Annotated in this window: 55 protein-coding genes (2 of these 55 running past the window's edge); 26 read left to right on the top strand and 29 right to left on the bottom strand. The window is 69.3% G+C overall.

The window, feature by feature from the left end; genetic code table 11:
- Nucleotides 1-297, top strand: the 3' end of a protein-coding gene (locus ACFY2A_RS15955) for a DUF2202 domain-containing protein (protein ID WP_387172240.1). Its footprint begins 390 nt before the window's first position; only the last 297 of its 687 coding nucleotides appear in the window; its start codon lies beyond the left edge, outside the window; it ends in the stop codon at nt 295-297.
- A 111-nt stretch (nt 298-408) separates the two neighbouring features.
- On the opposite strand, the gene ACFY2A_RS15950 is transcribed toward ACFY2A_RS15955, so the two are convergent.
- The 3 genes from ACFY2A_RS15950 to ACFY2A_RS15940 all read right to left on the bottom strand — a co-directional run bounded on the left by ACFY2A_RS15950 (nt 409) and on the right by ACFY2A_RS15940 (nt 3476).
- Complete coding sequence (locus tag ACFY2A_RS15950) at nt 409-1788, bottom strand: ATP-binding protein (RefSeq protein WP_387172238.1); 1380 nt, start codon at nt 1786-1788, stop codon at nt 409-411.
- Nucleotides 1778-2470, bottom strand: a complete 693-nt coding sequence (locus ACFY2A_RS15945) for a response regulator transcription factor (RefSeq protein ID WP_387172236.1) — start codon at nt 2468-2470, stop codon at nt 1778-1780. Before ACFY2A_RS15945 ends, ACFY2A_RS15950 begins: the two co-directional genes overlap by 11 nt.
- 241 nt (nt 2471-2711) lie before the next feature.
- Nucleotides 2712-3476, bottom strand: coding sequence for a hypothetical protein (locus tag ACFY2A_RS15940; RefSeq protein WP_387172234.1), 765 nt, complete (start codon nt 3474-3476; stop codon nt 2712-2714).
- A gap of 47 nt (nt 3477-3523) precedes the next feature.
- Here ACFY2A_RS15940 and ACFY2A_RS15935 point away from each other — a divergent pair, with 47 nt between their 5' ends.
- Both ACFY2A_RS15935 and ACFY2A_RS15930 read left to right on the top strand, forming a co-directional pair.
- Nucleotides 3524-4177, top strand: coding sequence for an MFS transporter (locus ACFY2A_RS15935; protein ID WP_387172299.1), 654 nt, complete (start codon nt 3524-3526; stop codon nt 4175-4177).
- A complete protein-coding gene (locus ACFY2A_RS15930) occupies nt 4114-4770 on the top strand; it encodes an MFS transporter (protein WP_387172232.1) in 657 nt (218 codons plus the stop codon). The genes ACFY2A_RS15935 and ACFY2A_RS15930 overlap by 64 nt, the downstream gene beginning before the upstream one ends.
- A 425-nt stretch (nt 4771-5195) precedes the next feature.
- On the opposite strand, the gene ACFY2A_RS15925 is transcribed toward ACFY2A_RS15930, so the two are convergent.
- The 3 genes from ACFY2A_RS15925 to ACFY2A_RS15915 form a co-directional block, all read right to left on the bottom strand.
- Nucleotides 5196-6077, bottom strand: coding sequence for a hypothetical protein (locus ACFY2A_RS15925; RefSeq protein WP_387172230.1), 882 nt, complete (start codon nt 6075-6077; stop codon nt 5196-5198).
- 2 nt (nt 6078-6079) lie between these two features.
- Nucleotides 6080-6484 carry a GNAT family N-acetyltransferase gene (locus ACFY2A_RS15920; protein ID WP_363925612.1) on the bottom strand — a complete coding sequence of 135 codons (405 nt, stop codon included), beginning with the start codon at nt 6482-6484 and terminating at the stop codon, nt 6080-6082.
- A gap of 487 nt (nt 6485-6971) precedes the next feature.
- Nucleotides 6972-8027, bottom strand: a complete 1056-nt coding sequence (locus tag ACFY2A_RS15915; RefSeq protein ID WP_387172228.1) for a questin oxidase family protein — start codon at nt 8025-8027, stop codon at nt 6972-6974.
- A gap of 710 nt (nt 8028-8737) precedes the next feature.
- Between ACFY2A_RS15915 and ACFY2A_RS15910 the strand changes: the two genes are divergently transcribed.
- The 3 genes from ACFY2A_RS15910 (at nt 8738) to ACFY2A_RS15900 (ending at nt 10788) form a co-directional block, all read left to right on the top strand.
- Nucleotides 8738-9043: a hypothetical protein gene (locus tag ACFY2A_RS15910; protein WP_387172226.1), complete on the top strand. Its 306-nt coding sequence runs from the start codon at nt 8738-8740 to the stop codon at nt 9041-9043.
- A gap of 138 nt (nt 9044-9181) precedes the next feature.
- Nucleotides 9182-9820, top strand: a complete 639-nt coding sequence (locus tag ACFY2A_RS15905) for a DUF4241 domain-containing protein (RefSeq protein WP_387172224.1) — start codon at nt 9182-9184, stop codon at nt 9818-9820.
- Between the two features lie 161 nt (nt 9821-9981).
- On the top strand, nt 9982-10788 hold the full coding sequence (locus tag ACFY2A_RS15900) for a DUF1877 family protein (protein ID WP_387172222.1): 807 nt from the start codon (nt 9982-9984) through the stop codon (nt 10786-10788).
- Here ACFY2A_RS15900 and ACFY2A_RS15895 read toward each other — a convergent pair.
- On the bottom strand, nt 10703-13405 hold the full coding sequence (locus ACFY2A_RS15895; protein WP_387172220.1) for a LuxR C-terminal-related transcriptional regulator: 2703 nt from the start codon (nt 13403-13405) through the stop codon (nt 10703-10705). The genes ACFY2A_RS15900 and ACFY2A_RS15895 overlap by 86 nt on opposite strands.
- Nucleotides 13406-13622: 217 nt before the next feature.
- Here ACFY2A_RS15895 and ACFY2A_RS15890 point away from each other — a divergent pair, with 217 nt between their 5' ends.
- The 3 genes from ACFY2A_RS15890 (at nt 13623) to ACFY2A_RS15880 (ending at nt 15324) form a co-directional block, all read left to right on the top strand.
- Nucleotides 13623-14228, top strand: coding sequence for a hypothetical protein (locus tag ACFY2A_RS15890; protein WP_363925339.1), 606 nt, complete (start codon nt 13623-13625; stop codon nt 14226-14228).
- Nucleotides 14229-14857: 629 nt separating this feature from the next.
- Nucleotides 14858-15163, top strand: coding sequence for a hypothetical protein (locus ACFY2A_RS15885; protein ID WP_387172218.1), 306 nt, complete (start codon nt 14858-14860; stop codon nt 15161-15163).
- On the top strand, nt 15157-15324 hold the full coding sequence (locus ACFY2A_RS15880; protein ID WP_387172216.1) for a hypothetical protein: 168 nt from the start codon (nt 15157-15159) through the stop codon (nt 15322-15324). Before ACFY2A_RS15885 ends, ACFY2A_RS15880 begins: the two co-directional genes overlap by 7 nt.
- Here the strand turns inward: ACFY2A_RS15880 and ACFY2A_RS15875 are convergent.
- The 4 genes from ACFY2A_RS15875 to ACFY2A_RS15860 form a co-directional block, all read right to left on the bottom strand.
- Nucleotides 15321-15659, bottom strand: a complete 339-nt coding sequence (locus tag ACFY2A_RS15875) for a hypothetical protein (RefSeq protein WP_387172214.1) — start codon at nt 15657-15659, stop codon at nt 15321-15323. The two genes, ACFY2A_RS15880 and ACFY2A_RS15875, sit on opposite strands and share 4 nt — an antisense overlap.
- Nucleotides 15652-16341, bottom strand: coding sequence for a GrpB family protein (locus tag ACFY2A_RS15870; protein ID WP_387172212.1), 690 nt, complete (start codon nt 16339-16341; stop codon nt 15652-15654). The genes ACFY2A_RS15875 and ACFY2A_RS15870 overlap by 8 nt, the downstream gene beginning before the upstream one ends.
- A 347-nt stretch (nt 16342-16688) precedes the next feature.
- The gene (locus tag ACFY2A_RS15865) at nt 16689-17099 is read right to left on the bottom strand and encodes a MerR family transcriptional regulator (RefSeq protein ID WP_387172210.1); all 411 of its coding nucleotides are present in this window, start codon (nt 17097-17099) and stop codon (nt 16689-16691) included.
- Between the two features lie 15 nt (nt 17100-17114).
- Nucleotides 17115-18134, bottom strand: a complete 1020-nt coding sequence (locus ACFY2A_RS15860) for an MDR family NADP-dependent oxidoreductase (RefSeq protein WP_387172208.1) — start codon at nt 18132-18134, stop codon at nt 17115-17117.
- Nucleotides 18135-18380: 246 nt separating this feature from the next.
- On the opposite strand from ACFY2A_RS15860, the gene ACFY2A_RS15855 reads away from it, so the two are divergent.
- From ACFY2A_RS15855 to ACFY2A_RS15825, 7 genes are all read left to right on the top strand, one after another.
- Nucleotides 18381-19613, top strand: a complete 1233-nt coding sequence (locus ACFY2A_RS15855; RefSeq protein WP_387172206.1) for a sensor histidine kinase — start codon at nt 18381-18383, stop codon at nt 19611-19613.
- Nucleotides 19601-20263: a response regulator gene (locus ACFY2A_RS15850; RefSeq protein WP_387172205.1), complete on the top strand. Its 663-nt coding sequence runs from the start codon at nt 19601-19603 to the stop codon at nt 20261-20263. The genes ACFY2A_RS15855 and ACFY2A_RS15850 overlap by 13 nt, the downstream gene beginning before the upstream one ends.
- A 130-nt stretch (nt 20264-20393) precedes the next feature.
- Entirely contained in the window at nt 20394-21167 is a 774-nt protein-coding gene (locus ACFY2A_RS15845) for an ABC transporter ATP-binding protein (protein ID WP_363925349.1), read from the top strand.
- A gap of 3 nt (nt 21168-21170) precedes the next feature.
- Entirely contained in the window at nt 21171-23708 is a 2538-nt protein-coding gene (locus ACFY2A_RS15840) for an ABC transporter permease (RefSeq protein ID WP_387172202.1), read from the top strand.
- A 95-nt stretch (nt 23709-23803) separates the two neighbouring features.
- Nucleotides 23804-25057, top strand: coding sequence for a serine hydrolase domain-containing protein (locus ACFY2A_RS15835; protein WP_387172201.1), 1254 nt, complete (start codon nt 23804-23806; stop codon nt 25055-25057).
- A 133-nt stretch (nt 25058-25190) separates the two neighbouring features.
- Nucleotides 25191-26375: a serine hydrolase domain-containing protein gene (locus tag ACFY2A_RS15830; RefSeq protein ID WP_387172199.1), complete on the top strand. Its 1185-nt coding sequence runs from the start codon at nt 25191-25193 to the stop codon at nt 26373-26375.
- 494 nt (nt 26376-26869) lie between these two features.
- Nucleotides 26870-27544 (top strand): cytidylate kinase family protein, encoded by a 675-nt coding sequence (locus ACFY2A_RS15825; RefSeq protein WP_387172197.1) that lies wholly within the window; start codon nt 26870-26872, stop codon nt 27542-27544.
- 85 nt (nt 27545-27629) lie between these two features.
- Here ACFY2A_RS15825 and ACFY2A_RS15820 read toward each other — a convergent pair whose 3' ends face one another.
- The 4 genes from ACFY2A_RS15820 to ACFY2A_RS15805 all read right to left on the bottom strand — a co-directional run bounded on the left by ACFY2A_RS15820 (nt 27630) and on the right by ACFY2A_RS15805 (nt 31902).
- Nucleotides 27630-28280 (bottom strand): uridine kinase, encoded by a 651-nt coding sequence (locus ACFY2A_RS15820; RefSeq protein ID WP_387172195.1) that lies wholly within the window; start codon nt 28278-28280, stop codon nt 27630-27632.
- 362 nt (nt 28281-28642) lie between these two features.
- On the bottom strand, nt 28643-30319 hold the full coding sequence (locus ACFY2A_RS15815) for a cellulose-binding protein (protein ID WP_387172193.1): 1677 nt from the start codon (nt 30317-30319) through the stop codon (nt 28643-28645).
- Nucleotides 30320-30599: 280 nt separating this feature from the next.
- Nucleotides 30600-31205, bottom strand: a complete 606-nt coding sequence (locus ACFY2A_RS15810; RefSeq protein ID WP_363925360.1) for a YdeI/OmpD-associated family protein — start codon at nt 31203-31205, stop codon at nt 30600-30602.
- A 208-nt stretch (nt 31206-31413) separates the two neighbouring features.
- Entirely contained in the window at nt 31414-31902 is a 489-nt protein-coding gene (locus tag ACFY2A_RS15805; RefSeq protein ID WP_387172190.1) for an SRPBCC domain-containing protein, read from the bottom strand.
- Nucleotides 31903-32045: 143 nt separating this feature from the next.
- On the opposite strand from ACFY2A_RS15805, the gene ACFY2A_RS15800 reads away from it, so the two are divergent.
- Both ACFY2A_RS15800 and ACFY2A_RS15795 read left to right on the top strand, forming a co-directional pair.
- Entirely contained in the window at nt 32046-32471 is a 426-nt protein-coding gene (locus tag ACFY2A_RS15800) for a winged helix-turn-helix transcriptional regulator (protein ID WP_387172188.1), read from the top strand.
- Nucleotides 32472-32577: 106 nt separating this feature from the next.
- Nucleotides 32578-32751, top strand: coding sequence for a hypothetical protein (locus tag ACFY2A_RS15795; RefSeq protein WP_387172186.1), 174 nt, complete (start codon nt 32578-32580; stop codon nt 32749-32751).
- 169 nt (nt 32752-32920) lie between these two features.
- On the opposite strand, the gene ACFY2A_RS15790 is transcribed toward ACFY2A_RS15795, so the two are convergent.
- Entirely contained in the window at nt 32921-33934 is a 1014-nt protein-coding gene (locus ACFY2A_RS15790; RefSeq protein ID WP_387172297.1) for a LacI family DNA-binding transcriptional regulator, read from the bottom strand.
- Between the two features lie 322 nt (nt 33935-34256).
- Between ACFY2A_RS15790 and ACFY2A_RS15785 the strand changes: the two genes are divergently transcribed.
- Nucleotides 34257-35180 (top strand): glycoside hydrolase family 6 protein, encoded by a 924-nt coding sequence (locus ACFY2A_RS15785; protein ID WP_387172184.1) that lies wholly within the window; start codon nt 34257-34259, stop codon nt 35178-35180.
- Between the two features lie 187 nt (nt 35181-35367).
- On the opposite strand, the gene ACFY2A_RS15780 is transcribed toward ACFY2A_RS15785, so the two are convergent.
- From ACFY2A_RS15780 to ACFY2A_RS15760, 5 genes are all read right to left on the bottom strand, one after another.
- Nucleotides 35368-36390: a methyltransferase gene (locus tag ACFY2A_RS15780; RefSeq protein WP_387172182.1), complete on the bottom strand. Its 1023-nt coding sequence runs from the start codon at nt 36388-36390 to the stop codon at nt 35368-35370.
- Nucleotides 36387-37550 (bottom strand): aminotransferase class V-fold PLP-dependent enzyme, encoded by a 1164-nt coding sequence (locus ACFY2A_RS15775; protein WP_387172180.1) that lies wholly within the window; start codon nt 37548-37550, stop codon nt 36387-36389. Before ACFY2A_RS15775 ends, ACFY2A_RS15780 begins: the two co-directional genes overlap by 4 nt.
- Entirely contained in the window at nt 37547-38812 is a 1266-nt protein-coding gene (locus ACFY2A_RS15770) for a hypothetical protein (RefSeq protein WP_387172178.1), read from the bottom strand. The genes ACFY2A_RS15775 and ACFY2A_RS15770 overlap by 4 nt, the downstream gene beginning before the upstream one ends.
- An 86-nt stretch (nt 38813-38898) precedes the next feature.
- Complete coding sequence (locus ACFY2A_RS15765; RefSeq protein ID WP_387172176.1) at nt 38899-39585, bottom strand: tryptophan 2,3-dioxygenase family protein; 687 nt, start codon at nt 39583-39585, stop codon at nt 38899-38901.
- A gap of 150 nt (nt 39586-39735) precedes the next feature.
- Nucleotides 39736-42297: an ATP-binding protein gene (locus ACFY2A_RS15760; protein ID WP_387172174.1), complete on the bottom strand. Its 2562-nt coding sequence runs from the start codon at nt 42295-42297 to the stop codon at nt 39736-39738.
- A gap of 496 nt (nt 42298-42793) precedes the next feature.
- Here ACFY2A_RS15760 and ACFY2A_RS15755 point away from each other — a divergent pair, with 496 nt between their 5' ends.
- Together ACFY2A_RS15755 and ACFY2A_RS15750 are read left to right on the top strand one after the other, a co-directional pair.
- On the top strand, nt 42794-44713 hold the full coding sequence (locus ACFY2A_RS15755; RefSeq protein WP_387172172.1) for a serine hydrolase: 1920 nt from the start codon (nt 42794-42796) through the stop codon (nt 44711-44713).
- Between the two features lie 190 nt (nt 44714-44903).
- Entirely contained in the window at nt 44904-45344 is a 441-nt protein-coding gene (locus ACFY2A_RS15750) for a hypothetical protein (RefSeq protein ID WP_387172170.1), read from the top strand.
- Nucleotides 45345-45394: 50 nt separating this feature from the next.
- Here ACFY2A_RS15750 and ACFY2A_RS15745 read toward each other — a convergent pair whose 3' ends face one another.
- The 8 genes from ACFY2A_RS15745 to ACFY2A_RS15710 form a co-directional block, all read right to left on the bottom strand.
- A complete protein-coding gene (locus ACFY2A_RS15745) occupies nt 45395-46645 on the bottom strand; it encodes an iron-containing alcohol dehydrogenase (RefSeq protein WP_387172168.1) in 1251 nt (416 codons plus the stop codon).
- On the bottom strand, nt 46638-46916 hold the full coding sequence (locus ACFY2A_RS15740) for a hypothetical protein (RefSeq protein WP_387172166.1): 279 nt from the start codon (nt 46914-46916) through the stop codon (nt 46638-46640). The genes ACFY2A_RS15745 and ACFY2A_RS15740 overlap by 8 nt, the downstream gene beginning before the upstream one ends.
- Nucleotides 46913-48373 carry an NAD-dependent succinate-semialdehyde dehydrogenase gene (locus tag ACFY2A_RS15735; RefSeq protein WP_387172164.1) on the bottom strand — a complete coding sequence of 487 codons (1461 nt, stop codon included), beginning with the start codon at nt 48371-48373 and terminating at the stop codon, nt 46913-46915. The genes ACFY2A_RS15740 and ACFY2A_RS15735 overlap by 4 nt, the downstream gene beginning before the upstream one ends.
- A 244-nt stretch (nt 48374-48617) precedes the next feature.
- Complete coding sequence (locus ACFY2A_RS15730) at nt 48618-49694, bottom strand: ABC transporter ATP-binding protein (RefSeq protein WP_387172162.1); 1077 nt, start codon at nt 49692-49694, stop codon at nt 48618-48620.
- On the bottom strand, nt 49694-50761 hold the full coding sequence (locus ACFY2A_RS15725; RefSeq protein ID WP_387172161.1) for an ABC transporter ATP-binding protein: 1068 nt from the start codon (nt 50759-50761) through the stop codon (nt 49694-49696). Before ACFY2A_RS15725 ends, ACFY2A_RS15730 begins: the two co-directional genes overlap by 1 nt.
- Nucleotides 50761-51672 (bottom strand): carbohydrate ABC transporter permease, encoded by a 912-nt coding sequence (locus ACFY2A_RS15720; RefSeq protein ID WP_387172158.1) that lies wholly within the window; start codon nt 51670-51672, stop codon nt 50761-50763. Before ACFY2A_RS15720 ends, ACFY2A_RS15725 begins: the two co-directional genes overlap by 1 nt.
- Nucleotides 51672-52517: a sugar ABC transporter permease gene (locus ACFY2A_RS15715; protein WP_363925381.1), complete on the bottom strand. Its 846-nt coding sequence runs from the start codon at nt 52515-52517 to the stop codon at nt 51672-51674. Before ACFY2A_RS15715 ends, ACFY2A_RS15720 begins: the two co-directional genes overlap by 1 nt.
- Before the next feature lie 101 nt (nt 52518-52618).
- Nucleotides 52619-54004 (bottom strand): extracellular solute-binding protein, encoded by a 1386-nt coding sequence (locus ACFY2A_RS15710; RefSeq protein ID WP_387172156.1) that lies wholly within the window; start codon nt 54002-54004, stop codon nt 52619-52621.
- 434 nt (nt 54005-54438) lie between these two features.
- On the opposite strand from ACFY2A_RS15710, the gene ACFY2A_RS15705 reads away from it, so the two are divergent.
- From ACFY2A_RS15705 to ACFY2A_RS15685, 5 genes are all read left to right on the top strand, one after another.
- Nucleotides 54439-55182 (top strand): GntR family transcriptional regulator, encoded by a 744-nt coding sequence (locus ACFY2A_RS15705; RefSeq protein ID WP_363925383.1) that lies wholly within the window; start codon nt 54439-54441, stop codon nt 55180-55182.
- An 82-nt stretch (nt 55183-55264) separates the two neighbouring features.
- Entirely contained in the window at nt 55265-55834 is a 570-nt protein-coding gene (locus tag ACFY2A_RS15700; protein WP_387172153.1) for a DJ-1/PfpI family protein, read from the top strand.
- 19 nt (nt 55835-55853) lie between these two features.
- Complete coding sequence (locus tag ACFY2A_RS15695) at nt 55854-56675, top strand: alpha/beta fold hydrolase (protein WP_387172151.1); 822 nt, start codon at nt 55854-55856, stop codon at nt 56673-56675.
- Nucleotides 56676-56742: 67 nt separating this feature from the next.
- Entirely contained in the window at nt 56743-57099 is a 357-nt protein-coding gene (locus tag ACFY2A_RS15690; RefSeq protein WP_387172149.1) for a VOC family protein, read from the top strand.
- Between the two features lie 314 nt (nt 57100-57413).
- A protein-coding gene (locus tag ACFY2A_RS15685) for an SAM-dependent methyltransferase (protein WP_387172147.1) crosses the window boundary here: on the top strand, nt 57414-57671 show its 5' end (the start). The gene runs 582 nt beyond the window's last position; only the first 258 of its 840 coding nucleotides appear in the window; its start codon is at nt 57414-57416; the stop codon falls past the right edge of the window.

The raw sequence follows: 57671 nt of genomic DNA, 5'->3' as shown, positions 1-57671 counted from the left end.
CACCTGACCGCGGTGCGGCTCCTGCTGCAGCGCTACGACGTGGCCGACCCGACAGCGGGCACCACCGACGGGAAGTTCAGCGACCCAGCCGTGCAGGCCACGTACGACAAGCTGCTCGCTGAAGGAAACGCCAGCCAGCCGGCCGCCCTCGGCGTCGGCAAGAAGGTCGAGCAGACCGACATCACCGACCTGAGGGCCGCGCTGACCGGCCTGTCCGCCCCGGATGTCACGCAGGTCTACACCAGCCTGCTGGCCGCCTCCGAGCGGCACCTGGCTGCCTTCACCCGCTGGTCCTGACCGTTCACCCACTACCGAGGCGGTGTCCGGCCCGCAGCCGGCACCGCCGCGCGCACGGCATGTCGAAGTCTGACCGGACGGACTGTGCCGGCGCGTCGGTGCGCCGTCGGGTCAGCCGGCGGCGGCCGGGCTCCGGGCCGGAAGGCGGATGGTGACGCAGAGCCCTTCGCCTGGAGGTGACTCCAGCGTGACGGCGCCGCCGTGGGCGGTGATCAGCTCGCGGACGACGGCCAGACCGATGCCGCTACCGGCGATGTTCCGGGCGTCCCGGCCGCGGAAGAGCCGTTCGGAGGCGTGGGGCAGTTCCTCCGCCGGGATGCCGGGGCCGGTGTCGGCAACGGTCAGCAGCGCCTCGCCCGCAGCTTCGACGCGCGCCCGCAGGTGTACCCGGTCGCCGGAGCGGCAGAAGCGGGCGGTGTTGGCCAGCAGGTTCGTGATGACCTGGTGCAGCCGGTCGGGGTCGGCTCGGACGGGAACCGGCCGGTCGAGATCGGCCGTGACGGTCAGGCCGGCGGCGTCCAGCCGTGGCTGCTGGGCGGCGAGCGCGGCCCGCGCCACGGCGGCCAGATCGGCGTCGACGAGGCGCAGGGACAGTGCGGCGGCTTCGGCAGCGGACAGGTCGGCGAGATCCTCCACGACCCGACCGAGGCGCAGGGTCTGGTCGTGCAGGGCGGCCAGCCGGTGCGGGTCCGCCGCGCGCAGGCCGTCCCGTAGTTCCTCCAGGCCGGCTTGCAGGGCAGCCAGCGGGGTGCGCAGTTCGTGGGCCACATCGGCGGCCAGTTGCCGGCGGACCCGTTCGGCGCGTACCACCTCCTCGGCCATGGTGTCGAAGGCGTGCGCCACCTCGCCCAGCTCGCCCGGCGCGGACACCGCCGCCCGGGCGGTGCGGTCGCCGGCGGCGAAGCGGCGGGTGGCGGTGGCCAGCGCGACCAGTGGCCGGGCCAGCCGCCCGGCCACATACGCACTGGCCAGCAGCGCCGCGGCCAACGCGACCAGCGCGGCACCGCCGATCCACGACCAGGCAACGTCGCGACCGCCCGGCGTCCCGGTGGGGAAGGCCAGCCGTACCGTGCCGACCCGCTGCCCGGCGGCGGTGACCGGCGCCTCCACGACCGTGCCGCTGCCGGTGTGCATGCCGGCCATGGAGCCCATGCCGCGGCCGGGCCAGACCATGCTGCCGTCGGGTTCCAGCACGACCAGGCGGGCGCCCGCTCCGTCGGCCAACGCCGCGGCCGGCGCCAGCTCCGCGCCGGTCCAGCTCCCGGCCTCGGTGTACGCGGTGTCTGCCGCTGCCGCGACCCGCTGCGCGACCTGCTGCCGCTGCGTCTGTTGGACGCTGGCCAGGCCGCGGTTGGTGCCCACCAGTGCGGCGATGGTCAGCACCGCGACCGAGGAGAGCGCGACCAGCACGAACGCCGCCAGCAGCCGCCGGCCCAACGGGCCGGACAGCGGTCGTCCCCGGCTGCTTGGCCGCGACCGCTCAGCGGTCACGGGTCCAGCCCAACCGGTAACCGACGCCCAGGACGGTCTCCACCACCCCAGCGGCGTCCGCGCCGAACTTGCGGCGTAGGTTCTTCACGTGCGAGTCGACCGTCCGCTCGTAGCCGGGAAACTCGTACCCGCGCACCCGGTTGATCAACTCATAGCGTGAGTACACCCGGCCAGGAGCGGCCGCCAGCGCGGTCAACAGTCCCCACTCGGTGGGAGTCAGATCCAGCCGATGACCGTCCAGCACCGCCTCGTGACGCTGCTCGTCCAACCGCAGCCGACCGCCACCGAAGCCAGCCGACGCGACGGCACCGGCCGCACCGCGGGTACGGTGCAGCACAGCCTCCACCCGCAACACCAACTCCGTCGGGCTGAACGGCTTGGTGACGTAGTCATCGGCGCCGCGGCGCAGCCCCGCGATGCGCTCCTCCACCGTGCTGCGCGCGGTCAGCACCACCACCGGCACCTGCCGACCGTCGTGAGCCGCGGCCAGCACCTCCAAGCCGTCCACGTCCGGCAGACCCAGATCCAGCACGACGAGGTCGACCCCGCCACCGGCCACGAGGCTCAGCGCCCGCGCACCCGATCCGGTCGTGTGCACCGCGTGCCCGGCCCGTTCCAGGTATCGGCGTACCACGTCCCGCAACTCCCGATCGTCCTCGACGACCAGCACCGTGTCCGACACACCCTTACGCTCCCGCCGCCAGCGGTGCCGGTCCAGGGCCCAACGGCCCGCGACGCGCCGCCGGCAGGCACTGTCACGGATGAAGTGGCAACCTCCATCGAGCCCTTCACCCCGTGCCGAGCGTTGCCGGACCCGCAGACACCACGGAGCGCCTCCCATCGTCGGCGGCCAGTGCCGGACTCCAGGACCGATCGAGCGGAGACGTCCGGCGGTGGAGGTACCGGAAGCGTGCCGTCGAGATCTATGAGGCCGTCGTATCGGGGTGCAGGAACTCGGGCGCGACCACGGACCATGGCACCTGATGTCCCTCGATGTCCCTCGATAGGGCCGCTCGCGCGCACGCACGGCCCTGCTCGCGTAGCGAGGCCGCTATGGACCAGATGCCTGAGGTGGTGGCCTCTCGCGTGCCGTCCCACCCGGTGAGCCCCGCCTGCCGCTGCGTGCGGTCCATCGCCGAGTGGGCCCCCAATGCCAGCTCATCGCTCATCGCGAGCACCACCACGGGGCCAGAACCCTCAAGCGTTCTCAGCAGCGCTGCGGCGGCGTCCTCACCCAGTACGCGCTGGTTGCGCTCCACCACGGCGATCCGGACGTCGCCCCAGTCGTGACCGGCCTCGGTCAGCGCATCGCGGTAGCCGGCCAGACGAGCCCCGGTGACCGGGAAGGGGACCGCCTGCGGGTCCATCAGGTCGACGGGCAGGTCGTGGCCGCGCAGGATGCCGCTGGTGCGGCGCCGGTCCAGGGGGAAGCTGATGATGACGGGAGTCGCTTCAGCCAGCGGCGTGGCCGCCGCAACTGCTGCTGCCGCCGTGCGGTCATCGGGCCCGATGCGCACCAGCCCCGGGTAGGCAGGGCCGCCTTGGATGGCGGCTGGTCGCCCGCTGCTCGCGACGGCGGCCAGTACCGGGTCATCGGCGACGGTGGTCCACAGCACGTAGCCGTCCACCGCCGCTGTCAGCACCCGGTCGACGTCGGTGGCATCCCCGCGGGTGGGGATCAGCACCACTCCCAGGTCCTCACTGACGCAGACGTCGGTGATCCCGGCCAGGCCAACTGGGTACCGCCCTGCTCTTCATCGGTCTAGGGGCGCTGCCGTCGATGGCCTTTACCGGACGTGCGGTGGACCGCTTCGGGCTCCGCGTGGCGGCATGGCTGCTGGTGGCACTGGCCGGTGCTGGTCTCCTCATCACCGCCGGCGCCGACGGGGTGGTGCTGCTGGTCATCGGGATGCTCGTGGTCGGCGCGGCCTCTGGTGCCGCGGACGTGGCCATCAACACTTTGGCGGGGCGCGCAGAGCATGCCACCGCCAAGCCTCTGCTCACCCGTTCCCACGGGCTGTTCTCCGTGGGCGTGGTTATCGCCAGCCTGTCCACTGGAGCGCTGCTGGGCGTGGGGCTGTCACTGCTGGCGGCCTTCGCCGTGGTCGCGGTGGTGATGCTCGCCCTGGCAGTGGCTGCTCACCTGACCAGCAAGTCGCTGCAGATTCCAGCTCACCAGGGCGATGCCGGTACCGGGCGGAAGCCCGCGAAGCTGCCCGTGCGGAGCGAGGGGCGCCGGCAGGCTCTGGCGTGGCCTCGCCCCGTGGCGCACGAAGGCACACGAGCCTGCTGTGCCGGATCAGCCCGACTTCACCCCTGTTCGTCGTGGGACTGGTGGCTGCGTTGGCCTACGCCATCGAGAACGCCCACCAGAGTTGGGGCGCGGTGATGCTCACCGACGTCTTCAGCGCCTCACCCCAGCTGGCGGCCGTAGCTCCGGCGGCCTTTGCCGCCACCGCCGCGCTAGCGCGCCTGAGCCTGGCGCCGCTGTCGCGCAGCCGCCCCACCGTGATGTTGCTGGGTGGAGGCGCGCTGGCCACCGTGGGCAGCGCTGTGCTGGCCACCGCCCCTTCGGTCATCATCGCTCTGGTCGGGCTGGTGCTGAGCGCCCTGGGCACCGCGACACTATTCCCCACCTTACTCAGCCGCAGCCTGCGAGGCACCGACCCCGCTCAGCACGGCCGGGCCACCTCCGCCGTCGCCGCTACCGCCTACCTGGGCTTCCTGCTCGGCCCGGCCTACGTGGGTTTGCTGGCCGAGAGCGGCGACCTACGCGGCGCGCTGCTCGGCGTGGCCGCACTGGCTCTGGTCTTCACCCTGGCAGCAGCGCCGATCAGCACCTGGGCTGCGAGAAGAGAGGTTGTCACGCCAGTAGCGGTAGACCAGGCCGGGTACCACCTCAACCGACCCTGCTGCGACGAGACAGGTAAGAAGATGGCCCGCGGCTGGTGCATCGACGTCGAAGGCAACGATCACCGGTGATCCTTCACCGACGTACCGACGCACCAGTGCGCGCTCGTCGAGGGTGGGTTCCCGGAACCGAGGATCCCAGAACTGGGTCGGGCAGGCCAGGTAGGCGACGTCGGTGAAAACCACCTCGAGACCGTGGTGGTAGGTCAGGTCGTGTCCCGCGGCTAGCCGAAGCTGGGAGCCGTCGAAGTGCAGCACGTCCCAATCCCACCAAGATCCCTCAGGCAGTTCGATCACACCGCCGATCCTCCCATCGGTGACCAGTCAATGAATCGAGTCGGCGTCCGGATGCCGCGATCCGATGCGAACGGGTGTGAAGGCCTGCCGTCGGCGGCTCGGCCATGCCGCAGACAGCGGAACGCGCGGAAAGTGCCGAACACAGTGCAGGCGTCATCGGCACGCGTGGCGATCGGCCTACGCCGCCGGGACTGAGTTCGTCAAGCATGCTCCGGTAATGCCCTCGCCGCATCGGCGTGGTCGGTCCGCTGGAAGTCGATGATGGGTATGTCTTTAGCGGGGACACCGTCGATGCTCCAGACCACGGTGCACGATCCGTCTTGCTGGACAGTGGCGGTCGGTTGCGACGGTGCGGTCACCAGCTGGCGGCCGTCGTAATAAATGCCCTCGAAAAAGGCGGGCGGACGGCTAAGTATGAGCTTCCCGTGTAGCACGTCAACGCCTCGCCGGCGGTGTCCGGCCAGGAAGAAGATGTAGTCGCGTGGGCGGGTAAAGGTGCCCCGCCATGTGCACGACAGGGCGAGCCGGAAGCTTTCCCCGGGCAGGACGGGCCGGCGGAACCGTATCTCGATGATCTTTCGGTAGGGTTCATCGACGAGGGCAGACCAGGTCAGCTGCAACCCGTCCGTCGGGTCATGGGCGCTGATGTTCAGGTCGCGCAGGTCCATGGGTGAGTCGCCGGCCAGCGCCTCGCGGAAACAGTACGAGGGTCGTTTAGAGACATTCGTGCCCGCATAGTCCAGCTCGAATACCCCGTCCTGCCCGCGGATTCGGAAGGCTTGCGTGACCTGGCTGAAGCGGTGCACGACGTCGAGCAGCAGCGGATCCGGCGTCCGGAGTCTGCTAAGCGCCAGCCGGACGTCGTCAGTGGGTTCGGCGTGCAGCTGCACGTCCCGCCTGGTCCTGTCACGCCGCCGTAGCCAGTGGACGACCGCCACCGCGGCGCATCCGATGACGAACGGCAACACCACGACGAACCCTGGAACGCCTCGGGCGTAGACCACACCCCATAGGGCGAGGACCAGGGCGCCGATCAGACTGTCGATGACCGCGTCGGAACGCCCCCGCAGCCACGCAACCATGGCTACGCTCCCGGTCCGAGGTCGGGGATCGTGCGTTCGACCCAATGGAAGCGGTACCCGACCCGGAAACCCATCCGCTCGAAGAAACTCAGCGCGGGATTGGCCTCCCGGACCATCGCGCTGATGTGCCCGATCCCGAGCTCCGCCAACCGTCGTAGGCAGTCGTCCAGCAGCGCTTTGGCTACCCCGTGATGTTGATGCTCCGCACGTACCGCGAGGTTCTCCAGCAGCGCCGAGCTGACAAAGGGGCGGCAGATAAGAAAGCCGAGCATCCCGTCACCGTCGTCGGCGACGGTGAGGATGTCGCGTCCGGGGTTGGCGATCCACTCCTGGAGGACCTCGCGAGCATAGAAACGGACGCCCTCGGTAACCTCGAAGCCGGGTTGCGCCATGCCCAGTTCGAACATGGCTTGACCGTCGTCTGGCTGCGCCGCCCTCACGCGCGATGGGCGACTCATCTCATTCCCGGATGTCGCGAGCATTGATCGCGATGGTAGCCCGCTCTGGCAACCACGGACCGCGCCAGTGTCCCGACGTACATGACTGGAGCGTCGATCAGTCCGGCGTCGGCCGGGGCCAATCAACGCCGATGGGTCCTGTGTGGCCAGCAGGGCGCTCGGTGGCGCAGGCGCAGCGACCGACGTAGTACATGCGCGGCACCGACCGCAAGGACGGCTTGATCAGGTGCACGCTCATGTCGCCGATCGGGGCGTCACAGCACATGACCGAGGACGACAGAGCCCGGCGCGCGGTCGTGCCGATGAGCGGTTGCCATCAGCGGGAGTTGGTGTCTGCTCGCCATCTTCGCTGGCGGCGGGCGGCGCTGTCTGCTCGACGTCCGGCTCGTGCAGACGGACGCGATTGGGTCAGGGCATCGTGCGGGGTGGCGGGTTCTCACCAACGTCCGGTCTGTTCTGTCGCAAGTAGCGAGGCGGCGAGGACGGTGGTGTCGCTGGTGGTGGCGTAGGCGTCGAGCGCGGCGTCGGCGAACTTGATGGCGTGTGGTCCGGCGGAGTCCACCGCGTGCTGCATGACCTCGGCGGGGTCCACATCGGGTGCGGCTGGCGGAGCGGGGCGTCCGGTCGTTGGGGCGTACGCGGCGGTGACGGCTGCCGTGGCGGCCCAGGCGGCGGCCAGGCTGTCCGCCCAGAGCGTGGCGGGCAGGGCGGGCAGGGTGCGCAGGACCGCGTTCGGTGCGGTGGCGGCGTGTATCAGCATGACCGGATTGGCATACCCGTGGGTGCCGTGGCGGACGACCGCTGCGTGCACGATTCCAGCCAGACGGACCGGGACAGCGTCTTCATCAGCGGTGGTTTCCCTGACGTGTTCTTCGCTGTGCGGCACCGCGCCGGCCACCGCTGGCCAGCCGGGAAGGTCGGCGAGTTGAGCGAGGCGGGCCCGGACTCCGTAGCGCTGGTCGGGTACGGGCGGCACCGCGTCGAGCGCGGTTCGTGGATCGGTGGCCAGGTACGGCCCGGCGCCCGGCGGTGCGAGCGGCTGCCAGCGAGCCGCCCAGTAGGCCAGTCCATTGCCGAGTTCGCCGATGCGGGGTGCGGTCTGCTGGTCCAGCAGCGCGCGCACCGCGTGGCCGACCCGGATCACGCCGTGGGTGGCGCCGGCGGCGATGCCCGGCAGCAGGCGGGGCCACCATCGGGCGAGCACCTGCCGCCAGGGCTCGTCAGCGAGTTCGCGGTCGAAGTAGTCGAGCCAGTCACCGGTGCGCACCGGGTCACCGAGCGGGTCTCGCCACTCGTCGGCGGCGATCGGCGCGATCCCCCGTGGCCGGTCCGCCAACCGGTCGGCGTACCCGTCCAACCATCGGTGCACCGCCTCGCCGTGCCCGTGCCAGGTGAGTGCCTCGACCGCCATGGGCGCGTGGTTGGACAGCCACCCGTCTCGTTCCGGACCGGAAAGCCGGACCCGCTGGTAAGCCTCATCGAGTTCACTCATGCGCTGACGGTAGAAGCTGAAGCGCGGTTGAGGTCAACCACGACCCGGCTCTGCTGCCGACCGGGCGTGCGGGCCGCGCCTGGCACCGGTCGGTATTCCAACTCGACGGCACGGAGGCTCTGCTTATGGTTGTCGTGCATGGGTGCTTGGAGCAGGTGTCTACGCTTCGATGCTGATCAGCGGACGCGACTTCACCCTGTGGATTGGGGGTAGGTATGCCGATCGTGCTGGGGCCATACCCACTATGTCCGATCTGCCGGCAGACCAACGGCGGGCTTATCGCCGTCAAACACCGCCAAGTTCACCAGCAGGTGCGACGCCAGCTCGAACAACCAGGCGGTGCCCAGTTGCGTTGGCGGGTCAACGAGAACGGCGCGTTCGAGTCTGTCCCACCTGCAGCCGCAGCCGGCACGACAGTCGATGATGTCCTATCAGCCTGAACACAACCCGACCGACTTTGCCGTGCCCGTGAGCATCTGGCACTGCTTGCGGCGTTCATCGAGGTGTGACCGCAGGCGGGCGACGTCTCCCCGTCCGCATCCCGGGCTCGGGTCCGCTGGCCCCACCTTCGACGGGTATCCGGATCTGGCCGCCGACCGAGCGCGTCACATGCGTAGGTGTGGTCGCGCTGAGGCGACCGTGTCGAGACAGAGCGTGCGCATGGTTCGGCCAGGCCAGGCCCGGAGAGCGTTCGACGAGACGGTCTCGTTGTGACCGACAGTGCGGAGCGGGCGGAGCGGATCCGGCTCTTAACGGAGATGGCACGGACATTGCTGGCATCCGGTGTCGACGCGGATCAGGTAGCCAAGGAACTGCTCCGGCGCACCGATTCCCCGATCTCGGCAATCAAGGCCGTGGCCGACGCGACCGGTATGGGACTGGGCGATGCGAAATGGGTCGTACACCGCAACCTCCACCCGAAGCTTCGCGAGGCTGCGGAGAACGTTTGGGATGAACTGCTCGACGGCATGAGCGAGTCGCCGGAGTCTCGCGGCGCAACGGACTCGGCACGCTGAGCCAGCTGCGCGTGGTGACGCGGCTCGGGCTGGCACCAGGTCAGGTGCACGGATCTGCCGCACCGTGGGTGTGGGAACTCGGCCGGTGGCCTGATGCGGGTCTCGGTCGGCGGTGGTGTCCTGGATACGCTGCGCGTCATGCCCTACGTGCCGGATCTGAGTGCGGTGTTGACCGCCGGGGATCGGATCGAGCGTGATGGGGTCACCTACCGGGTCGAGCCGTACGAGCTTGGGCTGGTGGTGCTGCCGTCCGGCAAGGTCGTGGGGTGTGATCCGCTGGTGGCGCACGCCACGCCGTTCGTTGGTTCGGTGGCGCCCGGCAGGTATCCGCTGCGGGCTTGGGTGGCGCTGGTGCATGTCGACGGCGGCGAGTGGCAGCGGCGGATCACCGCCTTGCAGTTGGCGGTGGTGGACGAGCCGGTCGCGGCGTGGAGCATGGCGTTGCTCCCGGGCCAGGACGTCGCCTCGCTCGGTGACGAGGACTTCTTCGGGTACGCGGTCGACGCGGGTACCGGGACGCTGGCCGATCAGGTCGCCATCGAGGCACTGCGCGAGTGGGATTTCGAGAGGGTCGACGAGGTTTTTATTCCGGCGCAGGTCCCGCACGACCCGATCGACGCTGTCGTTTCCGCGGTAGTGGAGGAACGGACCGGAGCGAACGTGTACGTCGTCGGCTCGGGATGGGGCGACGGCGTGTACGCAACGTACGTTGGTCACACGGCGGACGGGCGTATCGCCAGCTTCGTCACCGATTTCCGCGTCGTGCCGCCCGAATAGCCTCCACGTCATCGCACCGAGGCCACGAGCTCGCGGGCGTACCACCCAGGATCGGGGGCACGCTATAGCCGCAGCCGGCGCGCTGCCCTTGCTGCTCCTTCGTGCCGTGGTTCGAGCTGAGCCTCCGCGACCACTGGTGAAGATCAGCGTAGGATCTCTGGGTGCTGGGAGTGCTCTTCGCGATCACGCCGGGGCAGGAGCGGTCGCTGCTCGCGGCCGGCGATGGCGGCGCCAGCGACGCGGTTGACGGACTCATCGAGGAGATCGAGGAGTCGTGGGCCGAGGACGGTCTGAGGGTCGACATCGACAAGGCGTGGGACGGCATTCACCGGTGCCTGACCGATGGCACCCTCGAGCCTGACGGTGGCGAGTGTCCGTTGAGCTATGCGGTGCTCGGTGGGCGCCGGCTGCACGACGAGTACGTCGTGGTCTACCTCACGGTGGGCGAGGCGCGGGACGTGAGCAACAGCAGGACGCCGATCGTGATCTGTGCGAACAAGGCACCGGAGAAGAGCTTTGGGTGGTTGACGTACAGGCGAAGCACTCGGGATGGTCCCGGCAGCGTTCTGCCGGCTCGTAGTCGGCGCTTGGTCCACAGCCGCAGGACGACGTTTCCGAGGGCGAACGTCAGGAACAGAACCCCGAGGACCCCGAGCGGAGCCTGCGGTGATGCGTCTGCGGAGTTGCTAAGGCCAATGGGGACCACAGACCGACGCTCGCATGTCGGCCAGGTCGGTCTTAAGACAATCATGCTGTCGGAAGCGGTCCACACGCTGACGCCCTCCGCGCTATCGGGGGAACCTCACTCCGTGCCCGGAACATGGTCCACGCCGCCTGCCACTCCCGGCCTGGCCACCGCCGCATTGTCGGCGCGGATTCGGGTCAGAGCTGGTCGCGCCTGCCCTGCCCCAGCACGTCGGCAAGTTCGGCCCGGCCGTGAACGCCGAGCTTGGCGAAGATCCGGTTAAGGTGGTTCTCCACCGTGCGTATCGACAGGGCAAGCTGCTCGGCGACCGCCTGGTTCGACAGCTCTCGCGCCACCAGCGCGGCGATCTCCCGCTCCCGTCTGGTCAGGTGCGAACGGTCGCCGACCGAGGCCAGGAGCGGGGTGCGCGCGTTATCGCACCGGCCGGCTGCCACCGCCGCCCGGGCCTTCGCGCGGGCGGCGTCATCCACCTCGCCACGGCGGACGCCGGTGCCCGTCCGGCCGGTCGCCCGGCGGCGAGCCCCCGCCACTGCGGCTGCGGCGGTCGCCTCAGCGGCGTAAAGGTGGCATCCCAGCTCGGCCAGGATCGCCGCGACTCGCTCCAGCTCCGCCACGTCGGGCGCGGCCAATGCCCGGACCAGGTCCACCAACGCCACGCCCAGCCCCCAACGCGCCGGTATCGGATCCGCCGGCAGCAGCCGGGCCGCAGTCGTGGGCTCTCCCATCCGGGCCAGATCGCTGGCGAGCAGCACCGCTGGAAGCAGGCCGCCCCGGTGGTCCCAGCGCCGGGCGCTGGCGGCCAGCAGCGCGTGGGCGGCCCCGGGATCGTCCCGCTGCCACCACCGCCAGGCACGCGCCCGGTCCACCTCGAACCGGAACAGCTCGATCTGCGCGAGGGCCGGCCAGATCTCGGCGAGCCGGCCCTCGAACCGGTCGGCCGCCGCCTCATCCCCCTGGTAGGTGGCGGCGAGCAGCCCAGCCGCCAGGCACCGTCCCTCATGGTGGCGTACCCCGAAGTCACGCAGCACCGGAAGCGCCTCGGCCACATAGCGCCGGGCGGTACCGAGCGCGCCGGCAGTGATCTCGGCAAGGGCAAGGCTGGTCAACGCGGAAGCGTGGGCGATCCGGTCGCCCAGGCCGTAGGTGTGGGCCAGCACCTCGTGGCCGGTTTCCCGGGCCTGCGCGATCATCCCGTCGTACGCCCACACGTCGACCGGCAGCGCGCCGGAGGCGTACTCGGCCGGATACATGGCGCACCGGCTCACCGGCGGGGCGACCGCGCCGGCCAGTGCGGTTCGAAGTTGGCCAAGCTGGCCGGAGAGCAGGAGCGCCACCCCTTGGACGGCGGCGACCCGCACCGTCAACTCGGGAGAGTCGGCAACATCCACGTCGGCCACCAGTCTGGCGGCGTGGCGGGGCCGGCCGGCGCAGGCCAACAGGTTGGCCCGATCCACCCGCAGGGTCACCTGTGACACCGGGTCGGTCAGCGCCGCCGCGTCCCGACGCAGGCGCCACAACGCGTCCGCGACCGACCCGTGGCACCAGCCGAGGAACCACGACCGGGCGGTCGCCACGTCCCGGCGGGCGTGGTCGTCACCGGCGTGCGCCGCCAGGTCCTCCAGTACGGTCAGGGCTGCACCGGTGCGCCCCTGCTCGATCAGCACTCGACAGCGCAGCAGTCCGGCGTCGAGGTCGGCGGTCGACTCCCAGGCCGCCTGGGCCAGCCGCTCCCGCAGACGCGGGTCGGCGGGCTGGTCGGCGACCTCCCGGACGGCAGCGGCGATCAGCGCCGGGTCCGCCGGGCCGCCCCCGTCGACCCGCCACACGGCCCACGGCAGCAGGTCGCTCCACCGGCGCACCCCGTACGCTTCGAGGGCGTCGGCGAGTCGGCGGTACCATCGCAAACGGGTGGTGGTGGGGATCCGGCCGCGCAGGACCTCCCCATACAGTGGGTGGGCCAGCTGTGCTTCCCATCGGCGGCCGTCGGCTCGGACGGTGATCAGGCCGCGCTGCTCAAGGGTTTCCACCACGTCACCGCCGAGCACGTCGTGCAGCAGTCGGACGCCGACCGGCTCAGCCAGGGCCAGCACCTCGAGGGCGGTACGCCCGGCGGAGTCGAGCCCAGCCAGCCGGCACCGGACAAGATCGTCGAGTCGACCGGCCGCCGCAGGCAACTCGCGCAACTGCCACAGCTCGTTGTCGCGGGTCAACGCACCGCTGTCGTGGGCGGCCAGCACCAGCTCACGCAGGTAGAGGGGGTTACCGGCGGTGGCCCGCCGCACCTGGTCCAGGGTTCCGCGGGCCACCGGACCGCCTAGCCAGCCGACCAGGACCTGTTCGAGATCCGCCGCGTCCAGCGGGTCGACGTCCATCCGGGCTGCCCGGCCGGAGCGCCACAGGGCACCGATGGTCTCCGGCACCTCGGCCCCGGTGGGCAGCGTGGCCAGCAGCGCCAGCGATCCGGCCCGGACCGCCTGGTGCAGCGCCACCGCCGACACGTTGTCGAGCTGGTGCACGTCGTCGACGAACACGACGGTCCGACCCGACTCGGCGAGCGAGTTCAGCGCGGTGACGACGCCGGCCAGTAGGCCGGCCGGTCCGCCCGAATCCATCGGGGGCAGGGCCGGGACGATGCCGGAGAGGGCGGCCAGCGGGATGTCCCGCCCGGCTGCCACCGCGTACCCGCGCAGGCAACGCCAGCCACGGCCGGCCAACACCCGCAGTGCCTCCTCGGCCAGGCGCGTCTTGCCGACCCCCGGTGGCCCGGTCACGATCGCCGCGCCCGGACGCAAGGTGACCGTGTCGATCAGTCGGGCCAGCTGCGCCTCGCGACCGACGAACGGTGCCACCCTGTCGATCACCGCCGCTGCGTCCGTCACTCACGGTCCCTCCACCGACTACATCCCACAGTGGACTTTACCCACTCGGCTGGTGGTCCTGGGTTGCCGGTACGGCGCGGACATGAGTACCAGGTCCGGCCGAAGTTGAGTGCCCGCTACTCACGAATGTCGACGGTGCGCAGCCGTACGGTGTTGATCACCGACCTGAAGGTCACCGCGGACCTTCATCCATAGCGGCACATTCAAGGAGAGTCGCATGTCACGCACAGCCAGCCAGGGCCCCGTCCGCCGCAGGAGCACCTGGGCAAGCCGGATCGGCGCCGCCGTCGCCTTGGCGCTGGTGGGCGTGGTCGGGGTGGCCACGCCCGCCCAGGCCGCGAGCACCATTCACTACGTCAGCTGGGAGGCCGGCGAGCCGGCGTGGCAGTACCTCAACTGGGGACACTGGGTGGGCCGCACGAACCAGGCATCGGCGGTCCGCAGCGGAAGCTGGGGTGTGCTGATGCAGGAGAGCAGCATGAGCGCCAACTCCCCCGGCGAGGCGCGGCGTACCTTCACGTACAGCACGATGGCGACGACGTGCGCCGCAACGGCCTATGTCCGCAACCTGTCGCCGACCAGCCAGCGGGTGCGGGTCAGGGCCGAACGCGCCAGCAACGGCACCGGCCTCGGCTCGGTGACCCAGACCCTCCCCGCGAACAGCGGATGGACCAAGGTCTCCCTGGCTGCCTTCACCGCGAACACCACCGCAATCGAGATCAGCCTGTACGCCTACCCGTTCACCTCCACCGGGCTCCTCAACAACCCCTACTGGGCCCAGATCGCCTGGGACGACTTCACCATGGGCTGCGTCCGCCTCTGATCCCGCCCGGTACGGTCGCCGATTGAGCGTGATGTCGCAGAGTCATCGGGATGGCTCTGCGACATCACGCACACCACCGGCTACCGTCTCGGTCCAGGTCCAGCGCCGCCTTCGCCCGCTGCGCCAGCAGCGCAGTCCGGGTCCACCCGCTACGACCGACTGAGCCCGCGACGATTCCCAGCTCAGGACCGGTACCGCGCCACACGATCCCTGATCAGCTTCCGCGACCTGATCCGCAGCCGACTCCCGGCCACGGCGGGGCCGCGTGCTGACGGTCCTGGAGTTAGGAACCCGTGCCCGGTCCCTTCGGATCCACCGGCGGGGACGGGACAGCACTGACCGGGACAGGACTGGGGGGTCCGCCGGTGGGGACGGGGCAGGACTGATCGGGACAGGACTGGGGAGGTCCACCGGTGGCCGGTTGGCGGGAGCGGATGGTGGCGGGGCATCCCGGTTCACCGCCGCGAACGCCAGCGGCGTGCCGACCATGAGGGCGGCGACGACGCCTGCCACCCCGGCGGAGACGGTGAGGGTACGACGCTTGCGCGCCCGACCAGCGTCTCCCGTAGCCGTCCCCGGCGCCGCCACCAGCTGACCCGCTCGCGGTACATCACCGCACGGAGGTCCGGATGGCGACCTTGCTGGGCAGCATCGACGCCACGCCCACCCCCGACCACTGCATGATCACCATCATCGGCGGCGACTTCGACTCGTTCGGCCACCCCGACACCAACGCCGCGGTGCTCTGCTGGGCCGGCACCGAACAGATCCAGCTGTTCAGCGAAATCAGCGACGGCCACCGCCCACACGTCACCGTCGAGGCGTGGGACGGTCCCGCACCGACGGACACCGAAAATGGGAAGCCCACGGACACGCTGAACTGCACTCGACCAGCGGCACGCTGGGTATCAGCATCTTCGACGAGCGGATGCTGACCCCGTTCTTGCCCATCGGAGCGCCGGGAACCTACACCGTCGACGTGCATGCCACCGGCCGGCGTCGGCTACGCGCCCTGTGCGGGCAGGACGCCTGGTACGCCGACGAGCTACTCACCGGCGTCGAACGGTTCCGGGTCCGTGTCTGGCCCCAGGCCTAGCCGCCGCGCGCGGGCCGTGTGACCGGTGCGACCACGTCCCGTCGCAGGGCTCGCATCACCGCCGCATGCCGGACGGTGCCCGCCGGTGGCATGAGCCGCCGGGAGTGCAGGACGATCAACCCCACCCACAGGGCGACCACCCCCGTGAACACCGTCGCGAACGTCATCACGAACGGGACGTACACCAGCGGCGGCTTCAGCGACCAGACGGCTGTCACACCGATGGCCACCACCACCATGACCGGCGCCACGAGCAGGCAGCGGTACCCGACGACCAGCAACCGGTAGGCCCTCATCGCCCGGATTCGCTGCACCACCTGATCGACCTCAGCCACGTTGGCGACCTCCCCGGAACCGACCGTGACTGTACCGACGAGCCAACTCCCAACGATGCCGGCAAGACCAAGGGCGCCGCTGCTCACCGGGGGCCCCCTGGTCCGGGTCGAGGTCCGGCATGGTGTGGTCAGGCTGCCGCGGGTAACTGACGGTCGGAGCTTGCGTCTTGTCGCGCACGCCGAGGACCTCGTTGACGAAGTCGTCCTTATTGCGCGCGTAGGCCATGAGGTCGCCGCCGTGAGCTTCCGCGAGGTCGCGCTTGAGTTGCTCGTACCGGGACCGGTAGTCCGCCCGGCATCGGAGGGCATCGCGGAAGGCGACTCGTCGCCGCCAGAGCAGGGAGGCCGGCTCGGTGAGATGAAGCTGGTGGGTACGTTCCCACCAGTTGTCGGTCTCCGGCTTGAAGAAGTAGTGCGCTTCCTCGGGACGGTGCACGCCGTTGCGGTAGCCAAGAGCGGTCACGACCTCGATGGCGGCTGCCGCCGCTGACAGGCTGCGCACTGGTGCCATCATGTCGATGATCGGCTTCGCTGCCAGGCCGGGAACCGATGTGGAGCCGATGTGCTCGACCGGCCCGACCAGCCACTGTCCCAGAGCGATTTCGAGGCTGACCCGTTCCTGCTCGAACAGCACAGCCCACTGCGGGTCGTACGGGCTGAGGGTGACCGGTGCGTGCTTCACGACAACTGCCTCTCGGTGCGAGTACGGACCGTGCGGTGCCTCTCATCGTCGACGTGCTGCACCACCCGGTGTGAACCTGGCCGTCCTTCCTCGGCAGGAGCCCGCCCGGCGAGTACGGTCCGGACTCACCCGTCCGTTGGCGAGGGCTGGACGGGATCGAGCGGTTCCGGGTGCACCTCTGGCCCGAATGACGGCGGCGAGGCGAGACCGGATTCTCGTGATGAAGGCGGGCCGTATCCGGGCTCTCCCAGAACTTCGGCGTCATGCTGATGGTTTCTCCTCGCGACCGTCCAGGAAGCGAATCCCCTGGTAGGCGGGTTGTCGCACCTCAGCGCGGGGAGGGCGGGTCAATGGGTGTCTGCCGTCGCGGGCGGCGCTTTCTCGGCCAACTGAGCGTGGCAGACGGACAGCAGTTGCCGCAGTCGGGTCAGCCGTGTGATGTGCTCGTCGATGACCTCCAACCGGCGGCGGAACATGTCACTCGCCTGTGGCAGCCGGATGCGGTCGGGCACGGTGTGTTCGGGCAGAGTGTCGCCGTCGAGCAGATGAAGGTGGGCGCTGAGCGTGGCGATGTCGTCAACGGTCAGGCCGAGCGACAGCAACTCACGGATGATCTTCACTCGGGCCACGTCGGCGTCGCGGTAGGTCCGTTGCCCGGTGCGGGTGCGTATCGGTGGCGGCAGCAGTCCTCGCTGTTCGTAGAAGCGTAGCGCCCGCGGTGTGGTTCCCGCTGCCGCCGCCGCGTCACCGATACGCATCGTGCCTCCCGACTGTCAGAGCTCTACGAGGACGGCGCCGACATGCCGTCCCTCGACGACCTCCTGGAACGCTTGGGCGGCCCGGTCGATTCCATGGATGCGGGTATGCGGAAATCGGATGCCGCCGGTGTGTAGCCAGGCGCCGAACCGCTGCGTCCATTCGGCGAGCGCGTCGGGGTGGTCGGCGGCGTTGAACCCGCGCATGCTGATTCGCTTGAGCACGATGGGCACGAGGTCCAGTTCCAGCGTCGCGGTCGTGCCGGCGCCCTCGGCGGCGAGTTGCGCCGACAGCGCGCCGATCAGCACGATGCGGGCGTGGGGCCGGGCGGCGTGCACCGCCGCCTGAAGTTGTTCGCCGCCGACGGTGTCGAGCGCCACGTCGATGCCGTCCGGAGCGGCGTTGGCGAGCTGCGTGGCGATCGGTTCCGCTCCGCGTACGACGACCGCGTCGTAGCCGAGTTCGGTGGTCAGGACGCGGGCCTTCGCCGGTGAGCCGGTGGTACCGATGACTCTGGTCGCGCCGAGACGACGGGCGATCTGGCCGGCGAGGGAACCGACGGCGCCGGCGGCGCCGGTGATGAGCACCGTGTCGCCGGTACGAACGGCGGCGGTGCGGGTCAGCGCCGCGTACGCCGTCCAGCCCTGCGACAGGTGCGCCAGCGGATCCGGTAGCGAGTCTCCGAGCCGACGGCACCGGTCGACCGGGACGACCGCGTACTCGCGCCAGCCGAGGTCGTGCCCGACCAACTCGCCCGGACGCAGGCCGCTGGAGTCGGGGGCGGCGACGACCTCGCCGATCGCGGCGCCGGGCAGCGGATCGCCGGGTCGTGGACCGGGCAGTCCCGCCGCGGCCGCGCCGATGAGGGTCCGGAGCAGGGCCGCGGAGACCAGGAAGGCACGGTTGCGGACCAGGACCTCGCCGGACGCGCGGGGCGGCACCGGGACCTCAACGATGGTGAAGTCTTCCGGGCGCGGCAGGCCGTCCGGAGTCGTGAGCAACTGAACCTGACGATTGACGGAAGGAAGTGCAAGCACGTAACGCTCCTTGCTCGGTCGGTGGAGCGCGACCGTAAACCCTGACCCATGCGTCAACTGCAAGACTCAACGTCACGCGATTTCCGGCACCACCGGACTGGTACAGCAGGCTGTACTTTCCGGGCCGCGGCACGTCGGAGCCGACCTTGCGTCGCTATCGTCTCTGCCGGGAGGTACGGGATGCCGCGCAGGGACGCCGCTGGCGCTTCGGCCGCTGCGGGACAACTGGGCCCGCAGCTTTGGCGGGTGGCGCGGCGATACCTGCGTCGCCGCCTACGAATGTCTGTCGACGCCATCGAACACCTTCTCGGCGGCCTCGGCACGTCGATCCTGGCGCTGGCGGCCGTACTGCTCCTGGTCCTGGTGGCGCTCGCCAGCGTGGTCGGCATCGGCCTGGCGATGGTCCCGTCAGCGGCGAAGGCGGTCCGGCTCGCCGCCAACCGGGAGCGTGCCCGACTGTCGCGATGGGACCGCGACCTGCCCCTGCCGCCGGCGGTCCCCACCAGCCTGCGCGACGTCCTGCGCGACCCTTGGGCTCGGCGCGAGTGCGCGTTCGTGGGCATCCACGGCACCGTCGGGTTCGGCCTGGGTGTGCTCGGGCTGTCGCTGCCGATCTCCGCCGTGCAGAACCTGCTGTTCCCGCTCTACTACTGGATGCTGCCGCCGGAGGCGGGCGGCCCGGGGTTCATCGACTGGCGGATCGACGGGCTCCCCGACGCGCTGCTGGTGGGGCTGATCGGGGTCGGCTGGCTCGCCGCGACCGTGGCGCTCAACCCGCCGTTGGCCGGGCTGCAGGCGCTGCCGGGGCGACGGTTGCTGGCACCCCCGCGCGACGTCGACATGTCGCTGCGGATCGCCGAGCTGACCGCCACCCGGGCGGCCGCGCTGGACGCGCACGCCGTCGAGCTGCGGCGCATCGAGCGGTCCCTGCACGACGGGGCGCAGAACCGACTGGTCGCGGTCACCGTGCTGCTGGGTGCCGCGCGGCGGGCGATGCTCCGGGACCCGGCGCGGGCGGTGGAGATCCTGGACCGCGCGCACGACTCGGCCGAACTGGCCCTCGCGGAGCTGCGCAGCGTCGTACGCGGGATTCTGCCCCCGGTGCTCGACGACCGTGGGCTCGCCGCCGCGCTCGACGGTCTGGCCGCCGGCTGCGGGGTACCGTGCACGGTGGAGGTCGACGTTCCGGGCCGATGCGCCGCGTCGGTCGAGGCGACGGCGTATTTCGTGGTCGCGGAGGCGCTGACCAACGTCGCCCGGCACAGTGGTGCCGCCTCGGCGGCGGTCACCGTGCGGCGCAGTGTCGACCGGCTGTACGTGTCGATCGTCGACGACGGCTGGGGCGGTGCCGACGAGGGCCAGGGCTCGGGCATCGGCGGCATCCGGCGGCGGGTGCAGGGCCACGACGGCCGGTTCACTCTGACCAGCCCACCAGGTGGGCCGACGACCCTACTCGTGGAGCTGCCGTGCGGATCGTGATCGCCGAGGACGACGCCCTGCTGCGGGAAGGTCTGTCGCTGCTGCTGCGGGCCGAGGGGCTCGACGTGGTCGCCACCACCGACTCACCGACGACCTTCCTGGCCGCCGTGGACGAGTTCCGGCCGGACGTCGCGATCGTCGACGTCCGGATGCCGCCCACCCACACCGACGAGGGCATCGTGGCCGCCGTCGAGGCGCGGCGTCGTAGACCCGCCCTCGCGGTGCTGGTCCTGTCGGCGTACGTCGAGCAGGCGTTCGCCACCGACCTGCTGGCCGGCGGCGCGGGCCGGCTCGGCTACCTGCTGAAGGAGCGGGTCGGCCGGGTCGAGGAGTTCCTCACCGCGCTGCACCGGGTCGCCGACGGCGGTACGGCGATCGACCCCGAAGTGGTCGGCCAGTTGTTCGCCCGCAGCCGTCCCGACAGCACTCTGGGCCGGCTCAGCGCCCGGGAACGTGACGTGCTCGCCCTGATGGCTGAAGGGCTTGGCAACGGGGCGATCGCGCAGCGGCTGTTCGTCACCGACGGGGCCGTGCACAAGCACATCCGCAGCATCTTCGCCAAGCTCGGCCTCGCCCCGGACGACCGCGCCGACCGGCGGGTGACCGCGGTGCTGCGCTACCTCGAGGACGCCCAGCGTCGCAGTCGGTGATGCCGGCGCCGCGCGATTGGTACAGCCTGCTGTACCCCGGTTGGACAGTACGCTGGATCGTCCGGCAACCCGTCTGACCATAGCGTTTTCCATGTCATCGTCCTCTGACGACATGGAGAGGTTGGTCCAGATGTCCGTCCGCGTTGGACACACCGCCGACCCGGCGGTCCGCGTGATACAGCTCGCCCGTACGTATGGTTCCGGACCGCAGGCCGTCACCGCGCTCGCCGGCGTCGACGCGGAGTTCCACCGCGGCACGTTCACGGCGGTGATGGGGCCGTCCGGTTCCGGCAAGAGCACCCTGCTGCAGACCGCGGCCGGTCTGGACCGGCCCTCCTCCGGGCAGGTGTGGATCGGCGGCCAGGATCTGTCGCGACTGTCGGAGACGAAGCTGACCAAGCTCCGGCGCAGCCGGATCGGCTTCGTCTTCCAGGCCTTCAATCTGATCGGCGCGCTGACCGTCGAGGAGAACATCCACCTGCCGCTGCGGCTGTCCGGGGTACGCCCCGACGCCCACTGGCTGCGTCAGGTGGTCGAGCGGGTCGGGCTCGGCGACCGGTTGCACCACCGCCCGGCCGAGTTGTCCGGCGGGCAGCAGCAGCGGGTGGCGATCGCCCGGGCGCTGGCGATGCGCCCCGAGGTGATCTTCTGTGACGAGCCGACCGGCGCGCTTGACACCCAGACCGCCGCCGACGTGCTGGCCCTGCTGCGGTCGGTGGTCGACGACGCGCAGCAGACGGTGATCATGGTGACCCACGATCCGGTGGCGGCCTCGTACGCCGACCGGGTGATGGTCCTGGCCGACGGTCGGATCGTGCGGGACATGCCCCAGCCGGGCGCGGAGCAGATCGCCGAGCAGTTGGCGTGGCTCGGCCGCCGTCAGCTCGCCACCCAGGAGAGCTGAGCCATGCTGATGCTCGCCCTCCGGATGCTGCGCCACCGCATCGGCAGCGCGGTCGCCACACTCGTCGCGCTCACCTGCGGCGTCATGATCCTCATGGCGATGGGCGTGATGGTCGAGTCCGGGATGCGGTTCACCCCCGCACCGCAGCGGTACGGCGCCGCCGACATCCTGGTCGCGGATCGCGACATGGCCATCGAGACCACCGAGTTCGGTGAGACGTCCACGGTCACCGTGGACCTGCCCACCGGCGGAAGCCTGCCGGTCACCCTGGCCGAACGCATCGGGCAGCTGCCCGGCGTGGCGGTCGCCGCCGCCGACCGCTCGATCCAGGCGGTCGTGCCGATCCAGGACGCCGCGCGAGGGGCGGTCGCGCACGGCTGGAGCAGCGCCGCGCTCACCCCGTACCGGATCGTCGACGGCAACCAGCCGGTCACCACCGACGAGGTCGCTATCGACGGCCGACTCGCCTCGGCGGCCGGCACCCAACTGCGGCCCGGCGACCAGATTCCGGTCCTCGCCGCCGGCTCGGTGCAGCAGTACCGGATCAGCGGCATCGTGGACCGTACCGCCGCCGGTGATCAGCCGCCCGCGCTCTTCTTCACCGACGACCACGCCGCGGCGCTCAGTGGCAGCCCGGACCGGGCCAGACTGATCGGGATCGTCCTGGCCCAAGGTGCGGACTCGGCGGCGGTGAGGGCAGAGGTCGGCCGGCTGGCCGCCGAATCCGGCGCGACGGTCTACACCGGCACCGAACGGGCAGGAGTCGAACAGTCCGAGGCGCTCGCGGCGGCCGACATGCTGATCCAACTCGGTTCCGTACTCGGTGGCTACATCGCCGGGCTCGTCATGTTCGTCGTCGCCGGAACGATCGGCCTGGCGGTCCGCCACCGCCGCCGCGACCTGGCCCTGTTGCGCGCCGTCGCGGCGACCCCGGGACAGGTACGGCTGCTGGTCGTCGCCGAGGTCGCGCAGCTGGCCATCGTCGCGGTGCTGCTCGGCATCCCGGCCGGGCTGTGGGCGACCGACTGGGTGCACCGGCAGCTCATGGACCGAGGCTTCATCCCGCACGGCTTCCCGTTCGACGGCGGGGTGCTCACCGCCGTGGCGGTCAGCGTGGCGACCGTGCTGGTGGCGGTGTCGGCGGCGCTGATCGCGGCCCGTCGTACGGTGCGGATCCGGCCGACCGAGGCGCTCGGTGAGATCGCCGTGGAGCCGGCCCGCAGCAGCCTCGTTCGGCTCGTCGCCGGTCTGATCGCGCTCGGCGGCGGGGTCACGTTGACCATGTTCACCACCGCCCTGCGTGGCCAGGCCGGACTCGGCGCGGCGCTGGGCATGCTGTTCGTCTTCGTGCTCGCCGCCGCACTGCTCGCGCCGTGGATCAACCGGTACGCCGCACAGGTACTCGGCCCGGTGCTGCGCGCCGTGTGGGGTGACAGTGGATACCTGGCGGCGGCCAACCTGCGGGCGAACGCGCAGGGTATGGCGACCGTGCTGACCGCGTTGGTGCTGTCGGTCGGCTTCGGCGGCTCGATCTGGTTCCTGCAGGACAACCTGGATCGGGAGGCCGTCGCCCAGACCCGCGACGGGATGCTGGCCCAGCACTCGCTGGTGTCGGCGGTCGGGCTGCCGGCGAGCGCCGCGGCGGACGCCCGCGAGCTGCCCGGCGTCGTCGCCGCCACACCGATCCGGCGTACCTCGGTGATCCTGCCGGTGATGGGGGGTGCCGAACCCTTCGGTGCCCAGGCGATCGACCCCGACGGGGCCGATCGGACCATGGACCTGTCGGTCACCGAGGGCAGCCTCGCCGACCTGCGTGGCGACACCGTGGCACTGTCCAACCTGCAGGCATCCACGCTGGGAGCGGATCTCGGCGACCAGGTCGAGATCTGGCTCGGCGACGGCACCCCGGTGACGTTGCGGCTGGTCGCCATCTACGAACGCGGGCTTGCCTTCGGGGACGTGACCCTCAACCGGGAGACGGTCGACGGCCACACCCCGACCAACCTCGACGACGAGGTCCTGATCCGCACCGAACCGGGCAACGTCGAGGCCGTCGCCGGGCTCGCCGGCCTGGTCGAGCGGTACCCGGGCAGCGGCCTGATCGACACTGGGGCCGTGGGCGCCCAGCTCGCCATCGACCTGGCCCTCAGCGCCTGGATGAACAAGCTGGTCATCGGCGTCATGGTCGGCTACGCCGCCCTCGCTGCCGCCAACACCATGATCATGGCGGCGCTGACCCGGGGTCGTGAACTGGCCCTGCTACGCCTGGTCGGTGTCACGGCCCGTCAGGTCAAGCGGATGGTGCACGCGGAACAGGTCGGCCTGCTCGGCACGTCGCTGCTCATCGGTGGTGCCATCGCCGCCGTCACGTTGGTCTCGGTGGTCCGGATGATGACCGGACAGCTGATCCCCTACGTACCGCCGCTCGGCTGGGTTTCGATCATCGGCGGTACCACACTGCTCGCGCTGGTCACCACCATCGCTCCCATCAGTGCACTCCTGCGGATGCCACCGGTCAACAGCATCGGCGTCAAGGAGTGACCGTCAGCCAGTCCACCGCAGGCACCGACGAATCGTCGTCGGCTCCGTGGATCGGCGCACAGGGCGCCCGATCCGGACACTCACCAGGAGATTCCATGTCACCGCAACGCACCGACGGGTCCGGTTCCGACAAGGGCACTGACACCGCCACCGCCCCGAGCAGCGGCACCGCGACGCCGCGCAAGCGGTTCGGTTTCGGCCGCCGCACCGCCGCCGCACTGGCGCTTGTCGCACTTGTCGGGTTCGCCGGCATCGGCATCCAGTACGCCGACGCCGCGCAGGCGCACCGCCCGAAGAAGGACTCCATCCAGAGCAGCCTGGACGCGCTGGTCAAGGCCGGCGTCGCGCCCGGGGCGCTGGTCTCGGTAAGGGACAGCAGGGGACGCGTCACCAACTACACCGCCGGTGTCAACGACCCGCGTACGCGGGTGAAGGTGCCCACCGACGGGTACGTGCGGATGGCGAGCAGCACGAAGATGTTCACCGCGGTCGCCGTCCTGCAGCTCGTCGACGAGGGCACGGTGAAGCTGGACGAGCCGATCGAGACGTACCTGCCGGGGCTGGTCCGGGGGGAGGGTTTCGACGGACGCGCCATCACGGTTCGCCACCTGCTGAGCATGACCAGTGGCCTGCCGGAGTACGACCTGCCGGACGTCTCCGTGTGGGGCAATAGGTACTACGAGCCGCGTGACATGCTTGACTCGGCGTTCGCCAAGCCGGCGCACGCTCCGGCCCCCGGCGGGCAGGTGCAGTACCGCAACGCCAACTACATCCTGGCCGGCCTGCTGGTGCAGAAGGTCACCGGTCGCCCGATCAGCGAAGTGATCACCAACAAGATCCTCAAGCCGGCCAAGCTGCACGAGACGTACTGGCCGGGTGCCGGTGACAAGACCATCCGCCGGCCGCACGCCAAGGGCTACCTGCCGGACCCGGAGACGATGAAGTGGGTCGACATCACCCAGGTGGACCCCTCCATCGCCTGGGCGGCCGGTCAGATGATCTCCACGCCGAGTGACCTCAACAAGTTCCTGGTGGCGCTGCAGAACGGGAAGCTGATCTCGCCGGAGCGCCTGGCCGAGATGCGCGACAGCAAGGTCTGGCTCCCCGGCGGCGAGGCCTTCCCGGACCTGGTGTGGAACTACGGTCTCGGCACCACCGGGTATGACCTCTCCTGTGGCGGTCGCGCCTGGGGGCACGGCGGCGACATCGACGGATACTCCAGCCGTACCGCCATCACCGCCAACGGACGTGCCGTGACCATCGTGGTCACCGCCGAATCGAGCCCGGTCCCCGACGGCATCTTCCAGGTCCTGGACGCCTTCGACGCCGCTCTGTGCGCCGGCAGGTAGCCGTCGCCGGTCAACTGACCCGATCCCTTCGCCCGAACCGCCACTGACGGGACGACCCGCCGCCCGTGCCGGGTACGCCTGGCGCGGGCGGCGGCCCGGCCGCCATCCGTACCCAGTCAAGGAGCAGCCTGCCATGCCCACTTACCTCACTCGACTCCGCCGGCCCACCCGGTCGCGTCGCCGGGTCCTCGCCATGGCGACGACCGCGGTGATCGCGGCGGGCGGTCTCACGGCCGCCGGCCCGGCCGGCACCGCCCGGGCCGAGGCCCGTCCCGACGCCATCGGGCAACGCATCGAGAAGCTGGTCGGTACCGATCGGCACCCGGGGGCGCTGGCCGCCGTCCGGGACCGTCGCGGCCGGACCCGGCACTACACGGCCGGGGTCGGCGACCTGCGCACCGGCGCGAAGGTGCCGAAGAACGGCCGGGTACGCATCGGCAGCGCCAGCAAGATGTTCGCCTCCGTCGTCGTGCTGCAGCTCGTCGGCGAAGGCACAGTGGATCTCGACGAGTCGGTCGAGACATACCTGCCGGGTCTGGTGCGCAGCCCCGGTGTGGACGCAGATGCGATCACGGTCCGCCAACTGCTGCAGCACACCAGCGGCCTGCCCGACTACACCGACACGATGTTCCCGGAAATGATCGACATCCCGCCGTACCAGCACATCTACCTCGAGCCCCGGGACCTGCTCGACATGGCCAACGCCAGGGAAGGCAGACCGGCCGGCGACTGGGCCTACAGCAACACCAACTACCTGCTGGCCGGCCTGATCGCCCAACGGGTCACCGGCCGGCCCTTCAACGAGCTGGTCACCACCCGGGTCATCGAGCGGACAGGTCTGCGCGACACCTACGCGCCCGAGGTCGGTGAGGAAGGTATCCGCGGCAGGCATCCCAAGGGTTACCAGCTCGATGAAGCCACCGGCGAACTGCTCGACTTCACCCGGATGGACCCGAGCTGGGGCTGGGCCGCCGGCCAACTGGTCTCCACCCCGGCCGATCTCAACACGTTCCTGCGGGCCCTGCTGGCTGGCCAGCTGCTCAAACCTGCGCAGCTGGCCGAGATGCGGACCACCGTCGCGCTGCATCCGCGATCGGGCGTGGGGTACGGGCTCGGTCTCTTCCGCACCCCGTTGAGTTGCGGCGGGGTGGCGTGGGGCCACGGCGGTGACATCCCCGGTTACTCGACCGTCAACGGTGCCACCGACGACGGTCGCGCGGCGACCCTGGTGGTCACCTCGCTCAACGGGTCGGTCACGGACGGCTCTGTCGCCGCCGACCGGGCCGCCTTCGTCGACGCCGCGCTCTGCGCGAAGTGACCGCATGGCAGGAGTAGGGCTCTCAGCATCGCCCGATCAGCAGTAGGCATCTGGGCAAGGCGATCAGCGAGGCGCAGCGTCGGCGGTGGGTCAACCTGATGATGGACGCCGCCGACGAGGTCGGCCTACCCGACGATGCGGAGTTCCGCGCCGCCTTCACGAGCTACCTCGAGTGGGGCACCCGGTTGGCGGTACGTAATTCCCAACCCGATGCAGACCCGATCCGGCATGCACCGGTACCACACTGGGGCTGGGGTTTAGCCCCGCCTTACCAGGCTTGACCCGCATCCCGCCTGACCTCGTGTCAGCAGTCGCTGATCCCGGTCCAACTCCGGCACGGCCAAGTCCTCATTGCCGCGAGTCGCTCGCTACGCAACGTCGCGTGCAGTTCGGGTGACGGATTGGGGCTATGGGCGGTCAGCCCTGAACAGACCGGGGTCCTACGAGGCAGAGGATGATGCGGGTGTCGACCGCGCGGGTAGGAGGGGTAGGACATGGATCAAGGCACCCGCGACGAGATGCTCGCCTGCCTGGCTGAGGAACTCGGATCCGTTACGGTCACACACCCGACGCGGGTTGCCATCGACGGAGCACCCGCCGCCGGCAAGACCACACTCGCCGACGAGTTGGCCGCCATCCTGCGCACACAGGGCCGGGACGTCGTCCGCGCGACAATCGACGACTTCCTCTTCCCTCGCGCACGCCGCTATCCGCGCGGCGAGTACTCGGCCGAAGGCTGCTACTTCGACACCCACGACTACGATTCGTTGAACCGGTTTCTGCTCGATCCGCTCGGCCCGGGCGGGGATCGACGCTTCCAACACGCCGTCTACGACCACACCTCGGATGCCGTCCTGTCCCCACCGGTCACGACTGCCCCCGCCGACGCCGTGCTGATCTTCGACGGCGTCTTCCTCATGCGCCCGGAATTGATTGATCGGTGGGATCTGCGCATCTTCGTGTCGACCGACCTCGATGCAACGGTGGATCGTGCCGTGATCCGAGAGAGCCGGGTATCATCCCGGGCTGACGTCGAACGCCGCTGGCGCGAACGGTACATCCCCTCCCAACAGTTCTACTTCGCTACGGTCCGCCCGACCGATCACGCCGACATCATCGTGCACAACGACGAGCCCCAGCAGCCGGCCTGGGCGACCCGGACACGCTGACCGCACTCCGGCACGACCGAGTGTTCGACCCACCCCGACCTGTCACGCAACTTAACGCTCGGTCGACGGAGGCCAGATGAGTACGTCATTTGCCGATGATCCGCGGAGCGCTGACATCGCGGTTGTCGATGAGGATATCGGCTCGCCGTTGCGGGGAGCATGTTCTGAAGTAGATGCGCTGGGCCTCCACGTAGCGCCGCATGCTCGGGTGCTCTGGATCGGGATTCGTGCCGTCGCGAGCGGCCATACGCCTGGCCGTTTCATCGAAGGGGACATCCAGGAACACCGACAGGTCCCAGGCCGTGACGATCTCGTCCCGATGCAGAAAGAGCCCGTCGACGACGAGCACCGTCCCAGGAGGGGCAGTAAGGGGTTCCGGGTCGAGGATGATGTCGGTCGTGAGGTCATGCGCGGCTGGCCGGTATCGCCGGGAGCCGGCCGGGCCGAACGGATCCAGGACGTCGCTCTGGAATCGCAGGTAGTTGTATGAGTCCTGCCAGAAGCCTTCCGGCGACTCGCGTCCCTGTCGGTACCGGACCGCTCGGACGTTGTGGAAGTCGTCGAGTGATATCCGCACGACACGGCGGCCGAGAGCGCGCACGGCCGCGGCTAGTTCGTCGGCGAACGTGCTCTTGCCGGATCCGTCCGGGCCGTCGACAGCAACGCGGAGACATCCAGGGCCGTCGGGTGCGGGAATGCGCTGTGCGACCTCCCCAATGACGTCACGCCGCTGCACAGAGGCAATCATCCGGCAAGTCCCGCAACCAGCAAACCGAACAGCCGGCCGGGCAACGACATGCATGGTCTTCCCGGCACGACCGCGCGCCGGGTTCTCCCGTCCTCGGTCACGTACTGTGATGCCCGGCCGGCGGCAGATGTGGGCGCCGATCTTGACACCGACGACCCCCGGTAGGCTCCCGTTCGAACGGCAGGTTTCGCCTCCCCGATGTCGAACGGCGCTTCGCGAGGGCGTCCCGGCAGGTGGCGAGCTGACGTCGCCCGGGCACCGTGGTTTCGTACCGCAGCCGGCGTTGACCTGGTGGACCAGGGCCGGTGCCGGCGTCACCTCGGCGGTGGCGCCGGCATCGGCCGCGCTCGTTACGGGGTGACCACTCGTCCGCCGAAGGTCACGACCAGCCGACCGTCGGAGGCGAAGGACCAGCCCAGAGCACCGGTGTACGAGGAACACCGGGATCCGTTGGTGCCGGACCAGAACTGGTTCGAGCTGTCGGAGTTGCCGATGATCCGGTCGTTCGAGCCGCCGTTGCACGAGGTGTTGTTTCGGAACACCGAGGAGCCGCCGTCGAAGTTGAAGTTGCGCTCGGCGTTGCCGATGTTGGCGTTGTTCGACACCGTCATCGTGCCGGGGTTGCGGTTGTAGGTGAACCCGTGCTTGCCGTTGGCGTAGGCGATGTTGCCGCGGATGGTGTGGTTCACCGCGATGTCCTCGCCGCCGAGCTTGAATCCGTTGCGGTCGCCGTTGCCGGCCTGACCACCGTTGCTCAAGGTGCCGTTGGTGTAGGCGAGGGAGGACTCGATGGTCACCGCGCCGATGGCCCCGGTGTCGCTCTTGGTGTAGAGGTCGTAGCCGTCGTCGATGTTGTTGTGGGCCACCGTGTAACGGAAGACGTTGCCGGGGCCGACGGTCAGCTTCGGGGCGAAACCGTCGGCGTCCTCGCCGTCGGAGTCGACGTTGTCGTGTGACACCGTGCTCACCACGAGGTTGTTGGAGGGCCACTGGTCGCGGGGCGCGTTCGCGATCAGCCGCGAGAGTTGCAGCCCCGAGTCCCGGTTGTGGCGGGTGATCGTACGCTCGATGATGTTGTTGTTGCCGGCCAGCAGGATGCCGTTGTCGCCGGCCCGCTCGACGATGATGCCGCGGATGTGCCAGTACGATCCGCCCACCGCCAGGCCCCGGTTGGCTGGGTCCTCGCTCTGCGCCGAGAAGTTCAGGATCGGGGTCTCACCCGCGTACGCGAAGATGTTCTTGCGTGCGCTCGACGTGCCGTTGTTGCCCTGAGCGATGGTGATGGTCTGCGAGTAGCGGTAGGTGCCGCCGCGCAGGAAGATCGTCCCGCCTGCGGGAATCCGGGTGATCGCGGAAGTGAGCGTCGTCGGGTTCGCAAGCGTGCCGGCCGCGCTGTCGGTGCCGGTCGGTGCCACGTAAAGCGTGCCGCTCGACGGCGGGGGCGGGCTGGCCGGTGGGGGTGTGCTCGGTGGCGGGGTGGTCGGCCCGGTCGTCGGGGGCGGGGTCGTCGGCCCGGGCGTCGCACCTGAGGCGTACGTCTCGAACTCGGCGATCCTCGGCGTGCCGCTCGCACCGGTGATCTCGAAGTTGATCTTTCTCAGCGAGGTGGCGGGGAAGTTGATGACCCCGGCCCCGGCACCACTGGCCAGTGTGGCGCCGGTGTCGTTGTTGACGAGTCGCCAGGAGCCGACGACACCTACCGCGCCGGCTGCCTCCCGGATGTTCACCGACGCCACAGTGGTAGCGGCGCCCCACTTGACGGAGATGCGACCGGTCGTGCCGGTCGGCGACCAGTAGCTGCCCATGTCGCCGTCGATCACATTGCCGTAGCTGGTGCCGCTGGCCTTGCTGGAGCCGTCGGCGCCGGCCCCGAGACTGAGGTTCGTCGCGTTGGCGCTTACCGACGCGGCGGCGAAACCGTCAGCCGAGCCGGACGCTTGGGACGCCGGCAGCGCCGGGGCAACGGCGGCTGCGGCGGCCACGGCGGTGCCGACGGCGAGCAGCCTTTGTCGCACTGTAGTTCTCACTGTTCGTCTCCTCGGGGGAGTGAGCACGGTGCGAGGCGTCTCCTGCACAGCTCGACACCGCAGAGTGGCTACATGTTCGTGTCATCAGCCTGGCCGTAGAGCGAAACATCGATGTAATGCCAGGCTAGGAAAGCGCTTGCCCATGAGGCAAGCGTAGCGATGTGCAGGTTTGTTGCAGGATCTCGGGCAGCCGCTCGTCGAGCCGAGCGGCAGCCGCTCGTCGAGCCGAGCAGACGCGGGCAGCACGGCAGTGCGAAGGACCGGGATCGTGCCCCACGCCTCACGGCGACTGCGGCGGCTTTGCCTTCTGTGGGTGAATCGTCTCGTGCCGGACCAGCATGGCGACGAATTCGCGGATCTTCCGCTCCCGGGTCTCCGCCCGTTTCACCGCGTTGAGCCGGTGGATGAGGGCGAATCGGTTGGTCTTGGTGAGCACGTCGAACATGGCTTGGGCGGCGGGATCGGCGGAGACGGCGGCGAGCAGATCGGCCGGCACCTCGGCTTCCGAGGGCGGGGCGTAGGCGGCCGCCCACCGCCCGTCCGCCTTCGCCGCCTCCACCGCGACGCGGCCCGCAGGCAGCATCCGCCCCTGCGACTCCAGCCGGGCCACGTGCGCGACATTCCGTTGCGACCAGGCACTGCGCGGCCGGCGCGGGGTGAACCGGATCCAGGAGGACTCCTGATCCCGTTTTCGGGCCTGCCCGTCGATCCAGCCGAAGCACAGCGCCTCGTCGACCGCCTGTTGCCAGGTCAGCGTGGTGACGGTGCCGCCCTTCCTGGTTAGGGCGAGCCAGACGCCCGGCGATGTGGCGTGGTGGTCCGACAACCACGCGCGCAGCGCCTCGGCGTCGGCGACGATCAACTCATCTAGTTCAGCGCTGCCCATGACGGCAGGCTAACCGCCACCTGTGACCGATTACCGGTGCCGTGACCCCGGCAGGCTCGGCCAGCGGGGACCGATCATCGGCCACGCCGTTCCCGCAGCGCCTTGACCAAGCCACTAAGACCGACCGTCACCACGCACAACGATGTGAGCTGCCCGTTGCATCAACAACCGGTGCCGTACGGACCAATCCCGAATCCAGTACGCACTTTCACCGCCGGTGCTGACGCGGGTGCCCGGATCGCAGGGCCGCGTCAAGGCCGTTCAGTCGCAGCACGCACCCGCCGCGCAGGTGCGCCAGGTCCGCACTGCCGTCCTCCGTGTACCTGACAAACGCCACCTGCTCGGTCCAGTGCAGGCGGGTTCCGTCCGCCTCAACGTCGAGTTGGACGGTGACCAGCGAGGTCCATCGCAGGTCGTCGTCGACGACGGCCTCGTAGCCGTAGACGATCCGGTGGGTACCCGCGATGTCGATGTACCGTGACCGGTACTCCAACCGCTCGGGCGCCGTGTCCAGCCCGGTGAAGGTGCTGCGCGCCGTCTCGCCACCGCCCACCCGGAAGTCGTGCTCGTACGACGCTCCGCTGCCGGGAAGTCGGAACCAGCGCTGCCTGATCGTGGAGTCGGCGAAGGCCGTGAAGACCTCGCCCGGCGGCACGTCGAGGTGCCGCGAGATCGTGAACGTGTCGTGTCGGACCATGCCGTTCCTTCCGCAGTCACGGCCACACAGGGGGTGGCCGCACGCCAGTTACGATCAGTAAGAAACGTACGTCCACCGGATTTAGTCCGGCTTTCCGATACGCACTTCGAAGTCAGCTACTGACGGTGGAGGAACAAAGAGCCTTGACACGTTTCCGTGGTGCCGAACTCGCACAGCGCGGGATCACGCCGGACTGCGTACAGACGATCGAGCTCGTCCGTGACGTACTGGCGCGGGTCGGTGACAAGTGGACGCTGCTGACCATCACGGCCCTGGCGTCCGGCGCGCTGCGCTTCACCGCGCTGCACGAGCAGGTCGCCGGCATCTCCCAACGGATGCTCAGCCAGACGCTGCGCGCCCTCACCCGCGATGGGTTGGTGACCAGGACCGCGTACCCGGAAGTACCCCCGAGGGTCGAATATGCCCTGACGCCACTCGGTCGTTCACTGAGCGAGGCCGTGGACGGACTTGTTCTCTGGGTTCGCGACCACCAGCGCGACATCGCCCGCAACCGCGACGAGTTCGACCAAGCGCCCGCCGCGAACCCAGCCGTCCCACCCCACGCGTAGCCGAGCGGGGGACCAGGGACGAAACCACTGGCTGCCGGCGGACGGCTACCTGGTGATCGTGGACAACGCACCCCAGCTGTTGCCGGACAGCGCCCAGGACCGGCACATGCTCTTGCGTATCCTCGCCCGGGCAGTTCGCCACTGGGCCAGCCCGCTCGGCCGACCGCAGGGGCAGGTCACCCCGTTCAAGGTTCTGCTGCTGTGCGACCGCGACGAAGAGGCAGTGCAACTGCGGCAGGACATCACACAGGCACTCCACAACGGGCATGTGGTCTCGTAGCGTCTGACGCGCCGCGTGCACGGCCTTAGCCGTTCTCAGATGCCCTCGCCGTAGCCCATTCGCGAGCCGATGTCGTACCTCTCGATATTCGAGGTGCTCGTCCGGCGGTAGAGCTTGGCGGTCGGCTCCCACATTCATGGCGTCCCGGCCAGTTGGCCTTGGTCGCGGATCATGCCGAGTCGCGTAGCACCAACTTCGTGGGCAGGATGAGGGACGGAGGTTCGTGTCCCGCGATGAGTTCGACGAGCATGCGGGTCATTTCTTGGCCCAGGGCTTGGACCGACTGGTGGACGGTGGTCAACGGCGGATCGGTTCGCTCGGCAATGCCGAGGTCGTCGAAGCCGACCACGGCCACGTCGGCTGGGACGGACCGGCCGGCGTCGAGGAGGACGCGTAGGGCGCCCGCTGCCATGTTGTCGCTGGCGGCGAATATGGCGTCGAGGTCGGGGTGGCTGTCAAGCAGTGACTTCATCGCTGCGGCACCGCCGGTCTCGGTGAAGTCGCCCTCTGCCGTCGCGTACGGGGTCAGTCCAGTCATGATCATCGCCTCGCGGTAGCCGCGGTGACGAGCGCGGCCGACGTCGGTGGACATGGGGCCGGTGATGGTGACGATCCGGGTTCGGCCGAGGCTGATGAGATAGTCGGTGGCGAGTCGCGCGCCGCCGACGTTGTCGGATTCGACGTACCACTGTGGCTCGAAATCCAATGGCCGGCCGCCGTATACGGTGGGTAGGCCGGCCCGACGCACGATGTGAGTCAGCGGATCGTCGCCGTGTAGCGCCATCAGCATGATGCCGTCGACGCCGCGCGTGTGCAGCAGGTTGGTCAGCCGGGAGCGGCCCCGGCCGGAGCTGGCAAGGCACAGCAGCAGGTGAAGGTCGGTCTCCTCGAGCGCCGCGGACACGCCGACGATGACCTGCGCAAAGAACGGGTCGGCGAAAAGCTCGGGATCGTCATGGGAGACCGCGAGCGCGACGATCCCCGTCCGTTGGGTGGCCAGGGCCCGTGCGGTGCGGTTGGGTAGATAGCCCATCTCCTTGATGGCGCGCTCCACGGCGTCGCGCGTGGCGCGGCTGACATGCGGTGCCTTGTTGATGACCCGGGACGCGGCGGAACGTGACACGCCGGCGCGCTCGGCCACCTCGTCGAGGGTCGGTTGCCGCCGAGGCCGCTGCGCTGCCATCGCCATGCCGAGTCCTTCCCGTCCGACGTCGGGCAGCCGCTACCACCGGCCGGTGCCGTTGTCGCTGAACGATCGTATCGGCCGGTATCGACGGCGTCGAGGTGGCTCACCGCCGCCGCTCGTCAGGCTGGAAGCGGTCCCAGATATTCCTGGACATCGATCTTGTGGGGAGGGCGACTCCCCTTGACATCTGCCTGATATTTCCCGACCATCAGCTCGAAACATATGGATGTACATCGCTGGAAGCGCTTCCAGCTTTCCCCGGAGGAGACTGTTCATGAAACGATGGACCCGTCCCTGGAGACTTGCCGCGGCCCTGGCGTTGGCGGTTCCCGCGATCCTGCTCGGGGCGCCAGCTGCGTACGCGGATCCGATCAGCCAGACCAGCGGCTTCTACGTCGACCCCAACTCGAGCCCGGCGACGTGGGCGGCCGCGAACCCGCGCGACGGACGCGCCGCCGCCATCCGCACCGAGATCGCGCAGAAGCCGATGGCCAGGTGGTTCGGCAACTGGAGCGGCGACATCGGGAGCGCGGTCAGGGGCTATGTGGGTGCCGCAGACGCTGTCGACAAGCTTCCGCTGCTGGTGGCCTACAACCTTCCCGGCCGAGACGCGTGCGGCGGCCACTCCGGTGGTGGCGCCGGCAGCGTCGCCGCCTACGACTCATGGATCGCCGCCTTCGCTTCCGCCATCGGCAGCCGTCCTGCCGTAGTGGTCCTCGAACCGGACTCCCTTGGCGACTTCAACTGCATGAGCCAGGCGCAGATCAACGACCGAGTGGGGATGCTCTCCCGCGCCGTCGGCCAGTTCCGGTCCAAGGCGCCCAACACCTGGGCCTACATCGACGCCGGAAATCCCCGCTGGGTCGACGCCCAGACGATGGCGCAACGGCTCAACATGGCCGGCGTGGCCAACGCACGTGGCTTCGCGCTGAACGTCTCGAATTACTTCACCACGGGTGAGAACACCAACTACGGCAATCAGGTCGCTTCCGCGCTACAGAGGTTCGGATACAGCAAGCCGTACGTGATCGACACCAGTCGCAACGGCAACGGCTCCAACGGTCAGTGGTGCAACCCCGGCGGCCGCAAGATCGGCACACCCAGCCGGATGGGCGGCGGCGCGGAAATGCTGCTGTGGCTCAAGACACCTGGTGAGTCCGACGGCAACTGCGGAGTCGGTGGCGGATCCAGCGCCGGGCAGTTCCTGCCCGAGGTGGCCTACAAGATGATCTACGGCTATTAGCACAGGTCACTGAGACAGCGGTGTCGTAGGCGGCCGATGCCGCACCCGGCCCTGCCAACCAACGACGCCCCTCTGTGTCATCAAGGTATCGAGACCAGAGGGGCGTCGGGTTGCACCGTTCGCCTTACGGTCCCCGTCACCACCGAATGAGTCCAGCGGAACGAACCTGCTACCGGCGGGGGCGGGGTCATCGGATCGGTTTGTACGCGGTGACAAGCTCCCAGGTGCCCGGAAGCACTGCCACGTCGTGGAAGCCGGTCTCCGTGAGCAGGGTGGTGTAGAAGTCCACCTCGCGGAGGCGGCTGACGCTGCTGTCGACGCCGATCAGAAAGTAGCTCCAGAAGAACTGCATGGCGAGCCGGTCCGGGGTGCGGAACTCCTCGCAGACCAGGATCAACCCGCCGGGCTCCAGCGCCGCGTACGCCTGTTGCACCAGGTCGCGGGCCACGGCGTTGGGCCAGTCGTGCAGGACTCGGACGAATGACAGCGCGTCGTAGCCGCGCGGTAGGGGTTCGGTGAAGAAGTCGCCGCCGACGAAGCCGAGCCGATCCGAGTGACCGCGGCTGTCCCGGGTGGCCGTCACCAGTGGTGCCACCGCCGGCAGGTTGTACACGTCGGCCCGCAGGTTCGGCGCGGCGTCGAGGATGTGTGCGGCGAGCGTCCCGTCGCCGCCGCCGACGTCCAGCAGGCGGTGCCGGTCCGACCAGAGTCGATGTGAATGCCGGCGTACCGTCTCGATGGCCGGTCCCAGCCCGAGGGCCATGCTGCGTTCGAACTCGGCGGTCTGTGCGGCGGTCTTCGGCGGCCAGGCGAACCCGTCGTCGATGCTGACCTCGCCGCGTAGGCTCTCGGCCAGCCGGCCGTGCAACTGCCGCCACGGGTAGCGGTCCCTGTCCCGCTCGGTGGCGCCCGGCCCGACGACCGCGTTGACCGCGTCGCGTAGCCCTGGCACCGCTCGGTAGCTGGTCGCGCCGATGTCGTCGCCGTGCTCGTCGCGGGTGACGAAGCCGAGGCTCTCGATGCAGTCGAGGAACTTGTACAGCCGCAGCGGGAGCACCCCGAACTGGGTGGCCAGCGCGTCGAGGCGGACCGGTCCGGGCTCCAGCGTGTCGAGCAGTCCCAGGTCGAGCGCCGTGTGCAGGACGTCCATGGCCTTGGGCCCGTTGACGAGCAAACTCATCAATGCTCGTGGTGAGAGAGTGACGGTCACCGGTGCAGCTCCTCTTCCAGCGCATCCATGAACAGGTCGATTTCGTCGAGGGTGTTGTAGACGTGCGGGCCGACCCGCAGATAGCTGCGCCAGCTACAGATCACGTCACGGGCGGCCAGTCGCCGCTTGACGGCCTCACCGTCAGGGATGTCCAGGCACACCACCCCGCCTCGCCGGGCGATGCTGGCGGGGCTGACCACGACGATCCCGGCGGCCTCGGCCCGGTCCAGCAGCCGTTGGGTGAGCGCCAGGGAATGCCGCCGGATCGCGTCGATACCGACACCGAGCAGCAGGTCCAGACCGATCTGGGAGATCAGGGAGGTGAGCGGGTACGGGGTGCCGCCGGCGAAGCGACGGATACCGGTAGCCCAGCCGGATGACGGTCGGAAGGTCAGCGCGCGGTCGCCGGCCTGCCAGCCGGTGGCGGCCGGAGTCAGCCGTGGCACCAGGTCCGGCCGGACGTAGAGGAATCCGGTGCCGACACCGCACAGCCACTTGTGGGAACCGCCGATGACCACGTCGACGCCGAGCGCGGTGACATCCAACGGCATCACCCCGACGGTCTGGAAGGCGTCCACCACCACCAGCGCGCCGACCTGGTGGGCTCGGGCCACCAGGCGGGACAGGTCGACGGTGGCGCCGGAGGTGAAGCTGGCGTGGGGTACGCACACCAGCAGCGTCCGCTCGTCGAGCCGGGCCTCGACAGCCTCCTGGTCGAGGTGGGGGCCGCCGGTGCCGACCACGTCGACCTCGGCCCCATATCGGCCGTACGCGCGGAAGATGAACGGCACCGTCGGATAGTCGAGATCCGTGATGACGACGCGGTTGCGCGGCTTGCGGTAGTCGAAGCAGGACGCCACCCGGGCCAGGAAGGTGCTCAGATTCGCATCGGTGAGCACGCTGCCCGGTGGTGCGCCGATCAGCGCGGCCACCGAGTCGGCGTACCGGTCCAGGCCGATGTGCCAGTCCTGCCAGACGTCGTCGCGCCAGGTGCGCAGCGTCTCCCAGTAGTCGTGCAACACCTGCTCGCCGCCCCTGGGCACCGCGCCGGTGGAGTTGCTGTTCAGGTAGACGCAGGTGTGCACCAGCGGGAACTCGGCGCGCAGGGCGGCGTGCGGGCCGGCGTCGAGGCATCGGGGGCTGTGTTCGGGCTGGCTCATGCGCAGCGCTTTCCAGACGGGTCGGTCGCAGGCGGATCGGTGGTCGTGGCGGTGAAGACCGGTGCGGTGCTTATCGCCGCGAGGTACGGCGTGCCCTCGGTGTAGCCGGTGCCGGTCTGGGCACCGAGCATCGACACCGCCACCCGGAGATGGGTACGGCGCCACTGCGACAGGGCACCGGCGAATGCGGCCATCCGTCGCGCCACCAGGATGCCGTCGGCGCCGGTGAGCCGGCCCTCGGCGACCGCCGACCGGTAGGTCTGGTCAACCGTCGGCTGGCCGCCGCGTACCCGGGCCTGTATCTCCGGCACCGACTGGTAGGCCACCGAGTCGAGCCGATCCGCCTGCGGGGTGCGACACAGCGACTCGATCAGCTTGTACGAGCGGGACTGAATCGCGCTGGCGCCCTCGGTGTACTGCCGGAATGTACGGAACGACTCGGGCTGCATGGTGGCCAGGAGGGAGAAGAGTGGACCGGCGGTGCGCAGCAGGTCGCCCGCGTACCCGAGCCGGTCGACGGCGGTGGCCGGTGTCTGCCCGGCCAGTGCGGCGACCGTCGCGCGAAGTTCGTCGGCGACCCCGGCGAAAAGGCACTCGTAGCCCTGGAGCACCCGGATGAACAGGTACTCGTCGTGCGTCACGTGGACCGGCAACATGGTCAGCCGCAGCGACGGATCCCCGGGCAGGGCCAGGTCACGGGCGATGGTGTGCAGGTTGGCCGCGGTTGTGGTCGGGGCGTGCGCCCCGACCACCTCGGCCATGCCGAGACGGGCCAGCGCGGGCGCGACGGCTCGGACACCGAGTCGGCAGCGTTTGACGACCACCGCTGCCCCCGGTCTCTGCTGCGGAAGTAGTTCGGTGGTGCGCGCGGCGGCAGCCAACTCGAACGCCAGCGTGTCGGCGACCAGGCGGACGAGGAGCCGATCCCGGGTCTGCCGCCGGGCAGCGGTCTGCGCGCCCGGGGTCGGATCGTCTGGTCCACAGGGCAGTCGGAGCAGCCGCAGGGCGAGGTAGCTGCGGTAGTCGTACCGGCCGTCCCACTTGTCGAGTGCGACGTCCAGGAAGGCGGCCAGCTGACGGGTCGCGGCGTCGTCGCTGCCGGGGCCCTGACGGGTCATCGCCTGTCGGGCGCTGTCGAGCAGGGCGAGGAAGCTCTTTCCCGCGAAATGTTTGCCGACACGGTGGAACTCTTTCAGCACCGGTGAGTAGGGAAAGCTGCGCGGTTCAGTCGGGCGCGACAACCAGTGAATCAATGGACGCACGTGCCACCCCTCGAAGTCGACGAGACGAACCTCACTGACGGTCGCCGGATATGCCGCGTACCGCAGACGCTGAAGGCTCGGCAGGGTTATTCGTCAGTGGTGGGGCGCAGCCGCGCCTGCCACAACTGGGGAAAGAATCGGTGTCCGGCGAGTTTTGCCAGCATGTTCGCCGGGCTGCCGGGGTTACCAGCCGGGGGATGACCGCCAATTCGCAGTGCCACCTGGTAGTGGCGCACCCGCCACACTGACACCCGTTCATCCCATTCCACCATCGCCTCGGCGAGCCGGTGCAGCGGATCCGACGGGTCCGCCGGGCACAGGTCGGTCGCCGGGACACCGTGGGCGGCAAGCTGTTCGTCGAAGGCATGGCCGAGCTGTCGGCTGGCTGCCTGGAGCTGCCGCCAGCCTGGCGACTCCGCACCAGAACCATTGCCCAGCGCGGGCTGCATCGCATGGAAGTCCACAGGGGACAGATAGCGCAGCATCTCCAGCTGTTCGGTGATCAGGCGGACCGCGAGCGTCGCTCGGATCAGCAGCGCCTCCGCGGCCGGTAGCCGGCCGGCAGTCACCTGGGTGGTCGCCTCCACCAGCTCAGCCGCAGCCAGTTTCAGCCACAACTCCGTCGACTGATGCACCACCTGAAATAGCAGCTCGTCGCGATGTATGACCTCGTCTGGCGCTCGTTGTAGACCGAGCAAAGTATCCGTCCGCATGTAGCGCGCATAGTCCGTAGCGCCGTGACCTGGCAGAACAGGTGAATGGTCGTGCTTCACGGAAATAGGCCCTCCGTTTGGCGCTGACACCGGAATCAGCAATGCGCTGGCGGTCATCATTCCAACGACGGACAGCGATGCGCTACCCCTTGGTCGCGGTAAGTCTCAGAAAATGTCGTACGCCGTGCCGGAGCATCGAAGACGCACTGCTCACGTCGATCCCGGACGCCGTGGCGCGTCTGGCGGTCGCTGGTCCCACCGCCTGCGTCGCGTTGAGCTACGACCGATCGGACGCGCTCTTCTGCTCGTCACCAGCTCGTGTCGCCCGCCCCGGGTGATGCGGACGAGCTGTTCGCGGACGCAATCCGCGTCGGGATGACCGAGGTCGTCAAGGATGCGCAGGGCCCGCTGCCAGGTGTGCACGGCACCCGCCCGGTCGCCCGACGAGCGTCGGCTGGCACCGAGCCGGATCAGGCTCTCCGCCTCGTCGTACCGGTCACCGATCTGCACGAACAGGCGCAGCGCCCGGTGGTAACACCGGACGGCTCGACGGTGGCGACCGAGACGGTCGTAGATGTAGCCGAGACTGTCCCAGGTGTTCGCCTCGCCGTGCCGGTCGTCGGTTCGGCGCAGCAGTACCAATGCCCGTCGGCAGTGTTCGAGCGCCGGCCCGTACTGGCCGAGTTGCGCGTACGCCCAACCGATCCCGTTCTGCGCGCTGGCCTCCCCGGACAGGTGACCGACGGCCCGATACAGATCCGCGGCCCGTTGCGCGTGGTACAGGACCTCGGTGTGCCGACCGAGCCGATCCAGCATCGCGCCGAACGCCCGATGGGTACGCGCCTGGCCGGTGCAGTCGTCGAGCTCACCGAAGAGCTTCAGTGCCGCACGGTAGTGACTCTCCGCCCTTTCCCGCTCGCCTGTCCGGGCCAGCACCCGGGCGAGGTCGCGGTGGGCGCTGGCCTGCCCGGACGGGTCGTTCGACCGCCGCGCCGCGGCCAAGGCGGTCTGCTGCGCGTCGACCAGGTCGAACCAGTGGCCCCGGCGTTGCAGGAAGTCCACCAGGGTGCGGGCCAGCCGCCACGCGTGCCCCTCGAAGCCGATCCGCGCCGCGTGGGCGACTGCCGCCAGGAGGACGCGATGCTCGGCGGTGAACCAGGCCAACGCGTGGCCGTGGTCGCTGATCGCCTCGGGCGCCACCCCGGGTGGGGCAGCGGCCAGGGGGATCGGATCCCAGCTGGGCTGCAACCGCAGCGCGGCGTTGTGTGCCGAGTGCAGGTAGTGGTCGAGGCCGCGTTGGATCGCCGCGCGGTGGGTCTCGGGTGTCTCGGTGCTCTCGACCAGTTCGGCCGCGTACCCGCGCAGCAGGTCGTGGGTGCCGAACCTGCCCGGCGCGTGTTCGGTGACGAGGTGGGCGTTGGCCAGCTCCGCCAGCAGTCGGTGCACCTGATCGCGGGGCAGTCCGGCCAGGCTGGCGGCGGCGGATATCCCGATCTCCGGACCGCAGTGGCAGCCGAGCAGCCGGAACAGGCGCGCGGCGGGCGGGGTGAGGCTCTGGTATGACCAGGAGAAGACCGCCTGCACGTCGGTACCGACGTCGCCACCGTCGAACGCGTCGCGTAGGCGCTGCGTCTGCCGCAGTTCGGCGGCGAGGGTGGCCAGGGGAAACCCCGGGTGTGCCATTCCTCGGGCGGCGACCACGGCCAGCGCGAGCGGCAACCGCGCGCACCGCTCGATCATCTCGTCGACGGCCCGTGGTTCGACCGTCAACCGGTCGGCACCGAGGCGCCGGGCCAGCAACTGCCGTGACTCCTCGATGGTGAGCAGGTCCACCGTGATCGGTCGGGCTCCCTCGGCGGCGACCAGGCCGGCGAGACGGTTGCGGCTGGTCACCAACGCCAGGCAGCCTGGGCTGCCGGGCAGCAGGGGGCGCACCTGGTCGGCGTCGTGGGCATTGTCCAGCACCACCAGCATCCGCCGGCCGGCGAGAAGGCTTCGGTACAGTCCCACCTGTGCGGGCAGGTGGGCGGGGATGCGTTCGGGCGGCACGTCGAGGGCCTCAAGGAACCCCCGAACCGCCTCGGCGGGCGTCGTCATCGGGCCGGCGGGGTCGAATCCCCGCAGGTTGACGTAGAGCTGTCCGTCCGGGTACCGCTCGGCGACCCGGTGCGCCCAGTACACCGCGAGGGTCGTCTTGCCGACCCCGGCGGTGCCGGACAGCACCACGCTCGTCGCGGCGGGTTCACCGGAGCCACCCGCCCCGAAGACGGCAGACCCGTTGTCGACGCCACCGGCGGCGTCGAGTTGGGCGAGTTGCGCGGTACGGCCGATGAAGCTGGCCAGGGCCGGTGGTAGCTGGTGCGGCACGACGCTCGATCTCCGCACGGCACCTGCTGCCGGGGCGCTCGCCTGGGCCACCGGGACCTCGGCTTCCTCCTGCCCGTCGGCCGGATTCGGCTGCCGCCGACCTTCCTCGACCCGGTCACGCGCGGTGGCCAGCGCCCCCTGCTCGGCTCCGGTGGCGCCGAGCAGACCGGTCAGGATGTCGAAGCGCTCGGTCGAGGGCAGCACGTTTCCCGCGAAGTACTCCCCGATGACGCCGCGCGACCAGCCGGTCTTCGCCGCCAACTGCCGGTACGTCAATGGGGTGTCGCCCTGTTGCCGGGCGTGCCGGCGCCGGAGCTGGCGCAGCAGCCCGGCCAGATCGTGCGCCGTCCGCACCTCGGCGGCCCCGTGCACGATCGCGAGGGTGGAACGGGATGCCTCAGACATACGGTCGATCGCCGGTCTGGCGTCGGGGCGAACCCGTTGGTCGGACATGCGGCCTCCGCGTGCTGGCCGCCCGGCGGTGGGCGCTGATATCCGGGAGCGTAATCAACCCGGTTGGACACCGGCAGCAAATCGACCGATATCCGTCAATGCACCCAGACTCCGGGAAGGGGCTTGCTTCCACCGCGTCCATCCATAGTGGTGGGGGATCGTCGCAGGGGCTCGGAACCCGGGTCGAGGGTGATGGCCGGTACCCGGCAGGTCGGTTCGACGTTGCCGACCGTCACCAGGATTTACCCGGGAATCCGGTCCCGTTTTGTCCGTGTCCAGCGGTGTCCAGTGGAGTCCAGGATGCCCCGCCCTCGGCTGAAACGCGTGCCACCGTCCATGGGCGGGATCGTCCCGCCCATCAGATCGAGGAAAGGAACACGACATGAACTTCCGGCACGTGGCAGCGCGAGGGCCGGCGACGGTACCGCGCGACCGAAGGGGAGGCCCCATGACAGAAACCGATCGGCTGCTGAGCGTCAGCCGCACCAACTCGTCGGTTCCCATCAGCCCTCAGCGGCTCGGCGCGTTGCTGTTGGCGCTCGTCGTCGCCACCGTCTTCGCCGTCTGGACCGGCCAGCGGCCGGCGCGGGCCGATGCCAACGCGCTCACCGATGACAAGTCGGTGTCCGTCGTCACCGGATGGTGGTCCTACACCAACGTCACCGAGCAGTTCGTGACGGACCGGCTCGACGAGCACGACGCCCGGTTGACCGATATCGAGGTGTACGACGCAGCCGCCGGCACCTACACCGTCGTCATGGTCCGTGACTCGGGCGCGTACGCGGTGCCCGGCTGGTGGTGGTATCCCAGCCTCACCTTCGCCGAGGTGGGCCAGAAGATCAATCAGCACACCGCCCGGCTGGTCGACATCGATCCGTACGTGATCAACGGCCAGGTCCGGTATGCCGTGGTGATGGTCTCCAACACCGGCTCCGCCGCGCGCACCTGGTGGTGGTCGAGCGGCGTCACCTCCGCGGCGGTCGGTGATTTCCTGGCGGCGAACAAGCCCAACGTCGGTGACCCGGTCAAGCGTCTGATCGATCTGGAGACGCACACCGTCGGGGGCACCAAGGTGTACTCCGCAATCTACGTCGCCAACACCGGGACCGATGCCAAGTCCTGGCAGTGGTGGCTCAACCAGAGCGCTGCCTCGGTGCGGCAGAAGATGAACGACCTCGGCGGACGGATCACCAACCTGGAGCGTCAGGCCGACGGGACGTACAACTTCATCCAGGTGCACAACTCGGGCAGCGACGCCAAGGCATCCTGGGTGCATTTCGGCCTCACCTCGCTGAGCCAGACGCTCGACATCGCGGCACAGCACGGGGCACGAGTGTTCGACGTGGACACGTATCTGGTCGGCGGCGCACGCCGGTACGACGCTCTCATGATCGACAACGTGAACGCGGAGACCCGGCGGCTTTCCGATCTCATCGCACCCGCGTACACCGACGCCGATGGGCTACCCACCGCCGACTTCGGCTTCTACCTCAAGCGGGTGGGCGGCAGCCAGAGCACCGGCCTGCGAACCACCTTGCAGTACGAGCCGGCCAGCTCCATCAAGGCGGTGCACAACCTGACCGCCATGCGCAGCGTACGCAACGGCGAATCGCTCAACTCGTCGTTCACCTACTACAACTACCCGAACAGCCCGTTCAACGCGAACACGAAGGACGCCTGCCCGATCCCGGCCGACGAGGTGCTGGCCAACCGGGTCACCAGCACCCTCGACTTCGGCAAGGACAACATGATGTCCATCTCCGACAACCGGACGACCAGAGGCATCGTCCTGCGGTACGGGTTGGGGGCGGTCCAGGGCGCGGCGAACGCGGCCGCGATGACCTCGACCACCATCGGCCAGGACCAGATCGGTTGCGCGTACCTCGACGGAAAGCGCAACTTCACCACGCTCGTCGACATGGGTCGGCTCTACGAGGGGGTGGAGGACGGTACCCTGCTCGGCGCAGGGCAGTTCCGCACCGAGTTCTACCAGCCCATGAACAACGGCGTGGGTGGCGCGCTGGCCGCGATCGTGACGGCCGAGGCCAACGCGCAGGGTAAGGGCGGGGTGGCCGCCCAGTTCATCGCCCTCATGCGCAACCACTTCAAGGGCGGCAGCTACAACGTGCCGTGCGCCCAGGTCGGTTGCTCGAACGGCTGGGTCTATGTCCGCACCAACGCGGGCAGGATGGCCCTGCCGGTCAAGTCGGGCGGCGTCGTGAGCGAGCGGGTCTTCGTGTACGGCGCGTTCGTGGACAACCAGTACCTCTGCACCACCTGCTCGACGGTGCCGCTGGACAACGCCGTGGCGACGATCAACGCCGAGCTGTTCCGCGCCGAGATCCGATCCGCCCTGCTTACCTGGTAGTCGCAGGGCCCAACCCCGACATCAGCAACACGACACCGCTGCTGTAGCCGGTGGGGCGTGCCGCGTCGCGGGCGCCCCACCGGTCATTGTCGCGATGGTGAACGCACCCGACGAGGTCGCGGGTCTGTAACCGGGCGTCAGCCACTGTTCGAAAGCTGGGCCCGTGGGCCGGGCGTGTGATCATGTTGGTGTGATCGTCGTGGAGTTCGACGCACCCGGTGACGCGCCAACACAGGTCACCGGGTTCGAGTTGGGACACGTCAGCCTGCGCTGGGAGGGTGGAGCCCACAGTTCCCGCCAGCTCGGGTCTCGCGGGTTGTTGATGGTGTATCTCGCTGCCGCGGACATGCTCAACGGCGTCGCGACCCTGGTAGCGGGCCGGGACGCCAGCTATCTGTTCACCGGCGCCGCCAGCGCGTGGAGTTTCGCCGTGCGCCGTACCCGTCGTCATGGACTCCAGCTGAGCACGCCCGCCGGCAGGCTGCTCTGCCATACCTCCGAGGCCGACTACGCGATGGCGGTCTGGCGCGGCACCGAACAGTTGCTGGCGGCCCGCACGCCGATCGACGGCGGACCCTTGACCGACCTGCAGACGGCCATCGCCGCTTTCCCGGATGCCCACCGGCGCTGACGGAGGCGCTCTGTTCGAGTTTCGGCGATTCAGCCGGCGACGACGTTCAATTACCCGGTTAGCGGGGTATCTCCGCTCGAAGTCAGGACGTGTCTGGTCCGATCCCCGGTCCAGGCCGCTTCGAGGATCGCGGTCAGGCTTGCGGTGTCGGTCGGGCCCGGATGGTTCTGGATCAGGCGGGTGACGCCACTGGCCATCTCCGCGAAGCGTGGGAGGTCGGCGCGGGCCACGCCGATGTCGGCCAAGGTGGGCGGGATGCCGATGTCGGCAAGGAGCCCGTCGAGCCAGGTGAGGAACGTGTCTGCGGCCTCGGCATCCGAGGCATCGGTCACGTCGAGCCCGCACACCCCGGCGAGGATCGCCAACCGGTCGCCGATGGCATCCCTGGCCGCGTCCAGCGCGTAGGGCAGCAGCAGCCCGACGCCCAGGCCGTGCGGCGTGTGCGTGGCTGCGCCGATGGGGTACTGGAGGGCGTGCGGGGCCGCGTTGCCCGCGTGGGAAAAGGCGAGCCCGGCGAGCATGGACCCGTAGGACATGTCCGCCCGCGCGTCCGTGTCGCCGCCGTCCCTGACCGCACGACGCAGGCTACGGGCGATCCGCTCCGCCGCCAGGAGCGCGTAGTGGTCGGTGATCGGGTTGCGGCCGAGGAACACCTGCTCCACCGGGTCGCGCGGTCCGTGGGCCCGAGGTCGCGCCGTGTAGCTCTCCACCGCGTGGCAGAACGCGTCGATGCCGGAGTGGGCGGTGACGGTCGGAGGGCAGGTGTAGGTGAGTTCGGGGTCGACGATGGCGAAGTCGGGCACGATGTGGACGCTGGAGACCCCCACCTTCAGCTCACGGTCCGGATCGGTCAACACCGAGACGGGGGTGAGTTCGGAGCCGGTGCCTGACGTCGTCGGGACCGCGACGAGAGGAATTGTCGGCCCCGGCACCTTCGACTCGCCGTAGAAGTCGCGCGGCGTACCACCGTGACGCCGGATGACGCCGACGATCTTGGCGAGGTCGATCACCGTGCCACCCCCGATGGCGAGGATCACGTCGGCGTCCACCTCCGCAGCCACCGAGACGGCCAGGGCGACATCGGCGAGTGGCACGTCTGGAGTCGCGTCGGCGAACACCTCGACGACGGCGACCTTCTCCCGCACGGCGGCCACGATCTCGGCCACACCCGGCTGCCCCAGAAGAACCTGGTCGGTCAGGATGAGGACTCGCGAGCCGCTCTCGGCCACCACTCGTGGAATGTTCTGGGCGACCCCTTCGCCCACTATCAGCTGGCGTGGTCCGCGGACGGTCTCAAGCATGTCGGTGCCTCTCCGGAACGTCGGCGGCGATGTGCGTGGCGTACGTCCCGGCCACCTGCGAGACCGGGACGGCGTCGGCGAGGGTGGCCGCCCGGATGGCGTCGGCGCGCCCGCCCGGCGGCGGTGTGCACGCCGGCGTAGTGGCCGGCGTCCCGGGTGCCCGCGGGCCGGTCATGGCCCGGCTCCCGTCCGCCGGGTGGAGACCGGCCAGGTCGCGTCCGCACAGGGCGCGGTGCTTCCCGGCGTACGCCCGGAGCATCAGGCCGGTCACGGTAGGTCGATCGCCGCGTAGGTGAGGTCGAGGTACTCGAGGATGCCCTCGTGCGACCCCTCCTTGCCGAACCCGGACTGCTTCACGCCTCCGAACGGAGCTGACGGGTCCGATATCAGACCACGGTTGATGCCGATCATCCCCGTGTCGAGCCCCTCGGCGAACCGCAGCGCCCGCTGGAGGTCACGGGTGAAGATGTATCCGACCAGGCCGTGCTCGGTGTCGTTGGCCTTCGCCATCACCTCGTCGTCGGACGTGAACGAGATGATCGGCGCGACCGGGCCGAAGATCTCCGCCCTGAGCATCCGCGCGTCGTCGGGCACGTCGACGAGGACCGTGGGCGGGTAGAAGTGGCCCGACCCGTCCGGACGCTCGCCGCCCACCAGGACCCGGGCGCCGCGATCGACAGCGTCGGTGACCAACTCGTCGATCGTGGTGACCGACGTGTTGTCGATCAACGCTCCGACGTCCACGCCGTCGTCGAGACCATGGCCCACCGAGAGCGCGCCCATCCGCTCGACGAAGCGCGCCGTGAACTCCTCGCGCACCGGCTCCTCGACGTAGATCCGGTTGGCCGCGATGCAGGACTGCCCGATGTTGCGCATCTTGGCCACCATGGCGCCGTCGAGCGCGACGTCCAGGTCCGCGTCGGCACACACGATCAAGGCGGCGTTGCCGCCCAGTTCCATGGAGGTGCGCAGCACGTTGTCCGCGGCCTGTCGGAGCAGCACGCGCCCGACCTCGGTCGACCCGGTGAACGAAAGCTTGCGGGTCCGACTGTCGGCGAGCAGTGCTGAGACCACCTCGCCGGCACGCTTGGTGGTCACCACGTTGACGACGCCCGGGGGGACGCCGACCTCCTCCATGATGCGGGCCAGGAACAGCATGGTCAGTGGCGTCTGGGCTGCCGGCTTGGTGATCGTCGTGCAGCCCGCAGCCAGCGCAGGAGCGATCTTGCGGGCACCCATGGCCAACGGAAAGTTCCAGGGCGTCACGAAGACGCACGGTCCGACCGGCTTCGGCACGGTGAGGATGCGATATCCACCTGCGGGAGCGGTGCTGTAGCGCCCCTCGACGCGCACCGCCTCCTCGGCGAACCAGCGGAAGAACTCGGCGCCGTAGCCCACCTCTGCCCGAGCCTCGGCGAGCGGCTTGCCCATCTCGAGCGTTATCAGTCGGGCGATCTCCTCGGATCGCTCGGTCAGTGCCCGGTACGTCGCGGTCAACAACTCTGACCGTTTCCGTGGCGGGGTCGCCGCCCACTGCGCCATTGCCTTGCTCGCCACGTCCAGCGCGGCAAGCCCGTCGACGACGTCGGCGTCCGCCACCTCGGCGATGCTCTTGCCGGTGGCCGGGTCCTCGACGGCGAAGGTGGCTCCGCTTGCGGCGTCGCGCCAGGCGTCGCCGATCCGGAGCCGCCGGTGCTCGGGGGCCAGGACCTTCATCGGGTCACTCATTGCGTCGCCTCCTGTGATTTCCCTGGTGTGGCGTGCCTCAGGGATCGCGTTGTGTGCGTGGACGGACGGGTCACCCGCCTTCGTCGGAGGCGAGGGTGGCGAGCAGGTCGAATGTGGCAGTGGCCCGGTCTGCCGGGCGACAACCCGCGCCACCGATCGCCGTCTCGGGCCACGGCCGCCTCAGCGGTCGGTCGAGGTGCGATTGCCGCGTGCGGACGCATGGTGCCGTCGCCACCCGGCGCGGTTACCGCCCAGCCTCGGACAGCGACAGTCCGGTGTCCGCATCGAACAAGTGCGCACGGTCCAGGTCGACCGTGACAACCAGCCGCTCGCCCGGCGTTCCGGTGACGGTGGGTCGTGCCTTGACCTTGAGGATCTCGGTCCCCACTCGGACGTCGACCACCGTTCGGTCACCGAGCGGCTCAAGCCCGTAGAGTTCCCCCGACAACGACGCGTGCCCACGCTGCTCGACGGACAGGTCCTCCGCGCGCAGGCCCAGCAGCAGCGCACGACCGTCCTCAGCCGTCGTCCAGCGGGGCCGCGGCAGCGTCCAGCCCTGTGCACCGATCAGACGATCTCCCTCGGCGTGGCAGGGGAGCAGGCTGATCGGTGGGCTCCCGACGAATCCTGCGACCCACTGGTTGGCGGGACGCTCGTACACCTCGGTCGGCGTTCCGACCTGTTGCACCTTCCCCTCCTTGAGGACCGCGACCAGGTCGGCCATGGACAGGGCCTCGACCTGGTCGTTGGTCACGTAGAGGAAGGTTGCTCCGAGGCTGCGGTGGATGCGGGTGAGCTCGGTGCGCATCTCGACGCGGAGCTTGAGGTCGAGGTTTGTCAGCGGCTCGTCCATGAGAAACGCGCGCGGCCGACGGACCAGCGCCCGGGCCAGGGCGACGCGCTGCATCTCACCGCCCGACAACTGCGCGGGACGACGCTGCAGCAGACGTTCGATGTGCAGCAGGTTCGACATCCGCTCGACGGCAGCGGTGATCTCGCTTGACGAACAGCGGCGTGCCCGCAGCGGCGAGGCGATGTTTTCGTACGCCGTGTGTCGCGGGTAGAGGGCGTAGTTCTGGAAGACCATGGCCAGGTCGCGCGCGGCCGGGGCGTCACCGGTCGCGTCCCTGCCGTCCAGGTGCACCGACCCGGCGTCGAGCTTCTCCAGGCCGGCGATCGCTCGTAGGGTCGTCGTCTTGCCTGCGCCGGAGGGCCCGAGCACGACGAAGAACGAGCCGTCCGGCACGTCCAGCGTCACCCCGTCCAGGGCCTGAACCTTGCCGAAGGACTTGCACAGCCCCTGCACTGCCACGGTTCCCATCAGGCCACCAGTTCTTCCGTGCTCACGTCGTAGACCGCCGGGGTTGCGCCGGTGTGCCGTAGCCCGACCGGTGCGTCGGCGGCGAAACGGACGGTCGGTGGCATCCGCACCCGGACGTCGTGCTGGTCGCCGTGGTCGACCACGTAGATGATCTCGTCGCCGAGCCACTCGGCCGAGACCACGCGGGCCGGGACCGAACGGTCCGCCCCTGGTTCGGTGACTTCCAGTGCCTCCGGCCGGACGCCGGCGACCAGGCGACGGTCGCGCGGCAGGCCCGGCGGTGGCGTGAGGGCCAGTCCGCCCTGACCGCGCAGCTTCCCGTCGGCCACCTCCACCTCGATCAGGTTCATCGGCGGGGAGCCGATGAACGCGGCACAGAAGAGACTCGCCGGACGGTCGTAGACTTCCAGCGGCGTGCCGATCTGCTCGACCCGGCCCTTGTTGAGGATGGCGATTCGGTGACCGAGCGACATCGCCTCGACCTGGTCGTGGGTGACGTAGACCATTGTCGTTCCCAGCTCACCCTGCAGGTGCTTGATCTCCGTGCGCATGTCCGCCCTCAGCTCCGCGTCCAGATTGGTGAGAGGTTCGTCCATGAGGAATGCGCGCGGTCGTCGCACCAGGGCGCGAGCAAGCGCGACGCGTTGCTGCTCCCCGCCGGATAGCTGGCGCGGTCGCCGGTCGAGCAGCGGGCCGAGCCGCATCAGCCGGGCGGCCTCGTCGACCCGCTCGCGCACCTCCGGCTTGGGCAGCCCCTCGGCCCGCAGGGGGAACGCCAGGTTGTCGCGGGTTCTCAGGTGCGGGTAGAGAGCGTAGAACTGGAACACCATGGCGATGTCGCGTTCGGCGGGCGGCAGGTCGTTGACAAGCGTGTCGCCGATGCGGATGTCGCCGGTCGTCTGCCTCTCCAGGCCGGCTATGGCCCGCAGCGTGGTCGTCTTGCCGCAACCCGACGGACCGAGCATCACGAACAGCTCACCGTCGCCGATGGACAGGTCCACGTGGTCGACTGCGACCGTCCCGTCCGGGTAGCGCTTGTGCAGGGCGGTCACCTCGATGCCCGCCATCAGCGTCGCACCGCCCCGAGCGTCACACCGGCGACGAGGTGCTTGCGCACCAGGTAGGCGAAGACGAGCACCGGTAGGGCGAACACCACGGAGGCGGCGGCCACCAGACCCCAGTCCGTCGTGGTGCCACCGATGAGGCCGGCGATGGCGGGTGGGGCGGTCCGCACGCTGTCGCTTGAGGTGAGGAAGATGGCGAACACGAACTCGTTCCAGGAGAAGATGAGAGCGAAGACCGCCGTCGCGGCGATGCCGGGCACGAGCAGGGGAAGGGTGAATCGCCGGAACGCCTGCAACCGGGTGTAGCCGTCGAGCATGGCGGCGTCCTCGTACTCCGCGGGCACCTCGTCGACGAACCCTTTCATCATCCAGATCGTGAAGGGGACGTTGAACGCGGTGTAGATGAGGATCAGACCGAGCTTGCTGTCGATGAGTCCGACCTGGCGGTACATGAGGAAGATCGGGATCACCACCACCACGGGCGGCATGAAGCGGGTGGACAGGATGAAGAACAGTTGGTCCTTCTTGGCCTTGACGGCGAAGCGTGAGTAGGCCCAGGCCGCCGGGACACCCAGGACGGTGGCCAGCAGCGTGGAGACCCCGGCGACCACGGCGGAGTTGAGGAACGCCACGGACAAGGGCGAGCGACCGCCGTCGGGGGCGACGAACACGTCCTTGAAGTGATCCATGGTGACCGTGAAGCCGAAGAACTCGGCCGGGACGGCGTAGACGTCCCGGTTCTCCTTGATGGACGTCTCGATCATCCACAGCACCGGGAAGAGCATCACGACGGCCAGCACGGTCAGCAGCGCGACTTCCAGCAGGGAGCGGCCCCGGCCGCCGAGGCGGCGCCTGGGGGGCGTGCGATCCGGGGCAGGACCTGTGGACACGGTCTCGTCGACGGAGACGGCCATCAGCCCTCCTTGAGCTTGTTCAGGTAGCGCAGGTAGAGCTGCGTGAGGACGATGACGACGAGGACCATGAGGATTCCGTACGCCGAGGCGGTTCCGGTGTTGAAGCCCAGGAACGCGACCTTGTAGACGTGGAACGACAGGGTCTCGGTGGAGACGCCCGGGCCTCCGTTGGTGAGGATGTAGACGAGGTCGAACAGCCGGAAGGCCTCGATGGCCCTGAACAGCACGGCAATGAGCAGTAGCGGCCACACCAGCGGAAGAGTGATGGTGCGGAACCGGAACCACTCGGACGCCCGGTCGATCGAGGCGGCCTCGTACAGGTACTTGGGAACTGCGGTAAGGCCGGCAAGTGCGATGAGCATGATGAACGGCGTCCATTGCCAGGTGTCGACCACGATCAGGGAGAGCAGTGCCGTTCGCTGCCGGGTGAGCCACTCCACCTGCCCCAGGCCGATCGAGCCGAGCATGCTGTTGATCACGCCGAATTGCGCGTCGAGCATGAATCGCCAGAACAGCCCGACCACGACCGGCGACAGCATCATCGGCACCAGGAACAGAGTGGTCAGCAGTCCCCGCCCGTGCGTGCGCCGGGAGATCAGGTAGGCGATGGCGAAACCGAGCACGGTCTGCAGGGTGACCGCGCCGACCACGTAGATCAACGTCGTCAGGGCCCGCTGGTGGACCTGCGCCGACGTCAGGATGGCGGTGTAGTTCCCGAACCCGACGAATCGGGCGGGCCCGCCGCGGGTGGCCGAGTAGTCGGTGAAAGACAGGTACAACGCCCACAACAACGGGAACACCGACATGGCGAGCAACAACAGCAGCGCGGGGGAGATGAAGGCCACGGCGAGCCCGCGGTCGCTCAGCCGACGGGACCGACCCGGTGCAGGTGGCGCCGCAGACGCCACCTGCCCGGGGTGTTCGGTCGTCAGAGGTACGGGGTCACTCACAGTCCGCCGCCACCCCTGCGGTTGCTGGAGTCGAGCACGGCCTGCTGCTCCTTGGCGATGTCGTCGAGCGCATCCTTCGGGCTCTTCGCGCCGTTGAGAGCCGCGTTCACGTTGGTGTTCTCGATGTCGACGAGGCGCGCGTACTCGGGCACGTTCCACATGTCCCGCATCCGCGGCACCGAGTCGGCGTACACCTGGTTGAACGGCCCGGCGTTGAGGAACTCGGGCGACTCCAGGGCGTCCGTCCGCGCTGGCACGCCACCAGCTGCGGCCCACTTCTTCTGGATGTCGGCCTGCTCGAACCACTTCATGAAGTTCAGGGCCTCAGCCTGGTTCGCCTCGGGGGAGTAGGCCGACACGTGCATCCCCATACCGCCGAGCGGGACCAGGTTGGTCTTCTGGCTCGGCAGGGTGGCAAAACCCAGCTTGTCGAGAATCTGCTCCCGAGTGGTGCCGAGCGTCGACTGCTTCGGATCGAGCAGGCCGCCGCTGGCGGCGATCCAGTTGAACGCGATGCATGCCTTGCCCTGGGCGACCGCCGCGTTCACCTCGTCGATGAACCAGTTGCCGGAGCCCTTGGCGGTCAGCGGCTTCATCTTGTTGACCAGGACGTCCATCGCCTCCTGGCCGGCGGCGTCGTTGAGGACGCCCTCGATCTTGCGCGTCTTGGCGTCCCAGAGGTTGCCGCCGTAGACGCCGTTGACCGTGTTGTAGGTTACGGCCGCGGCGTCGGAGCCGTTGGCCTGGTGGAAAGCCAGGCCGCTGACGCCAGGGTTGTCCGCCTGGCACTTCTCGGCGACTGAGATCATCTCGTCCCAGGTCTGCGGTGGCGTGTCGCCGATCAGGTCCTTGCGGTAGATCATCGTCCAGGTGTCGCCGAGCAGCGGCAGTCCGTACAGGCTGGCGTTCTCGTCGCGCTTGCCGGTCTCCGCCTGGGGGAACTGGCCGTAGGCCGCGAGGAGGTACGGGTTGTAGGCATTGACGTCGATGTTGCTCTTGACGAAGTCGGTGATGTCGAGGATGTTGCCGTTCGTCACGGCCTCGCCGATGTGTTGCGAGTCCAGGATCGCGATGTCGAAGTCGGTCTTGCGCGCGGCGAACTGGGTGAACATCGCGTCGTGCCAGTTCGCGTTCGGCACGGTGTTGACCTTGATCGTCGCGTTCGGCCGTTCCTTCTTGTACTCCGCGTTCGCGAAGGCTTCCAGCGCCTGGGCGGGCGGCCAGTCGAACCAGATGAAGCTGAGGGTCAGCGGGTCCGTGGTGAGCTCCGGGATGGTCGCCGGCGCCTTGGGGGCGCTCGCCGTCCCGCCGTCGTCCTGGCCATCGCCGCAAGCCGCCATGGTCGTGGCCACCAGCAGCATGGCCGCCGTCGCCAGCTGCACCTTCCGGCCGGGAACGGACGATCGTCCTCTTCGCTGTGGGTACCGCATCTTATCGCCTGCTTTCTGGGTGGGGGCTTCTAGAACCTCGCTATGTGCTTTGCACGAGCAGTTGCTGGGTTGTTCAGGCGTGTTGCCGGGCTGTCGCGGGGGCCGACCCGCGGGCCGGCGTCACGCCGCGATGTACTGGATCTCCATCCCGGCGAGGAGTCCTTCGGCCTATCTGCGGCCCGGTGACGAAGCGAGCAGGACGTCGAGCATGCTCATGGGAGCTCCAGGTGATCGAGGTAGAGCGATCGCGGGCGGTTCCTCGACGGTGCAGGATGGCGGGCATCCGCCGCTTTTCCTATACGATCCTGCGGGGGCGTCAGCATGTCGCAGAGTTGTGACTGATGTCAACAGGTTCGCGAACACGTAAGAAGGGACCTCACGTCACGATGGACGACGATGCGATGATCGCGCGGGGCCGTAGGGCCGTGACGGGCGGAACGTCGCCGGGAAGATCTGGCGGTCGGCTTGCCGACGAGGTGTACGACACGCTGCTCGGACAGTTGATGTCGCTACGGATCGAGCCTGGCTCCCGCGTCACGATCGACGTCCTGGCGCGAGAGCTGGGGGTCTCGCAGACGCCGATCCGAGACGCCCTGAACCGCATGGAGGCCGAGGGCCTGGTCGTGCGGGTGCCCCATGCCGGCTACCGCATCCCCCCTCAAATCACCCGTCAGCGATTCGAGGACATGCTCGAGGTCCGCCTGCTCCTCGAGCCGGCGGCGGCGCGCAGATCCGCCGAACGCGCATCCCTGGAGCAGGTGGCCGGTCTGCGCGGAATGCTGGAGGAGATGGCGGAGCTGGAGGGGGGCGCGGGGCCGACGGCCTACGGCGCCTTCGGTCTGCGCGACGCCGCTTTTCACGATCTCGTCGCCCTGAGCGCGGAGAACCAGGTCATACGTGAAGCGCTCGCGCGCCTGCACAGCCACGTGCACCTCTTCCGGCTGCACCACGACACGCAGGTCACCCACCTGGCCATGGCCGAGCACGAGGAGATCGTGGCCGCGATCGCCGCGCGTGACCCCGACGCCGCCGCGTACGCGATGCGTCGGCACATCCTGCGGTCCGGCGAGCGTTTCCGGCGATTGTTCGACGAGGCCAAGGGCGCGGACGCAGTGGCGGCGGAGGCTTGACGGGCGGGCTGGGCCCGGGAATGCTAACCAAATCGGATCGGATTGGATCTCCCTACCCGCCCCCAGATGCGAGGAGAAGCAGGTGCCCAGAGCGCTGCTCCTGACCGGCGACGCCGCCGAGGAACTCGACACCATGTATCCCTACTACCGCGTGCAGGAGGGCGGCTGGGACGTCGACGTCTCGTCACTGACGATGCGTGACGTGCAACTGGTCATCCACGAGTTCGACCCCAACTCCGACGCCTACGTGGAGAAGAACGGCCGGAAGCTGCCGGTCGACGTGCCGTGGGCGGAGGTCGACGTCGAGCGCTATGACGCCCTCATCATCCCCGGGGGACGTGCCCCCGAGTGGATCCGGGTCAACGCCGACGTCAGGCGCATCACCGAGCACTTCTTCGCGCGCAACCTCCCCGTCGCACTGGTGTGCCACGGTGCGCAGGTACCAGCGGTGTACGGACTACTGAAGGGTCGAAAGACGGCCTGCTTCCCACCCATCACCGGTGACATGGAGAACGCGGGCGCGACGGTAATCGACGCTCCCGACGTCGTGGACGGCAACCTCGTCTCCTGCCGGGGGTGGCCCGACATGCCGCAGTTCGGCAGGGCGATGATGGAGCTCTTCTCGAAGTCCGTCGACCCCTCATCGGCATGAGCACACCTGGCCCGCCCCGATGACGACACTTCGGACTGTCACAGTCGACGGCTCCCCCGTCCACGTCCTGGAGGGCGGCACCGGGCCGGCGGTGCTGATGCTGCACGGCTCCGGGCCCGGCACGACCGGGTCCGGCGCCTGGGCAACGACCGCGCAGGCGCTGGGCACGTCCTGGCACCTGGTGGCTCCTGACCAGGCGGGGTTCGGCCGTACACCGGTCCCGGAGGGCTCCGCCGGTGGGCTCCGGCTTTGGTCGGAGCAGGCCGCGGGCCTGATGGATGCTCTCGGTATCGACGACTACGCCGTGGTGGGTCACTCCATGGGCGGTGCCGTGGCGCTGGCGTTGGCGGCCGCGCGTCCCCGGCAGGTCACCCGGGTCGTGGCGGTCTCGACGATGGGTGCCCCCGGAGCGCCGCTGTCCGCCGATCTCGACGCGGTCTGGGCCGCCCCCGCCGGCCCTCTCGGGGCACGAGACATGCTGAGCCGCCTCGTCCTCGACCAAGCGCTCGTGACCGACTCGGCCGTCGACGCCCGTGCGACTGCGATGCGAGCGGGGGCGGCCGCCTACGCGTCGTTGTTCCCTCCACCGAGGGCACGATGGGTAGACGATCTCACCCTATCGGCGCAAACACTGGCCGCGGTCCGCGCGCCCGTGCTGCTCGTGCACGGCGCCGAGGACCGGGTCACCCCGATCGAGACGGCAACCCGGCCCTTACTCGAACACCTGGCCGATGTCCGTCTGCACGTGCTCGGCCGATGCGGGCACGTGCCGGCGATCGAGCACCCGCACGAGTTCAGGCAACTGCTGTCGAGCTTCCTCGGCGGGGACCGCTGTCACTGAATTGCGACGGCAGGTCTGACGTGAGGCGGATGGTGTCGAGTGGCGGAAGCTCAGTCAGGATCGGTAGATGGCGAACGTCTGGTCCGGTGTGACGATTGACTGCCTTGACCCCGAGCGGGTAGCCCGATTCTGGAGCGGCCTGCTCGGTCGCGAGCCCGGTCCGTCGCAGGAGGGTTGGGTTTACCTCGGTGAACGAGGTGACCCTCAGCCACGGCTGGTGTTCCAGCCGGTGTCGGAGGCCAGCACCGGCAAGGTGCGGGTTCACCTCGACATCTCCGTCGACCAGATCGACGAGGCTATGGCCCTGGTCGTCGATCTCGGTGGCCGGTTCACCGGCGAACGGCACGACTACGACGAGGGCGTGGTTGTCGTGATGGCCGACCCGGAGGATCACGAGTTCTGCCTGGTCCAGTACTACGGCTGACGGTGGACCCACTGGCATGCCTTCGCAGCCGTTATATTGCCGTGTGTGGAGACTCTGTTGCGCGAACCCACGTTCCTGATTCTCACCGCCGGTCCGCACACTGCTGGGCTGACCGGGTCCGCGCACTCGGTGGCGTCCCGGCCCATTCTGCTCGGCCCGGCACGCCTGTCACCGCCGTTCGGCGTGCTTCCTGGTCGCGGGGCCGATCCGCTGGGAGCGATACCAGCGGGGCGACAATGCACCCTGTCCGATCGCTACACTCCCTGAAAAAGTCCGGGACTGCCCGCAGAACCCGGTGAGGTGATCAGAGTCGGATGGAGATGCCATTGAGCCGCGACAAGGCCGCACCCCCCGGAATCGACCTCACCGTTCCCAGCGTGGCCCGGGTCTACGACTACTTCCTGGGCGGTAAGGACAACTTCGAGGTCGACCGGAAGGTCGCCGAGCACGCCCTGCGGATCACTCCGGACGGGCCGGCCGCCGGCCAGGCGAACCGCGCCTTCCTGCGCCGGGTGATCCGATACCTCGTGACCGAGGCCGGCATCGATCAGTTCCTTGACATCGGGTCAGGA

The sequence above is a fragment of the Micromonospora sp. NPDC000442 genome (genome assembly GCF_042898635.1).
Classification (GTDB): Bacteria; Actinomycetota; Actinomycetes; order Mycobacteriales; family Micromonosporaceae; genus Micromonospora.
The sequence above is the reverse complement of the archived record's forward strand: the minus strand, read 5'-3'. Positions and strand labels throughout refer to the sequence as shown.

Coding starts and splice junctions, on each gene's coding strand:
- ACFY2A_RS15925 (WP_387172230.1), bottom strand. CDS start 6,077: ATGGTTGCGTGGCTGCGGGGGCGTTCCGACGCGGTCATCGACAGTCTG.
- ACFY2A_RS15920 (WP_363925612.1), bottom strand. CDS start 6,484: ATGTTCGAACTGGGCATGGCGCAACCCGGCTTCGAGGTTACCGAGGGC.
- ACFY2A_RS15915 (WP_387172228.1), bottom strand. CDS start 8,027: ATGAGTGAACTCGATGAGGCTTACCAGCGGGTCCGGCTTTCCGGTCCG.
- ACFY2A_RS15905 (WP_387172224.1), top strand. CDS start 9,182: ATGCCCTACGTGCCGGATCTGAGTGCGGTGTTGACCGCCGGGGATCGG.
- ACFY2A_RS15890 (WP_363925339.1), top strand. CDS start 13,623: ATGTCACGCACAGCCAGCCAGGGCCCCGTCCGCCGCAGGAGCACCTGG.
- ACFY2A_RS15885 (WP_387172218.1), top strand. CDS start 14,858: ATGGCGACCTTGCTGGGCAGCATCGACGCCACGCCCACCCCCGACCAC.
- ACFY2A_RS15880 (WP_387172216.1), top strand. CDS start 15,157: ATGCTGACCCCGTTCTTGCCCATCGGAGCGCCGGGAACCTACACCGTC.
- ACFY2A_RS15865 (WP_387172210.1), bottom strand. CDS start 17,099: ATGCGTATCGGTGACGCGGCGGCGGCAGCGGGAACCACACCGCGGGCG.
- ACFY2A_RS15845 (WP_363925349.1), top strand. CDS start 20,394: ATGTCCGTCCGCGTTGGACACACCGCCGACCCGGCGGTCCGCGTGATA.
- ACFY2A_RS15840 (WP_387172202.1), top strand. CDS start 21,171: ATGCTGATGCTCGCCCTCCGGATGCTGCGCCACCGCATCGGCAGCGCG.
- ACFY2A_RS15835 (WP_387172201.1), top strand. CDS start 23,804: ATGTCACCGCAACGCACCGACGGGTCCGGTTCCGACAAGGGCACTGAC.
- ACFY2A_RS15830 (WP_387172199.1), top strand. CDS start 25,191: ATGCCCACTTACCTCACTCGACTCCGCCGGCCCACCCGGTCGCGTCGC.
- ACFY2A_RS15825 (WP_387172197.1), top strand. CDS start 26,870: ATGGATCAAGGCACCCGCGACGAGATGCTCGCCTGCCTGGCTGAGGAA.
- ACFY2A_RS15810 (WP_363925360.1), bottom strand. CDS start 31,205: ATGGGCAGCGCTGAACTAGATGAGTTGATCGTCGCCGACGCCGAGGCG.
- ACFY2A_RS15805 (WP_387172190.1), bottom strand. CDS start 31,902: ATGGTCCGACACGACACGTTCACGATCTCGCGGCACCTCGACGTGCCG.
- ACFY2A_RS15795 (WP_387172186.1), top strand. CDS start 32,578: ATGCTCTTGCGTATCCTCGCCCGGGCAGTTCGCCACTGGGCCAGCCCG.
- ACFY2A_RS15790 (WP_387172297.1), bottom strand. CDS start 33,934: ATGGCAGCGCAGCGGCCTCGGCGGCAACCGACCCTCGACGAGGTGGCC.
- ACFY2A_RS15775 (WP_387172180.1), bottom strand. CDS start 37,550: ATGAGCCAGCCCGAACACAGCCCCCGATGCCTCGACGCCGGCCCGCAC.
- ACFY2A_RS15760 (WP_387172174.1), bottom strand. CDS start 42,297: ATGTCTGAGGCATCCCGTTCCACCCTCGCGATCGTGCACGGGGCCGCC.
- ACFY2A_RS15755 (WP_387172172.1), top strand. CDS start 42,794: ATGACAGAAACCGATCGGCTGCTGAGCGTCAGCCGCACCAACTCGTCG.
- ACFY2A_RS15745 (WP_387172168.1), bottom strand. CDS start 46,645: ATGCTTGAGACCGTCCGCGGACCACGCCAGCTGATAGTGGGCGAAGGG.
- ACFY2A_RS15735 (WP_387172164.1), bottom strand. CDS start 48,373: ATGAGTGACCCGATGAAGGTCCTGGCCCCCGAGCACCGGCGGCTCCGG.
- ACFY2A_RS15730 (WP_387172162.1), bottom strand. CDS start 49,694: ATGGGAACCGTGGCAGTGCAGGGGCTGTGCAAGTCCTTCGGCAAGGTT.
- ACFY2A_RS15725 (WP_387172161.1), bottom strand. CDS start 50,761: ATGGCGGGCATCGAGGTGACCGCCCTGCACAAGCGCTACCCGGACGGG.
- ACFY2A_RS15720 (WP_387172158.1), bottom strand. CDS start 51,672: ATGGCCGTCTCCGTCGACGAGACCGTGTCCACAGGTCCTGCCCCGGAT.
- ACFY2A_RS15705 (WP_363925383.1), top strand. CDS start 54,439: ATGGACGACGATGCGATGATCGCGCGGGGCCGTAGGGCCGTGACGGGC.
- ACFY2A_RS15695 (WP_387172151.1), top strand. CDS start 55,854: ATGACGACACTTCGGACTGTCACAGTCGACGGCTCCCCCGTCCACGTC.
- ACFY2A_RS15690 (WP_387172149.1), top strand. CDS start 56,743: ATGGCGAACGTCTGGTCCGGTGTGACGATTGACTGCCTTGACCCCGAG.